This window comes from Clostridium sp. (assembly GCF_022482905.1).
Taxonomy (GTDB): Bacteria; Bacillota; Clostridia; order Clostridiales; family Clostridiaceae; genus Clostridium_B.
Map to the genome: position 1 here is coordinate 2133847 of NZ_JAKVOI010000001.1, position 57671 is coordinate 2191517.

A 57671-nucleotide genomic window follows, 5' to 3' on the forward strand; every position below is an offset into this window, starting at 1 on the left:
GCTATGGTCCTGGATCCAACAGGCTCTGCAGTTTGTATATAATCATTTATTATTGCCTGAAGTATTCTTATCTTTCTTTCATCCATTTCCACATAATCACCTCTTTATTAGCACTCGCTATCATTGAGTGCTAACTGTTATGATTAAAAAATATCACTGATATTTTTTTTTGTCAACTACACTCTATGTATATTATATATTCAAATTTTATAATACATCAATTTAAATGTATATTGTTGGAGAATACTCTGATTTTCTTTTAATATCTATATTACCTATTTATCATGTCAGAATAAATTCACACATCACGCTGTTTGATACCTGAATGCCCCTTCTGCTCAAATATAAGCTGTCTCCGTTTCTAATCAAGGTCCCGTATTTTATATGTTTATCAATAATATTTTTATATACGGAATTAATATCCATCTTGAATCTGGATTCAAATTCAGATATGGATATTCCCCTGATTTTTCTAAGTCCCATAAACATAAATTCTTCTATGCTGTCTTCTATGGAATTTTTATGAATGTCATATCTGACAAATTTGTTCTCCCCTGCCTCTTTTATATATTGTTCTATATCTCCGGATTTTCTATACCTGTATCCATTCAGATAGGAATGGGCACTTACGCCGCATCCAATATATTCCTGAAGATTCCAGTACGTTAAATTGTGGATGCAGTTAAAACCCTTTCTTGAAAAATTTGATATTTCATATTGTTCGTAACCCTTTGACTCTAAAAAGTCTATGGCAAAATCATACATTTCTCTTTCTTCGTCTTCACCCGGAAGCCCTATATATCCCCTTCTATACATATTGTAGAAAGGGGTGTTTTGTTCAATTATAAGGCTGTAACACGATATGTGCTCAGGCTGCAGTTCCACTACATTCTTCAGAGTCTCTCTCCACTCCTGAATATCCTGGTTTGGAAGTCCAAACATCAAGTCCACATTTATATTTGTAAATTCAAATCTTCTTGCTAAATTATATGCCTGGAGAAACTCTTCTACAGTGTGTATTCTACCAAGATTTTTAAGTATATAATTCTGCCACGCCTGAAGTCCAATACTCAATCTGTTGACACCCATTTTTTTTAAAATCTTGAATTTTTCTTTCGTAAAGCTTCCGGGATTTCCCTCAACGGTGAATTCCATATTTTCAACAGTATCGAGATCTACAATAGAATCATATATATTTTCCCATGCTTCCATGTTCATATAGGTAGGTGTACCACCGCCTATGAATATACTTTTTATCTTGATTTTTGATAAATTATCTATCTCTCTGGCAAGTGCCCTGGAATATTCGTTCATTAATTTTTCTCTATTGCTGAAAGATGGGAAATCACAATACAGACACTTTTTACGACAGAAGGGTATGTGTATATATAATGATATCCCCTCTGCTGAATTAGTCTCATGTTTACACAGTTCCATCAAATCATCACTAATCCTCCGTCTTTAAAATAGCCATAAAAGCTTCCTGTGGTATTTCAACAGAGCCTACCTGCCTCATTCGTTTTTTACCTTCTTTTTGTTTTTCCAAGAGTTTCTTCTTTCTTGATATATCTCCTCCATAACACTTTGCAAGGACATCTTTTCTCATGGCTTTGACTGTCTCTCTAGCTATAACCTTTCCGCCCACTGCAGCCTGAATAGGTATTTCAAACAGCTGTCTTGGAATTATTTCCTTCAATTTTCCAGCAGTATATCTTCCTCTTTCATAGGCTCTTTCTTCAGGAACAATCATAGACAGTGCATCTACTATATCTCCATTCAACAGTATATCCAATTTTACAAGCTTTGCTTCACTATATCCCTTTAATTCATAGTCAAAGGATGCATAGCCCCTTGTTCTCGACTTGAGGGCATCGAAAAAATCATATATTATTTCATTGAGAGGTATATCATAATTCAAACATACCCTTGTGGTCTCAATATATTGCATATCCCTGAAGGTGCCTCTTCTATCCTGAGCAAGTTTCATAACAGCTCCAACATAATCTGAAGGAGTTATTATAGAGGCCTTTACTATTGGTTCCTCCATATATTTTATGTCTGACAGTTCCGGCATATTTGTAGGGTTGGTAAGCTCAATTACATTCCCGTCGGTCCTGGTTATCTTGTATATAACAGAAGGTGCCGTCGTTATAATATCTAAGTTGAATTCCCTCTCTATTCTTTCCTGGATGACATCCATATGCAGAAGTCCCAGAAATCCGCATCTGAATCCAAATCCCAATGCTATGGAAGTTTCAGGTTCAAAGGAAAGTGCTGCATCGTTGACCTGAAGTTTTTCAAGTGCATCTTTCAATTCTCCATACTTTGCTCCGTCTACAGGATATATGCCGCTGAACACCATCGGTACGGCAGGCCTGTATCCTTCAAGCGGTTCTGCTGCAGATACTTCCGCACCAGTTACAGTATCTCCTACTCTGGCATCCCTCACATTTTTTATTGAAGCAGTAAAGTATCCTACATCTCCTGCCTTCAACCCGTTATTTGGCATAAATGCCGGTACAAATACACCTGTTTCAATTACTTCATATATTTTATCCGTAGCCATCAGTTTTATCCTCATTCCAGGCTCTATGCTTCCCTCTTTTACCCTTATGTGACAAACTACTCCCCTGTAGCTGTCATAGTTTGAGTCAAATATGAGTGCCCTGAGAGGTGCAGATTCGTCACCTTCAGGAGGTGGAACCCTTTTAACTATGGCATCAAGTACATCTTCTATGTTAAGCCCTGTTTTTGCTGAAACCAGAGGAGCATCCTGTGCCTCTATTCCAATGACTTCTTCTATTTCATTCTTTATTTCATCCGGTCTGGCACTTGGAAGATCTATTTTATTTATTACAGGAACTATTTCCAGGTCATGATCCAGTGCAAGATAACAATTGGCCAGTGTCTGAGCCTGTATACCCTGGGTGGCATCCACTACGAGCACAGCTCCTTCGCATGCCGCCAGGCTTCTGGATACCTCATAATTAAAATCCACATGTCCCGGCGTATCTATAAGATTCAATATATATTCCTCTTTTTCAGACTTCTTGTATATCAATCTCACCGCCTGTGATTTTATAGTTATTCCCCTTTCTCTTTCAAGCTCCATATTATCAAGTACCTGTGATTCCATCTCTCTTTTTGTAAGAGTACCTGTCTTTTCAATAAGCCTGTCTGCAAGTGTCGACTTACCGTGATCTATATGCGCAACTATGGAAAAATTTCTAATGTACTTCTGTCTTTCACTCTGCATATCAATAACCTCCATTACTGGCCACTACACGAATTAAAAGATTTGCATATTTTGCAAATCTTTATATATAGAATCTATTATTGCTATAGTAAATTATAGCATAAGACCTATTTACTGAAAAGACTATTATCCCACGAAATTTTCAACATTACGCCGTAATGATCAATGAACTATGTTGGATTTAATCCCATTTAAAATTTCCCCTGCACCTTCAGCTGCTTCATTTATTTTACTGCCTATACTTTCTCCAATATCCACTAGAATCCTTCCTGAACTGTGCTTAAAGTCATAAACTGATTTTCCATCCATATTAATAGAATAGTTTTGAGTTTGAATTTTCAAATCAATAGGGGAAAAGCTGCAGTTTATACTGAAGTTCGATCTATCTTTGATAAATTGCGGCATACTATTGCTCACTATGACTATACCTGTTAAAATCAATATAAAACAACCTGTTACAATTAATTTAAACAACCTTTTGCTCATAAAATCATCCTCATATAATAAAATTTCTATTATTAAGGATAAACAGTTTTATACATTTTATTCAATAAATGAGTTTATTTCCTCAAGCGTAAGTTCAGGCTGCAATGCCATATTTATTGCACTTGAAAGCATTTTTGATATGGCTTCTATAACCATATCCACATCTTTTGGAGTAACCATTATATTTTCAGAGTATGGATTCAATACTTCAAGTATTAATTTCCTCTTTTCTTCCCTGTCTATGGATTTAAGCATCTCGTAAAATTTTCCACCGATTTCCGATTTGGATATCATCTCATTTAGAACCAGATCAATGGTATCATTTGCCATGGTGGCGGCATCCACTACAGTGGGAACTCCTATAGCTATTACAGGAATACCAAGTGTCTTCTCGCTTAACTCCATTCTCCTGTTTGCAACTCCTGATCCGGGTGATATTCCTGTATTGCTTATTTGAATGGTAGCATTTACTCTTTCAACTTTTCTGGAAGCCAGTGCATCTATACATATTATAAGATTCGGCTTTATCTTATCCACAATCCCTCTTATAATTTCGCTGCTTTCCATTCCCGTAATTCCCAGTACTCCCGGAGACACCGCACACACGGGTCTTATCCTCTCATCTATTTTATCCGGAATCAACTGCCTCAAGTGTCTCGTAATCATCAACTTCGAAACAACTTTCGGTCCCAGCGAATCCGGGGTTATATTCCAGTTTCCAAGCCCTACTACCAAAACCGTCATGTTTTTATCTATCTCAGGTTCAATTGAATCTATTACACATTTTAATTCTTCTGACACAACCTTCCCCAGCTTATCTCTTGTTTCACCGTCATAGTGAGCATATTTCGGTATATCCACAGTAATATATGACCCTCTTGGTTTGCCGATTTTTTTCTCGCCAACATCTCCCGTTATCTTGACATCGGTTATTTTAATATCATCTCGCAGTCTTTCATTTATTCTAACTCCATCAATCTCCTCTCCGGCTTCATTTTCATATATTTCTTTAGCCTCTAGAGCCAGATCTGTCCTGATATTCATCATCATTCATCACTCCAAAATAATTTTTTAATTTTTCAGGCTTATTATTTGTGTTTTTACTTTATCTATTCATCTCCAAGCTCAGACGAAAATACAAAATTTGTGTGAATTTAATCTTGAAGAAACCTTATTTTAATGTTATAATAGCCTTTGTTGAATATTAGAGACTCATTGGCATTCCCCAAAGCTGCTGAGACTTTATAAAATTATAAGGGGGTGAAACACATGGCAAACATTAAATCAGCAAAGAAAAGGATAAAAGTTATCCAGACTAAAACTTTAAGGAACAAAATAATAAAGTCTTCATTAAAGACTACTATAAAAAAATTTTTAGCTGCTGTTGAAAGCAAAAATATCGATGATGCAAAAGTTACTTTTGCGGCTTCAACAAAAGCTTTAGATAAAGCTGCATCAAAAGGTATAATACATAAAAACAATGCAGCAAGAAAAAAGTCCAGACTGGCAGCAAAATTAAACAGTTTGTCTGCTTAATTTTTAATAAGGGTATAATTTAAAACGTACCTGGATTTTTCTAAATCAAGGTACGCTATTTTTGACCTCTAATTCAAGGGTATTTGAACATCCGCCTGCATTCCGGATTTAAGTATTCCACTCCTGTCCTTTATGGCAATTTTTATTTTTGTAGATATATGGTCTTTATCTGAGGCCGACTGCTTATCTTTAGGAGTATATTCTTTCTTTAAATCTATATAATTTATCCTGCCCTGCTGCTTTCCTCTTGATGTACTGACAACTATGGACTGATTATAGTATACTTTATCCAAATATTTATCCGGTAAATAACAGACAACATATAGGTCATTCTTTACAGCTATATCTGCAATATTGCTCCCGGCTGCCACAATATCTCCCAATTCAAAATTTTTACTTATTATAATTCCGTCACAAAGTGCGGTTATATTGAATTCATCAAGTTGATTCCTGGCCTGGTTCAACTGTGCTATAGATTGGTTCACATCTTCCCGTGCTGCTTCGATTTCATCTGCGGCAGGTCCATTTTCAAGAAGCTTCAGCTGTTCAGAAGCAGCTTCATAATTTGCAGCTGCAGTCTCAACGGCCTGTGAAGTAGATCCTTCCTCCATCAGGCTCAACTGTTGTTTTGCATTGTCAAGCTTTGATACTGCAGATGCAAGGGAATAATTTGAAGTATCCATTTTCAACTTTACATCTTCCAATTCTTTTTGTGACACAGCTTCTGATTTATTTAGAAGAAGATATTTCTCATAATCAGACTTTGAATCTTCATAGGTGGCCTTGGCCGCATCTAATTCATACTGTGCAATTGACACATTGTTTTTTGACTGATTTATTTGTTCCTGTTTGTTACCTGACTTCAACAGCTCTACCTGTGCCCCGGCAGCCTTGACCTGTGCCTTAGCTTGTCCAATTTGTTCAGGACGGGTACCTGCCTCCAGTAAAGCCAGTTTGGCTTTCTTCATATTAACCGCTGCCTGCAACTGGGCTACCTGATATTTTTGATTGGAATTATCTATAACAGCAATCAAATCGCCTTTTTTTACTTCTTCTCCCTGACTTTTCTTCATAACTGTAATTTTGCCGCCAACAGTACTGCTGGCAGAAACAACATCATTTTGAATATCTCCCTTTAAAGTTACGGAGGACTTTTTTCCACAGCCTGCAAGTAAAAGCATTGCAAGTAAAATCCATATAAATATCCGTTTCATAACCTCATCACCCTTCTACCCTCAAATAATTTTTCTAAATTCTTCGGTATTTTCTTAACGCCAATATATTCAATAAGATAAATCCAGCACATATTGCCAGCAGCACAAAGATATCTGTGTAAATTGAATGCAAACCTTTTCCCCGTATCATAATCTTCTTAAGCGCATCTGCGGAATAATATAAGGGCATGAATTTTCCTATCATCTGCAGCCAGGTTTCCATGGTACTCATGTCAAATATCCCAGAGAAAAACACCTGTGGAACTACAATAAGCGGTATGAACTGTATCATCTGAAGCTCATTATCTGCAAATGCAGATAATGCAGTTCCCATAGTCAGAGCAGTCATTGAAGTCAAAAATGTAATTATAAGTACTAGAAAAAAAGATCCAACCATCATCATATTAATAACATGAACTGAAAACCAGGCTATAAGTGCTGCCTGTATTATAGTAAATGCACCAAAACCCAAAATATACCCCATTACAATTTCCCATCTTTGTACCGGAGTTGCAAGCAGTCTTTCCAGTGTTCCCTGTGTACGCTCTCTTAAAAATGAAACTCCTGATATCAAAAATACAAAGAAAAACACGAAAAATCCAATAAGTATTGGTCCAAAGCTGTCAAAGGAGGACATATCCCTGTAACCATATAAATAGGTTATATCCGGTTCAATATTAAGGTTCAGTCCATTGAGGCTGTTTTGAACCAGTACAATAACAGCCCTGCTTTTTTCAGGATCACTTCCCTCAAGAGTAATATAGGGAAGGCCTCTTTTATAATTTATGACTGCATCCAATTTGGATTCATTCAAGAGAGTATCCGCCTCACTTTCACTATACCTCCTGACAACTGCATTTTTATCTTCCAGTTCATTTATAAAACCCTGTGGTGAATTTATAACTCCTATGCTGGGATTATACTGCCTTCCATTGAATATATAGGACATCAGTGTAAGTACAAAGACAGGGGCCAGTATCATAAGTGCCACCGTTCTTTTGTCATTTTTAAGCTGACGTAAGATACGCAGGGCAATTGCAGCAATTTTCATTCCACAGCACCTCCATAATACAAAAAAGCTTCCTCTATAGTAGCTGAATTTGTGCTTTTTTTAAGATTTTCGGGAGTATCCATGGCCGTTATCCTTCCACCTCGTATCATACAGAGATCATCACATTTATCCGCTTCATCCATTACATGTGTCGTAATTATAATAGTTGTCCCTTTTTTGCACAAGTTCTCAAGTTCATCCCATATTGATCTGCGGAGCAGCGGGTCAATTCCCACAGTAGGCTCATCCAGGATAAGTAACGGAGGTCGATTCAGCATTGCTATGGCCAATGACAATCTCCGTTTCATACCTCCAGAATAATGACTGGCCTTCTTCTTTAAATGTCCGGATAAATTCACAAGTTCCATGACCTCACCAATGCGTTTTATACAGTCTTTTCTGGATATATTGTACATGGAAGCAAAAAACTTCAAATTTTCTTCCGCAGTAATATCTCCATATAGAGCATCAGATTGTGCCATGTATCCAATTTTACCCATGATTGAAAGTTCAGGCATTCTTCTTCCAAGTACATAAACCTCTCCATGTGTTGGTGCATCAATACCCGAAATCATTTTCACAAGGGTTGTCTTGCCTGAACCTGACGGCCCCAGCAGTCCAAATATTTGAGGTGAAGATATTTCAAAATTTATATTGGAAAGTATTTTCTGCTTTCCAAAATATCTGTCTACATCTTTTACCTTTATAACACAAGAATTGTACTCCATAATACTCCTCCAATTCTGTCCTTCACTCAACTTATGCATAAATTATACTACACATATGGATTTATATGATGAACACTTTTTTGAATTGTGTAAATCAGATAAAAAAATTGAAATAATTTATCTATTCATATAGAATATTACATGAGTTGAATTTAATATGAGGTGATTACATATTGAAGAATAGAAATAACGCCGGAAAAGCTTCAGGAACAACAGACCAGCTGCTCAAGGATACATTTATTCAAATATACAAAAATAAACCGCTCAACAAAATAAGCGTGAAAGAAATATGCAGTACAGCCGGTTTGAATAGAGGAACCTTTTATATTCATTATGAAAATATTTATACCCTGCTTGAGGAAATTGAAGAAGATTTGCTTACAGATTTAAAAAGTCTTGTAAAAATAGATAAGCTTATTGTTTACACGGAAAAGGATATTCCCGTCTTCATAAAAACTATTGAAAATCTGATAGAATATATAAAACTTCACGATACTTATTTTAAAGTACTTCTAGGTAAAAACGGAGATGCTCTATTTATATATAAAATTAAACGTATCATAAAAAACAATCTTCTTATAAAATTCAGAGCCGAAAACAGGCATTTTGGAAATCTTGACGAATATCTTCTGGAATACATTGCTTCAGGAAATATGGGAATTATGATATACTGGCTGGAAACCGGCATGAAGATAAGTCCCGGAGAATTAATTGGTTTAGTAACTAAAATACTGTTCAGGGGTCCTTTCAATATAAGATAAAACCTGCTTATGCCGCAGTAGTATTTATTATCAAAAGTTCCATTTCAACTTTCTGGTTTACAGGCAGATTTTTCATCTTGTATTCCGTATTCATACAGAGCTCAACAGCACGCTTAAGCTGTTTAAAAGTAAACTTCTTGTTCTGATTTACCATTATGCCATAGGCATAATCGGACCTAATTCCAAGCATGTTCATTATATCCTTTTTCTGCATTTTGTTATTAAGTGCGATTTTCATCTTGAGAAGTATACCAAACTGTCTCTCTACCATGGTCAAAATATAACTTATCTTGATTCCCTTATATATAAGTTCATCCAGAACGGAAAGTGCCTCCCTAACTTTTTTGTCTGCCATGGGATTTACCAAATCAAATATGTCTTCATCACTACTCCTTACAAACAGTTCTCTTATGTCGTCTCTGGTTATATCCCTTCCACAGGTATAGCTGCAAAGTTTTTCCACCTCATTCTCTATTATGTTCAAATCTCTATCCTGCATGAGGCTGCAGAATATTCTGAGCTCAACTTTTTTTATATTTGCTTCCCTCTCCTTAAAAAGCTCTGCAACTTTGATTTCCATCTGTCTGCCTTTTAATTTATCCACTTTGACAGTACATATCTCTTTATCCTGTTTATCAATTCTATATATCTTCCTGCCGATTTTATCTCTTTTACTCTTAAAAACGTCATAGAGAATAAGTATACAGTGTTCTGGAATTTTTTTCAAATACCCGCATATATTTTTAAATTCCTTTTCTCCTGACAATTTACCCTTATTGTCGGAATTGTCATTTATAAAATATGCTCTATAGACAAGAACCACCTTCTTGCTGCTCATAAAAGGGAGCGTCTGGCAGGCATTGACTACAGGTGCAAAACTTTCAAGTGAATTCCCGTCAAATTTTATATAGTTCAACTCCAAAAAATTTGAGTCAATAACTCTGTGAACTATCTTTTTTACACATTCATCTATAATTTTCTCATCAAGCCCGCAGAATACATAACACCTTTTTAAGTTCCCCTTTTTTATATTTTCCTCAAAAGTAACTGTATCTATCATAATATCCTCTCCAATTAAAAATCATCTAATTCTAATTGCCCTGTTAAATATTATAACATAGGTTATACTTTTATCGAGGGGATTTTCATACCGATATGAGGATTTATTGCTTGTATACTTTGGTATATAAATTGATTTTCTGCTCTTGAAAGCTTCAATTTCATCCAATTTTCCGGTACCAAGAACGAAATTCAATTGTCTTCCATCATTATATAAATTTACATTCATGGAGTTGTTATTCTGAAGACTTATATTTGCAAAACTGCTTTTATCCATGAAATAATTATATTTTGCCCTGGGATTGGTTACAAGTCTGTTTATTTCCATGGAATCCCTTATGTCAGTTACCCAGCTGGAATAAGTCGTATCATAATTGCATACCATCAATTTATCGAATCCGCTGTTTAAAATCACCGCCTCTCCTCTAGTGGAATTCAGAAAGGTTATTTCCGTCAGAAAACTATAGCTCTCTAAAAATACACCCAAAAGCATCAACGCGGGAAGATATTTGATTTTCCTGCAGCCTGCCCTGTAAAGAATATATGCCATGTGGGAAAACAATATAACGATACCCTCCATGTAGCTTAAGCAAGCTACATCCGAACACAGCTTCAGCATCAAAGAAGCTGCACCTTCCGATGCTGTCAGCACCATATTGACACAAAAAGAAAGTAAATTGAAAAGTGGTTTTACAAATGAGACCAAAAGAGCTGCATTCCCCAATACAACAATTACCGAATAGAGGGGAAGAAGAATCAGATTCCCGATTATGGATATATAACTGAAGCTTTGAATTGTAAAAGCAATATATGGCATGGAATATATCTGTGCAGACAGGTCAAGTCCTATACAGGAACTTAATTTTTCAGGAAGCATATACAGCATTTTTGAAATACTTCTATAATATAAAATTATACCGAGAGTAGATAAAAATGATAATCCAAATCCTATATCAACTATATAATAGGGTTTTACCATCATCAATACTACAGCTGAAAGACTAAGTGATGAAATACTGTCATATTCTCTAAAAATCGCTCCAGACATCTTGAATACAAGTATCATTATAAATGATCTCATTGTCGCTGCAGACATCCCTGTAAAAAAGGCATATACTGCTGAAAAAAGTACTGCTCCCTTGAATCCAAGCATGACCTCAACGGCCTTGTATATTATGGCCATATGAAAACCTGAAACACTCACAGCATGAACTACACCTAATTTTTGAAATTCCATGTTTTTATCAGAATCAATATACTTGGTATCTCCGTAGCATACAGCCATGACTACAGAGGTTCTGTCCTTTCCAAGCATATCTTTGAACTTATTGTAGATGTATCTTTTATATTCATAGGAATAATATACAAAGTCTTTTTTCAACAATTTGTAGTTTTTTATATTGTACCTTCCACATATTCCCCTTGAAAAATCCCTGTCCGTTTCAAAGCTGCCGGAAGCATCTATTTTGCATCCTTCCTCCAAAGCCTGTATATTCCCGCTTAATATTACCTTTCTTCCTTTTACATTTCCTATCATATAATAATCTTTATTTTGAAGTATCCTTATCTCGATATTTTTCCCCGGATACAGGCTGAAATAGTTGAACAGGCTTATTGCTGCAAGGACAAAAAATAAAGCATTCAAAAGGAAAAACTTTATTTCCAGGGTAGTAACATATATTACAAAAAATAAAACAGCAATGGCTATGCCTATAATGAAATTATCGATAAATTCCAGAGCGGCCAGGCAGCCCATTGCTGTAGAAACTGCATAGAATACCAACGGTCTTTTCATAAACGGCACCTCTGCCTACAATTATGTCCAGAACAAATGCAGTATAATCAGTCATTATAATAATTTTCTTTATCAAATTTATAGAACAAACCGAATAAAAGCCATATCAAAGCAGCTGCAAAAACAATTGCCCAGTAAACAATGTCAAATAAATTATTGAATTTATCAAGTAATACGGCAGCCAACAGCTGAAGCATAAAACTAATTATTATTATAAAATTGGAAAGTTTATTTTTAAACAGCATACTATTTGAAAAACTATATGTAAAAATTACTGCACATATATTCAGGATTATAAACGGTATATTGCCTGAAAATTTACATCCCAGAAAATCGGCACATTGAAAGGCAATAAATGCCCATAGGCCCATTAAAAATCCACTAAATACAACAAAGTTTATTCTATCCTTGACAATATTTTTATTTATACTATAACTGTTGTATTCCGGAGATTCATCATCATATTGACATATAATCGCCATGGATGACAAGAACATAACAACAGTATTGAACCATATTGATCTAAAGAAAATTCCTTCCTCAATGCCAAATCCACTGCCATACAATGTTCCCATAAGTAAAAATACCAGAAATCCGAAGCTGCAGGTTGTTATATACACTATCATCTTTCTTATCGCTTTTACTATTTTTCTCGAAGCTTCTATCAAGTTAAGCAGATTCATAAAGTCTATATTCTTTATCAATATATCGCTTAGTTTTTTCACAATATTGCTTCCCGTATTGGCTATACCTATATTTGACATACTAAGTGCAGGCAAATCTGTCAATTTCCATCCAGTTATAGCTGTTATATATCCATATTCTTTTAAAGCCTTTATAATTTGAATCTTATGGTTTGAATTGATCCGTGAAAAAATGCTTATCCTTTCCCCGATACGCTTGAATTCTTCATCATCCATATTATCCATCTCAACACCGGATAATATCTCATTGAGTCTTTTCACAATTCCAAGCTTTCTTCCTACCGCCAGGGCAGTTAATTTACTGTCTTCAGTAATTAGGACGGGCTTTATAGAAAGAGCCCTGGATTTTTTTATAGATTCCTGTGCGGTTTCCTTTAACTTGTTGTTAAATCCTATCAATCCTGCAAATACAAGATTACTTTCTACATTCTCTTTCTGACTCGGTTCATAATTGAAGTTCCTGTAGGCAAATCCGATAACATTCAATGAATCATTTGACATATTTATATCAGCATCACGTATGGAATTTATATCATCCTCCGTTATTTGAACCTCAACTCCATTTTTCAAAATATGTGTGCATCTTTCAAGTATGGCATCCACCGCTCCTTTTGAATTGGCCCTGTATTTTTTATCTACTTCATTTACCGTAGTCATTATACGCCTGTCAGTATCAAAGGAAATCTGGAATAGTTTTTTGTGATTCTGTTGAACTTCCTTTCTGTAAAGCCCATACTGTTCTGCAAACCTTGAGACAGAAGTTTCAACTAGATCATCTTTTGAATTTTCATTCTCCAGTCCGTCAGATTTTATATCATTGCACAACAATCCTATATTCAACATTCTGTATAAGTGTTCGTCCATTCCCTCTCTCAGAGTTTCTTCATCGATATCAATAAATCCCTTGCTGCCATATGCCTTCACTATGTCCATTCTTTCTTTAGAAAATCCACCCACTTTATCAGTGCATACAGCAGAAACCCTGGAGAATTTCTCAACACTTAGAATATTTTTGAAAATTATATCTTTCTTTTTTAGCCTGCTCAATAATATATTGCTCATCAAATACGTTATAATGCAAAAACCTATTGGAAAAGAACTTATCATTATAAGCACAGAACGAATAGACATATATGAGCTATCTCTATATATTCCATACCTGAATAAGTTCACAAATAAAATACTGCATATAGAAAATTTAATAAACATGTCCAGTATACTGTTCAAATTTGACTTGAAAGAAGTATTTTTTTTATTTTCCTCGAGAAGCAGCTTCAATATACCTGCAATTTCAGTCTTCATTCCAACAGATACCACTATTCCTGTAGCATCTCCTTTGACAACCACCGAGGACTTGAAAAGCATATTTTTCATATCGGACAAATTAATTTCACTATCTTCAATTTTAGGCTCATATTTATCTGATAGAAATTTTTCTCCTGTAACAGAACATTCATCCACCTTCAGCTCGCTACTTTCAATAATCCTCATATCAGCAGGTATGGATTCACCTGAACCAACAATTACAATATCTCCTACCACCAGTTCTTCCGATTGTATCTTTAATGTCCTGCCATTTCTTATTACTCTTGCATAGCCTGAATTCAATCTCTGTAGTTCCTTTATATTCTTTTCCTTTTTATGCTGCCCAAGGGCTACACATATGACATTTATCAAAACTATGCTTAGAACTACAGCTGCTGATAAAAACAATTTTAGATATAGCAGTATCCCAAAACCTGCAGCAAAAAACAAAACCCAGATATCCCTGAATTGTATGAATATAAGCCAGATAAAGTTTTTGGTGGCAGGTATAGTTATTTTATTGCTTCCATATTTTTTTCTGCTCGGTTCTATCTGTTCATCATCAAGTCCATAGTAACTGCTGCTGTTTAATTCCTTTACAATCTCACTCCATGATCTTTTATACCATTTAGTCATATATTTTCCATTCACCTTCCTCTATAAAAAAGGACAATATACATCTTTAATTATATCGTATTTAAATATAACAAACTTTACAAAAATTAATTTATATAGCTATTTTATTAATAAATATCAAAAATGAATTCTTATACATTAATTAAATTTAATCGAAAATTGTCATAATTATATTGGAAACATTGGAAAACTTTCATTTTTCAGAGTCTTTTTTATTAAATTTAGATGATAAATATATTATTTGAAGCTTAAAATTAATGAAATTGAGCTGGAAATAGTACTAAAACAAATTAATATGCATTTTAACTTGTAATTTATGCATCTCCCCTTTTTTCAGTCTATTCCATAAAAAGTCCTGCAAATGGCTTAATGACCTAATTACTTTTTTTACGTTAAATCGGTAAAGCGTTTCATCCAGTAGCTTCAACACATTGACATAATATTAATTCTATGATACTATTACAAAAAATATAGAAACTTCAGTATGAATTTTATATGCATTTATCAAAATATATTTGAATTTAATATTTTATTTTTTATTTTATTCTCAATATTATGATAAATTATGATAAATTTTAAAATTGAGCAGATTATTTATATCATTTTCTATTAAAATTTGACGTAAAAGTTAACTTCTTGTGATATCAGGAATCACATTGGTTAATCTTTATTATGCTGTTCTTAATAATCTACTGCTTTAGCTTAAAACATAAAGAAGTAGACCTATAATAAAATACATAATTGGGGGTTAAAGAATGCCGAAGTATATTTTGAAAAGATTAGTTTACAGTGTCATTACAATCTGGATTGTAATATCCATAACCTTTTTGTTGATGCACTTAATCCCAGGCGGTCCCTTTGACGATGAAAAGAAGCTTCCACCTCAGATTAAAGCTAACTTGGAACAAAAATTTGGACTGGATAAACCGCTCAGCAAACAATATACAACATATCTGGGCAATGTGGTATTACATGGTGAACTCGGTCCATCCATGAGATATGAAGGTAAAACTGTAAACGAAGTTATATCTCAGTCATTTCCAGTGTCTGCCAAAGTAGGTATACTTGCTGTCTGTTTTGCTCTAATATTCGGCCTGTTTATGGGTATAATTGCAGCCCTGCATCAAGGCAAATGGCAGGACAGTCTTGCAATGCTCATATCAACACTTGGAGTAACTGTTCCTAACTTTGTAATGGCTACTTTCTTCATTTATTTTTTTGCCGTTAAACTTGGATGGTTTCCTGCAGTTGGACTGGATACTCCTTCAGGTTATGTACTTCCATCTGTTGCTCTTGGTGCATATTCTATGTCATTTATAGCCAGACTGTCAAGATCAAGTTTGCTTGAAGTAATACGACAGGACTACATAAAAGTGGCAAAAGCAAAAGGATTGCCCCAAAGCATAATAATATACAAGCATGCCCTGAAAAACTCGCTTATACCTATAGTTACATATATAGGACCATTATTTGCAGGAATACTTACAGGAAGCTTTGTAGTTGAAAATTTATTTGGAATACCAGGTCTTGGAAGAGAATTTGTCCAGAGCATATACAATAGGGATTATACTACCATATTGGGTGTCACTATATTTTATAGTGCATTTTTAATAATATGCAATCTAGTCGTAGACATATTATATGTAATAATTGATCCAAGAATAAAACTTGAATCCTAGGAGGTTAGAACATGGAATTACCAAAGGATGAATTCGAGAAAGTATCAAAAAAAGAAAAAGAATCTGAAGCCATAGTAAGACCAAATATATCCTACTGGCAGGATGTATGGAGAAGATTGAAACTCAACAAACTGGCCATGGCCGGTTTAATATTTGTAATATTTATAACTTTACTCGCTATATTTGGTCCAATTTTATCAAAATACAACTACTACAGCCAGGACCTGAATATGGCAAATTTGCCGCCAAGCGCTGCCCACTGGTTTGGTACAGACAAATTCGGAAGAGATATATTTGTAAGAATATTATATGGTGCGAGAATTTCTCTTACTGTAGGCTATGCAGCAAGCTTATTGAATATAATAATAGGAATAATATATGGAGGGGTAGCCGGTTATTTTGGCGGAAAAGTGGACAATATAATGATGAGAATAGTGGATATCCTATATTCAATACCAATGACAATCTACGTAATACTCTTCATGGTTGTATTTGGTGCAGGACTCAAAAGCATTATAATAGCCCTTGCAGTTGCATTCTGGCTTACAATGGCAAGAATTGTAAGAGGAGAAATAATGTCACTTAAACAGCAGGAATTTGTACTTGCCGCAAAAACTCTTGGTGCCTCATCCACAAGGATAATTTTTAAGCACCTGATCCCAAACTGTATGGGACCTATAATTGTAACTTTGACTCTTTCAGTTCCAGATGCCATATTTACAGAATCATTTTTAAGTTTCATAGGACTTGGTGTATCGGCTCCAATGGCCTCATGGGGAACTCTGGCATCTGATGCTCTAGATGGTTTTCAATTATATCCACTTCAATTGTTCTTTCCATCTATGGCAATATGTTTGACTATGCTTGCGTTTAATCTGTTAGGTGATGGATTGAGAGATTCTCTGGATCCTAAAATGAAGAAATGATAGGGGGATACATAAATGGATAGATTACTTGACGTAAATAACCTACATACATCTTTCCAGACTTATCTAGGTGAAGTAAAGGCAGTACGTGGAGTATCCTTTCATCTTGATAAAGGTGAGGCACTCGGAATAGTTGGAGAATCTGGAAGCGGGAAAAGTATAACCATGATGTCAATCATGAGACTTCTTCCTGAAAATGGCAAAATAAAAGCAGATAATATAAAATTTTTAGACAAAGATTTGACGGAACTAAGTGACAAACAAATGGAAGAAATACGGGGAAATGACATTGGAATGATATTTCAGGATCCTATGACTTCCTTGAATCCAGTTTTCAAAATAGGCTATCAACTGGCGGAACCACTTATAAAACACAGGCATATGAGCAGAGAAGCTGCAAATAAAAAAGTTGTTGAAATGCTGAAATTGGTTGGAATACCCAGTGCTGAAAAGAGAATAAATCAATATCCGCACGAATTTTCCGGTGGAATGAGGCAAAGGGCCATGATAGCCATGGCCCTCATCTGTGAGCCAAAGCTCTTAATTGCAGATGAACCTACCACAGCCCTAGACGTAACTATACAGGCACAGATACTTGAACTCATGAAGGATCTAAGAGCCAAGCTTGGCATGTCAATAATATTGATAACGCATGACCTGGGTGTTGTAGCAGATCTGTGCAGCAGAATAAATGTCATGTACGGTGGAATGATTATCGAGAGGGGAACAACAAGAGATATATTCTACAGTTCAAAACATCCGTATACCTGGGGACTTTTAAGGAGCATACCAAATCCAAAGGAAGATATAAAACAGAGACTGAAGCCCATAGACGGGACTCCGCCGGACCTGCTGAAGCCACCAGTTGGCTGTCCTTTTGCTCCAAGGTGTGAATATGCAATGAAAATATGTTTGAACAAGATGCCTGAAGCTTTTGAGATAGATACCCAGCATTTTGCTTCCTGCTGGCTCAACCATCCAGATGCGCCTAAAATAGACAGGCTAAGTGTAGGGGGTACGGAAGATGAACACTGATAAACCATTTATTGAAATAAGAAATCTCAAAAAATACTTTCCCGCAAAGAAATCTTTTTTTGGAAAAGTGACAAGCAATGTCAAGGCAGTAGATGATGTATCTTTTACCATAGAAAAAGGAGAAACCCTTGGATTGGTCGGAGAATCAGGATGTGGTAAAACCACTACAGGAAGAACCATAATTAAATTATATGAACCAACAGACGGGCAAATAATATACGACGGAGTGGATATATCCAAATTCTCTACAAATAAGATGATGCCCTACAGAAGGAAAATGCAGATGATATTCCAGGACCCATATGCTTCTCTGGACTCCAGAATGACTGTAGGCGACATAATAGGAGAATCCATAGACATTCACAATCTGATGAAAGGCAAGGAAAGACGGGATAGAATTCAATATCTTTTAAACAAGGTAGGCTTGAACAAGGACCATTCAAACAGATATCCCCATGAATTTTCAGGAGGCCAGAGACAGAGAATAGGAATAGCAAGAGCTCTTGCTGTGGAACCCGAATTCATAGTATGTGATGAACCTATATCCGCACTGGACGTGTCAATTCAGGCCCAGGTTGTAAACATGCTTGAAGATCTCCAGGATGATCTGGGACTTACATATCTTTTCATAGCCCATGATTTATCCATGGTAAAACATATATCAACCAAAATAGGAGTTATGTATCTTGGAAAAATGGTAGAAATGGCTGAGAGTAATGAATTATACAAAAATCCGCTTCATCCATATACCAAGGCACTACTGTCAGCAATACCAATACCTGACCCTGATATGGCTAAAAAGAACAATAGAATAATGCTGGAAGGTGAAACTCCTTCACCAATAGACCCGCCACCGGGCTGCAGATTCAAGGACAGGTGCAGATATTCAATGAAGAGATGTTCCGAGGAAGAACCTGTTTTAAAGGATATGGGCGGCGGGCACTGTACAGCCTGTCATCTATATGACAAGTAAAACATGCTATATAAGTGTTTACACCATGTAGGCACCTAATATAAAATTTTTAAGGAGGACTATTATGTTAAAGAACAAATTTAAGATCTTTGCAGTTGCAATGTCACTTACATTTGTAGGTTCACTGTTTGCCGGCTGCGGAGGTTCCAAAAACAGCACTGGTTCAGACGGCAAAACCACAATAAAGGTAAACATTGCCGCTGATCCTAGAACAATCGATCCCGGGCTGAACAACTCGGTTGAAGGTGGTCACGTAATTACAAACGCTTTCGAAGGCTTGACAAATCTGGACAAAGACGAAAAGGTAGTACCTGGTGTTGCAGAGAAATGGGACGTATCAAGCGATGGGCTGACTTATACTTTCCATTTGAGGAAAAATGCAAAATGGTCAGATGGAAAAGGTGTTACTGCAAAGGACTTTGAGTATTCCTGGAAGAGAGCCCTTGATCCAAAGACGGCCTCTCAATACGCATATCAGCTTTTCTACCTGAAAAACGGTGAAGCCTATAACCAGGGAAAAGCAACGGCAGATCAGGTAAGTGTTACTGCAAAGGATGACTATACATTAGTGGCTACACTTCAGAACCCTACTCCTTATTTTCTGTCACTTACATCTTTTCCTACTTATGATCCGGTAAGAAAAGACGTGGTTGAAAAAAATCCAACTTCATGGGCTACAAAGGCTGACACCTATATATCAAACGGTCCTTACAAAATGGTTGAATACAAGGCAAAGGACAGCTTGAACTTTGAGAAAAACCCCAACTACTGGGATAAAAGCAACATAAAGATAGACAGAATTGAATTCAAGACTCTGGAAAATGAAAGCAGCTACTATGCAGCATTCAAAACGGGAGATCTTGATTTGATCGATAAACCACCTGCTACAGAAGCTCCTAACCTTTTAAAAAGCGGAACAGCAAAGGCTTATCCATATCTTGGTACTTACTACTATGATATAAACGTATCTCCTCAAGCCAAGACAATCAATCCTGATGCAGCCAAGGCATTGAGTGATGTAATGGTGAGGAAGGCTTTGAATCTGGCAATAGACAGAACTTCCATAACTCAGAAAGTTACAAAATCCGGAGAAGTACCTGCCAGCTCTTTCGTACCCAAAGGTACCAGTGATTCAAATGGAAAAGAGTTTACAGACAAGGAATATCTTCCAAAAACTGCAGATGTTGCACAGGCTAAAAAACTTCTTGCTGAAGCCGGTTATCCTGGAGGAAAAGGATTCCCTCAGCTGGAAATATTATATAACACAATGCAGGGACATCAGAATATAGCCCAAGCAATTCAGGATATGTGGAAAAAGAATCTAGGAATAAATGTAACTCTCAAGAATGTTGAAAGAAAGGTTCATCTGACCCAGCTTCAGAACCATCAGTTCCTATTGGGAAGAGATGCCTGGATAGCTGACTACAATGATGCAATGACCTTCCTCGATATGTTCACAACTGGTAATGGCAACAATATGACAGGTTACTCAAATTCTAAATATGATCAGCTTATAAATCAAGCCAAAGCAGAACCTGACAAAGCCAAGAGAGCTGATTTAATGCATCAGGCAGAAGACCAATTGATGATTGATCTACCTATAATTCCAATTTATTACTACACTGAAGTTGTATGTATGAATCCAAAGCTTAAAGATGTCCATATATCAAACTTGGGCTTCTTTATCTTCAGAGAGGCACATCTTGACAAATAATTTGTAAAAAGCAAGGAGCTGTCTTGATTTTAAGGCAGCTCTTCTAACTGGATATTGCATATTGATTTATGCAATCCTACCTAACATCAATTTTATCCTTGAGCTTCTCAAAAGTCTTATCTCCTATTCTATCAACATTTTTTATATCCTCTTTGGATGAAAAATCACCGTTCTTTTCCCTGTAGTCTATTATATTCTGGGCAGTTACATCTCCTACACCAGGTATGCTCTTCAGTTCTTCTAGGGATGCGGTATTTATATTTATCACTCCATCTTCATCCAATCCTGATTTACCTTCCGCTGATATACTTTTACCCGACTCTTCTTCCCTCTGTATCTTTTCTATATATATGTAGTCTTCATCTTTCAACTTTTTAGCTAAGTTTATTTTATAGGCGTCTGCATCATCCTTGAATCCTCCTGAAATTTTAATCAGATCTTCCACTCTGCTGTCACCTTTCAAACTGTATACTCCGGGTTTCTTTACCTCACCATTTATGTAAACCGTTATATTCCCTGAACTGTTTTTCAATTCTTCACCATTGTTCTGAACTTCCTTATAATCTTCCTGTTTGAAAATATTTTCACTATCGGTTATCTTTACAGGTTTTGAATTCTTATAACCTATAAACAGGAAAAATGCAAATGCAATCAGAATAAATATAGATCCCACAATTTTTCTTTTATATTTATTGCCAACACACCTTTCCGTCCACTTTGCAATTTTATCCAATATAGCCATAGGCTTTATTCTCCCTCTACAAAATATTTGCAATCTATAGAATATTCGTTTAAAATATATATTTACACTAGTTATTTATAATTATTGACAATAAAAAGAAATTATGTCGCATCTATTATATTTTTTTGATATAATATAATAGATTATTGTTTAGGGAGGAAAAAATGAAAAAATTAATCATATTTGCACTATCGTGTCTATTGCTTATCAACTACATAAGCCCAATAACTGTCTATGCTAAAGAAAAACCTCCTTCAGTTTCAGCAGACAGTGCAGTACTTTTAGATGCAAATACCGGCAAAATATTATATTCGAAAAATCCTGACTCAGCCTATCCTCCAGCTTCCACAACCAAAATAATGACTGCACTTCTGGTACTGGAAAAAGGAAATCTAGACAGCTATGTAACCGTTGGCAAAAATCCCCCTCGAGTAGATGGAACAAGGCTCGGATTAATTGAAGGTGAAAAATTAAAGGTGAGGGATCTGCTATATGGTTTGTTACTCGCTTCAGATAATGACTGTGCAGAAGCACTTGCAGAATATACAGGTGGTTCTTTAAATAAATTTGTAGGACAAATGAATAAAAGGGCAAAAGAATTGGGTGCTTCCCATACCCACTTTGAAAATCCAAGTGGTTTGTTCAATAAAAATCACAAGGTTTCTTCACGGGATCTGGCAATTATTATGAATAAGTTAACGAATAACCCTGAATATTCTAAAATAGCCACTACACTTTCATATACAATCAAACCTACTAATAAATCAAGCAGTCCGAGAACTGTATGGAATGAGAACAAATTGGTTCAAAAACAATCCCGGTATTACTATGAAGGAGCCCTTGGAGGAAAGACAGGTTATACGATACAGTCACTTCACTCCTATGTAGCAGCAGCTACACATGGAGGTCATAAATTGATTGTAGCCCTGGTTCATGACAAGAACAAGACTTTCTTCCCCGATGCCATATCACTGTTCAACTATGGTTTTAACAATTTCAAGCTTGAAAAACTTTACTCAAAGGGTGATCTGGTAACTACTTATACAAAAGATGATTTGTCAATTCCATTAATGGCCGAATCAGATTTTTATTACACTAGAAGTATCGACGACAGATCCACACCGGTATTAAATTTAAAAGACAAGGCATTGAATTTGAAATCATTTAAAGCTGGAGATACTGTAGAAGAAGCCACTATCTCTTTCAATGGCACCACTATCGGTAGTCTAAAACTTGTAAGCAATGTAGACCATGCTGCTAAAACCATGTTCAATCAACATCCCATTCAGCTTTTACATATGGATAATACTCAATATGCCATTATAATTGCATCCTTATTGGCATTGATAGGTATAGCAATTATCGTAATAAAAAAATACATATCTATATAAAAACAAAAGATAAGTTGAGAAACTGTATTTTCAACTTATCTTTTTAATTAGATTTTTAATATCATTTGGGATATCCGTTTCCAGTTCAACTACCCTTCCAGTTCTAGGATGTGGAAATTTTACCTTATAGGCATGAAGCGCCTGCCTGTTTATATAATCACAATCATTGTATTCACTGTAAAGTGTATCTCCAAAAATAGGATAACCTATATTGCTCAAATGCACCCTGATTTGATGGGTTCTCCCAGTTTCCAAAATCAATCTTACTATATCTCCAAGTTTCAAACTTTTAACCACATTATATTTTGTTATACTTTTCTGTCCCTTTTCATCTATTATTCTCTTTATCCCACTTTCCTCAGGTTTGTATATGGGCATATCTATAATTCCCTCTTTGTTTGTCATATTGCCATGTACCACTGCAATATAACTCTTCTCAAAATTGCTGCATTTCATGTCTCTTGCCAGCGCCATATGTGCAAATTGATTCTTGGCAACTATTACAAGCCCTGAAGTATCCATATCAAGCCTGCTCACCAACCGCACTATGCATTTTTCATTATTTTCTCTAAAATGATAGAGAAGCCCATTTGCCAGAGTACAGCTCTGATAACTCTTTGTGGGGTGAACGACCATACCCGGTCTCTTGTTCACTACTATCACATCTTCATCTTCATATGCTATATCCAAATCCATTTTCTCTGGTTCTATATACTGACTTTCCTCCTTGAATGGATTCAACGACACCCTGTCCCTGAATTTCAGTACATAGTTCAGTTTTACCCTTCTATTGTTTACCTTAATTCTTCCATCCAGAGCTGCACCTTTTATCAGTCTTCCAGACAGCTTCTTGCGTTTTCTAAGATATTCCCTTAATTTTAGTCCCTCTTCACCTTGTTCTACATTGAAAAACAACTCGTTGAGTCCTGACATGATCTACCCCTCTTTTTATTTCACAACGGGGGCACAGACGCCCCCATTTAACCTAAAACTAACTTGCCAATGCTATTACTTCTATTTCCACAAGAGCATCCTTGGGAAGTTTTACTTCTACACATGATCTCGCTGGCATGTCAGTTTTAAAATATTTTGCATAAACCTCATTGACTGCAGCAAAATCATTTATATCTTTTATAAATACTGTAGTTTTTACAACATCCTTAAAAGATAACCCTGCTTTTTTTAAAATTGCCCCGATATTTTCAAGTGACCTTTCAGCTGCTGCTTTTACATCCCCTGTGACCAATTCTCCTGTTTCAGGATCCAATGGTATCTGTCCTGAAACAAACAGCAATTTTCCAGCTTTAACGGCCTGTGAATACGGTCCTACGGCTGCTGGTGCCTTTTTAGTACTTATTATTTCCTTTTTCATAAAAAGCCCTCCATTTCATTTATATTGATATTTGTATTGAGAAATCAAATAGTTTCTACCTTTTATAGTATTTAAATGCAGCAGCTGCTTTTTGTCAATAACGTGTTTTATAGTATTATTGAATGAATCAAGCAGTGCCCTATCCAGATTATCCACTGCATCTTCCCTTATTTTATCTACTCCCGGGAAATCCCTCATGGGTTCAATATAATCTGCTACATATATTATCTTTTCCATCAGGCTCATATCTTCTTTTCCCGTAGTATGATATGCCACGGCATTCAGTATCTCATCATCATGAATTCCCATTTTATCTCTGGCAATTATAGAACCTACAGGTCCATGAAGCAAATTAGGAGTTTCATCCAAAACCTCATCTATTATAATTCCATTCCTTTCGGCAATATCTATAAGCTCACTGTCGGACATACATTTGGCACAATCGTGAATGAGTCCTGCAACTCTGGCTTTTGAAACATTGGCTCCATAAATTTTTGCGAGTCTTACTGCCGTACTGCTGACACCCAAGCTGTGTTCATACCTCGTCACTTTCAGGTTTGTCTTTAAATACCTGTCTATCTCTCCCTCATCCCACATTTTCTTTAATCACTCCAAAACAATAAATTATTTAATTTTATCTGTAAAGTCTGTATTCTCTTATTATATCATAGACACTTTCCGGAATAAGGTAGCTTATATTTCTACCCATTTTTACACTTTCCCTTATTCGAGTAGAAGATATATCCAGAAGAGGGGCATCCAGAAACATAATATTAGTTGAATACTTTTTTTCAATACTTTCTTTTTGAATCCTCACACTATCCATATCAAATCCAGGTCTATTAAATACTATAAACTTACATAATTTGAATATACCACCTGGATCATTCCAGCTTTCTACATCCATAAGACAATCCACACCTGTAAGGAAATACCATTCTGTATCTTTTTCAACTTTATTAAAGTGAACCAATGTTCTATAAGTATAGCTTAAATTATTGCTGTTTATCTCATAGTCACTAACTACAAACTTGCGTTCCTTTTCTACAGCTTTTGTAACCATTTTATACCTTACAGCAGCATCAGTTATGTCATTTCCCAACTTATGCGGTGGATTCCCGGACGGCATAAATATTACTTCATCCAGGCTCAATTTATACAATGCCTCATAGGCTATATGTATATGACCATTGTGTATAGGATCGAATGTACCACCAAAAATAGCTTTTTTAATCATGTATTACCTCTTTCAATAAAATTATACCATATATTCAAATTCAAAATCATTTAACCTTATCGTATCTCCATCTTTAATTCCCTTTTGAATCAATTCTTCCATTACCCCTTTGTTCTTCAATACATTATAGAAATATCTAAGCTCATTATAATCATTTACATTTACACTGGCAAGCAATCTGTCTACAAAGCTTCCTTCAACAATAAAAGTATTTTCCTCTTTCCTTATGGTATAGGTAAATCGTTTTTGCTCTGGCATGAATTTTTCACTTTCATCTATTTTCATATCATTTACGGGTATTTCGGAAAGCATTCTGGCTGCCTCTTTCATAAGTTCTTCAACACCCTGTCTTGTAGCAGCAGATATTTTAAATACTTTGTCGTATCCCAATTGAGATACCTTGTTTTTAAAATTTTCAAATATATCATTATCATACATCATATCTGATTTGTTTGCAGCAATTATCTGAGGTCTATCCCATAGTTTTACATCATATTTTTTTAGTTCCTCATTTATTTTCATGAAATCATAAAAAGCATCTCTACCTTCTATCTGGGATATATCCACAACATGTATAAGAATCCTCGTTCTCTCAATATGTCTCAAAAATTCAAGTCCAAGCCCTGTACCTGAAGAGGCTCCTTCTATTATCCCTGGTATATCTGCCATTACAAAGCCATCAATACCCGGCATATCAACTACACCAAGATTTGGCTTTAGTGTTGTAAAATGATAATTTGCAATCTTGGGGTTTGCCCCGGTTACAACAGACAGCAAAGTTGACTTCCCAACATTCGGGAATCCCACCAGTCCCACATCCGCCAGAAGCTTGAGTTCAAGTGAAACATACCTCTCCTCTCCCGGCATACCCGGTTCTGCAAATTCAGGCGCCTGCCTCGTAGAAGTTGTAAACCTCACATTTCCTCTTCCTCCCCTTCCTCCTTTTGCGACCACATATCTATCGCCTTTATGAGAAAGATCCGCCATTATTTTATTGGTTTCCACATCTCTTATCACAGTACCTATGGGAACCTTTATATATAAATCAGCTCCCTTTTTTCCAAAACATTTTGAGCCGGAACCATTTTCGCCTTTTTCAGCTTTGTATTTTTTTCTATAGGTAAAATCCAGAAGAGTTGTGCTGTTTTCGTCAATTATTAAAATAACACTTCCACCGTCACCCCCATCTCCGCCATCAGGCCCACCAAGTGGAACATATTTTTCTTTTCTAAAGGATATGGCTCCATCGCCGCCATCTCCGGATTTTACAAATATTCTCGCCGTATCTACAAACATGTTGTATCACTCCCTTTTACTCTAGATTTAAAAAGACACCCTCTAAACGGGTGCCTCATAAATATTACTCAGCTACTAATTCTTCCTCTGGTAAAGGATATACGCTGGCCTTTTTTCTGCTTTTGCCTAATCTTTCAAATTTTACTATACCATCTACTTTGGCGAAGAGGGTATCATCAGAACCTTTTCCAACATTATTCCCTGGATGAATCTTTGTTCCTCTCTGTCTAACCAATATATTACCTGCCAGGACAAACTGTCCGTCTGCAGATTTGGCACCCAATCTCTTGGATTCACTATCCCTACCATTTTTTGAACTACCCATTCCCTTTTTATGGGCAAACAACTGAAGATCCATAATAATCATAAATCACACCTCCTCCACATATGTACTTATATATTTGCCATAACTTAATTCTATTCTCTTTAAACCAAGCAGCATCGTTCTCATGAGCACCTGACATTTTTCTATTTCATCCTCTGACATACTTTCCAGAGAAAAACTCAGGAATCCATTTTCTATGGAATAGTCAACTTCAAGCCCCAATACCTCTGTCAACCCAATCAGTATGCTCTGAGATAATACAGAAACCGCACAGCAAACCAAATCATAACCGCTGTTTATGGAATCTGCATGTCCTGACAGTTCAACTGAAACCAAATTATCAGATTTGAGCCTAAATTCTGCCCTAATCATGATTAAGCATCTATTTTTTCTATCTGTAACTTGGTATATGGCTGCCTGTGTCCCTGTTTTTTTCTATAATCCAATTTTCTCTTGTATTTAAATACAATTACCTTCTTGTTTTTGCCATGAGACAAAACCTTGGCACTTACTTTAGCACCATCTACCTTGGGTTTTCCTACAACTAAGTTTCCATCTTCCTTGCCTACTGCAAGTACATCATCAATTTCAACTGTCGAGTCAACCTCGGCATTTAGCTTTTCAACATATATAACGTCTCCCTCTGAAACCTTATACTGTTTTCCTCCTGTAACTACAACTGCGTACATTAAAACACCTCCTCAATCCAGTCTCGCCTAAAAGGTATGCAGAAAACAAATTTCTACATTTCAACCTATTTCGCGCGGTCTACAAAGGGTATTTTAGCACAGATAGCCTTCTTTGTAAAGTTCTGAGCTCAAATTTACACCTGAAGTTTAAATTTCTCAAGTTCATCTATCTGGCTTGAAAACACAAGCGGTTCTATTTTGAAGTATTCTCCATGTCCATATGTCAGATATATGTTTTTTTCCTCTCCTCCTATATCTTTTAGAAAGGAACTCACATTTTCTTCAATATCATTCTTATAATTATTCCCGATTTGAATATGTATATTCATTTCATTTATTTTATCTATCTCATTTTCAATAAGCATGCTCATATATGATAATTTTATCCTGTGCCCCATTCCTCTGCAATAAGCGCAATCCTCGTCTATATAATCGCTTATAGGTCTTCCAGATCTCTTTCTTGCTATTTGAACCAAATTCAATTCAGTAAAAGGATATACTATGGTTTTGTTGCTGTCATCATCGAACCCCGAATTCAATATATCTATAATCTTTCGCTTGTTTTCAATTTTATCCATGTCAATAAAATCTATCAATATAATTCCACTTAAATTCCTAAGCCTTATCTGTCTTACAATTTCTTCTGCAGCCTGAAAATTTGTAGTGAAAACTGTTTTCCCCATGGATCTGTTCTTCACATTTTTCCCTGAATTCACGTCTATGACATACATTGCTTCAGTTCTATCAATAACTATGTATCCGCCGCATTTCAAATAGACTCTTCTGTTTCTCAGGGCCAGTATTTTGCTGTCAATATCGTGGAAGCTGAACAGTTTACCACTCTCATTGTAAAATTCAACATTGTCAACATCATAATTATATTTTTTTAAGAATCGCCTTATATTTTCATAGTCAGATCCGTCACTGGCATATATTTTGAAATCATGTCCTTTTAGTTTGTCTCTCAGAATTTTTTCCACAAGTCCTCCGCCATTAAAAATCAGCCCCGGCTTCAATGCATACTCGCTTTTTCTAATTATGTTTTTATACGTTTCATATAATTCATTGAATTCATTTTGTATAACATCAACCGATATATTTTGAGCATCTGTTCTTACTTTAATTCCAATACGTTCAGGCAGTTTCAGATTGTTTATTATTCTATCCTTGAATTCATTATCCAGTATTTTTCTTGAAAATTCTATTTCCCCACTAAAATTGTTCAGTACACAATATTTACCCGGCATAGAAATAGAGCTAACTACTTTAGGGCCCTTTTTCCCGAGATCTTCTTTTACAACTTGAACCAGAAGTTCTTCTCCCTTTTTGAATCCAATATTTTTAAATCTGCTGTCAACATACATATATGCATTTTTATCTTTTCCTATATCTATAAAAGCACATTTTATAGCTGGTACTATATTCTTCACAATACCCTTATACATTTCTCCGGGATAGGCCTCATCATTTTTTTCAAAGAAAATTTCTTTCAAGTCACCATTTTCCATAATTGCAGTTCTCAAAAACTCCCTATTTCTGTCTATAAAAATATATTTCAAAATTCCACTTCCCTTATAAGAGGTATCAGTTCATCATTATACATTCCGTACATTTCTTTTCTCATTATATCAATAAAAGCATTTCTATCGAATTCCCTTGTATTTTTCAGTATATAATCAGCCAGGAGTCCTGCCGACAGATTATCTCTGCTGCCACAGCTTATTACCGTATCCAATATAAGAATACCATCCTCAAGTTTGTAACTCATTTCTTTTACAAACCTCTTTATATTGGTTTCAGCTGCTCCCCTTTTGGTCTTTTTCATGGCTTTCCATACATCTCTTTCCATAAGTTCGTTCATATCTGACACCAGGTTGGATGTATCCACATATTTAATTTTTATTATGTATCTTGCAGCATATACTTCAGCCATTGATTTGAATATCTTTCCGTCAGGATTATCTTTTATCGGCTTTACTTCAAGTATTCTCAATCCTAAAGGTGCATTTTCATTTAATCTTCCTATTATCTCATCTTCTTCCATTTCCCTTTCAAAAGAAATATCCATATATTCTCCACAGGAATAAACTCCTACAGAAAGCGGCTGTGCAATAGACATATTTATATGTGGATTGAATCCCCTGGAATACTGAACAGGCAATCCGGATCTTCTTATCATTCTCTGTATAGTTCTCATAACATCCAGATGTCCTATAAACTTTACACTGCTCTCTTTTGTAAATTTAATTAAATACCGAATCACTGAAACACTTCACCTCCAGATTTGCATTTATTCCACAATTTTTGCACCCTGATCTGCAGTCCGGAGTTACTTCAGCCATTTTTGCCTTTTCATTTTCTTTTATCAAAAATTCCTTATCTACTCCAACATCTATAAAGTCCCAGGGTAAAATTTCATCATAATTCCTTCTCCTGTAGGCATAGAAATCTCCGTCTATGTTACACTTTCTAAATGCATCCATCCATATGTCAAAATCGAAATATTCGGACCATCCGTCAAATTTTGCTCCCATTTTGAAAGCTTCTACCAGGACATCACAGACCCTTCTGTCCCCCCGTGCAAATACAGCTTCCAGATAACTTACGGGACTTTCATGCCAGCTGTAATTTATCTGCCTTTTATTTATTGATTTCCTGATCAATTGTATTTCATCTTTTACATCTTCCATTTTTATCTGGGGTGACCACTGAAAAGGTGTAAAAGGTTTTGGTACAAATATGGAAGTACTTACCGTTACCTTCAGTCCCTTTTTCCTCTTCTCTTTTGGTACGGAAAAATATTCATCCACAACCTTGCCGGCTAAATCTGAAATACCTACTATATCCTCTTTTGTTTCATATGGAAGCCCAATCATAAAATACAGCTTTATAGTTGACCATCCGGACTCAAATGCACTTCTTACGGAGCTCATCAGATCCTGTTCACTTACCCCTTTGTTTATAACATCCCTCATTCTCTGACTTCCTGCTTCAGGTGCAAAAGTAAGCCCTGTTTTTCTTACTTTCTGTATTTCATTTATAAGTCCTACAGAAAAAGAATCTATTCTGAGAGATGGGAGGGACAATCCTATCTTATAATCTTTATATTTTTCTATAAACCCATGCACCAGATTTTTGAGATCAGAATAATCACATATGCTGAGAGAGGTGAGTGAAACTTCGGAATAACCTGTACTTTTTATGAGTTTATCCGCCTGTTCCATAAGTTTATCCACTCTCTTTTCCCTTACAGGCCTGTATATTATACCTGCCTGACAAAATCTGCAGCCTCTGGTGCAGCCTCTGAAAGTCTCAAGCATTATCCTGTCATGCACTATATCGGTGTATGGAACTATGAGATTGTCAGGATAAGGTACAGCATTCAAATCCGGTATTATTCTCTTCTTAATTTTAGAAGGCACATCTTCATATATTGGCTTGAATTGTCTCAAAGTACCATCTTCATTATATTCCACTGTATAAAGTGAAGGTACATATACTCCTTCTATGTGAGATACCTCTCTTAGGAATTCGCCTTTTCTGCCTCCTCCTTTATATTTTTTATAAAGCTCAATTATCTCCTGAAGCTGTCCTTCGCCTTCCCCGATTGCAAATATATCCGCTATATCATGCAGAGGCTCAGGGTTATAGGCACAGGGCCCCCCGCATATTATCAGAGGATCATGCTCTCCCCTTTCAGATGCTCTTACAGGCAGTCCTGCCAGATCAATCATATTCAATATATTCGTATAACTCATTTCATACTGGAGAGTAAATCCTATAAAATCAAAATCCCTGATAGGATCCTTACTTTCCAGAGAATACAATGGGATATTGTTTTCCCTCATAAGTTTTTCAAGATCCGGCCAGGGTGCAAAAACCCTCTCGCAATAAGTGTCTTCTCTGCTATTCAAAATATAATACAATATCTTCATTCCAAGATGTGACATTCCAACCTCGTATACATCGGGAAAGCAAAACGCAAATCTAACATCTATATTTTTGCTGTCCTTTATACAGGAATTCATTTCTCCTCCAATATAGCGGGCAGGTTTTTCTACCTTGAATAATATATCATCAGAAATTCTGTTCATTAAAATCCTCCTCTTAAGTACATTTCTATATTCTAACATAACACTAATTCTTTTTAAATGATATGATTGTCACTTGCTTTTAAAAATTCCTCCAAAGTTATGTTTCCATATACCTTAAGTGCCTCTATTATCTCTTCTTCGTACACAATATCTACAATTTTCATGTAATCGTCCAGCACAGTAAAGATGTTGTACTTGTTCTTGTCAAAAAGAGACATTGCAGTAAGCAGGTCCTGTTTATGATGTATGGAAATATTCCTATTTTCCATGTACCCTCTTTTTAAAAATTTATAATTCTTCTTGATAATATCACCCATAATTATATATGATGTCCTTTCATTTTCTCTAAGTGAACACACAACTATAAATAATCCTATAATTCCAATATTAAAGATCCTGTATCCTTTTAGAAAGCTTATTACATAAATAAGCATTAATATAATTCCTATAATAATGCCTATAACAATAGTAATTTTATTTGCTCTTCTGTAATCAATTCTAAAATTCAACAGGCTTCTCAAAATCCTTCCACCATCCAGTGGAAATGCCGGTATTAAATTAAATAGACCTATAGCAAGATTTATAGAAAAAAGCATATAAAATATCTGAACTTCAAATTTTTCATGCAATATATAAAATACTATGGAAAACAACAGATTGCCTATAGGTGCTGAAGAAGAAATAATGATGTCCTCTTCTTTGGTAGCTTCATCCAGGTCCTTTAACTTTATCACGGTTCCCACAATTATAAACTCTATGTCAAATCCGGAAAACTTATAATGCCTGGCAGCCAAATAATGAATTAACTCGTGGCAGAAAACTATTATAAAGGTATAAACAATCTGACCTCTATAACCTATGATAATTAAAAATATTACATAAGGAATAAAGTATCTGCTTATTTTTATCACAAAATCAGTCCTCAACTATTTACTGCGGTATGTTGATTTGAAATCTGCCGATTATATTTTTTGCTTTATCCTCTACAGTTTTTAGATCAACCTGATTCAGATTTTGCCTTAGCTTAGTATAATCATAGGTTTGATTCACTATTTTTTTAGAATAATTATATACAGCTTTAGTTTGAGGCGTTGATATAATTCTGCAGCCTACTACAACTACGGATAATACTAAAACTCCAATCAAATCTCTTATAATACGCCTTGTAATATAGGCAACTCTGGTAGGTTTAATATTTTGTCTGACGATTTTATTATAATTTGGCGAATATTTTACATTTCCCTTCAATCGATTATAATAATCCTCATACTGTGAATTATAATATCCCAAAACTTATCACCCTTCTATATGATTGATACATAAACTATATATATTTCAAATTGTACTGAATTATGACCAAAACAATAACCAGTAATTTAGTATTTACAATGCACTAAACTACTGGTTACACGTTATTTGTTACTATTTTTGAGAATGCATGCCTATTACCTTTGCAAATATCTCTGCCGCAGCCAGATTAGTGGCAAGTGGTACACTGTGTACGTCACATATCCTCAATAATGCGGCTACATCAGGCTCATGAGGCTGTGCAGTAAGCGGATCCCTGAGGAAAAATACCATATCGATATCCCCCTGTGCAACTCTCCCGCCTATCTGCTGATCCCCGCCAAGTGGTCCTGAAAGAAATCTGTGAACTTTTAATCCTGTAATTTCGTTTATGAGCCTTCCAGTAGTACCCGTTGCAAACAGTTCATGTTCTTCAAAAATATCCTTGTATCTTCTTGCAAAATCAATTATGTCATCCTTTTTTTTATCATGGGCGATAAATGCAATTTTCATTATAACCTCTCCTCCAATAATATATAATTTAGAAGTTGATCTTCTTTCTTCTCATTCCTATGTTGAGAACCATTGCTATATTGATAAATGCCGTCAATATTGAACTTCCTCCATAACTCATAAATGGAAGGGTTATACCTGTTATTGGAAGCAATCCTATAGTCATTCCTATATTCTGCAGTATTGAAAAAAGCATAGTGGAAACTACTCCTATACATACCATTGATCCGAATATGTCTTTTGCCTCTCTTGCTATGCTTATTATTCTGTAAAGCACAATGCCATAAAATAATATGAGAAGTGAAGCACCTAAAAATCCCCATTCCTCACCAACTACTGAAAATATGAAATCCGTAGAGGCAAAGGGAACATATCCTCCGGAAATCTGTGTTCCGTTTAAAAATCCCTTTCCGAGTATACCGCCTGAACCAATTCCTATCTGGGATTGTCTCAATTGAAGTGAATATGACATTTCATATTTTACAGGGTCAAACAAGGATACGATTCTCTTTTTCTGGTACTCCTCTATCAGAGAAAATTTCCACGCCATAGTTACAGCTGCAGCAACAGCTACTATTCCACCAGCTATTGTCTTAGAGTTCAATCCAGCTCCAAAATATATTCCGAGCACCGTAAAAAAGCATACCATTGTCATCCCCATGTCAGGCTGCTGTATTATAAGCGCCATAGGTATGACTGCATATAGTGTGAGCTCACAAAAATTTCTCAGGTTGTTTATGTTTCCCTTCATGTCATCCAGCTTTTTTGCAAGCATGACAATTATCCCTGTTTTGGCAATCTCAGAAGGTTGAAAAGAAATAAATCCCAGACTTATCCATGATGCAGCCCCGTTAACTGTTGATTTCAATCCTGGAATACAGTTTAAAACAAGCAAAAATACCCCGAACCAATATATTATACTTGCATAATTTTTTATTTTTGTATAGTCTATTACCAGTACGATATAGGTAAGTATAATTCCGCCAATTATCCATATAATCTGACTTTTAAAAGTTGAAAAGCCATGTGTCATACGCGTTGCACTATATATGTTCAGGCTTCCAAATATTGAAATAACTATTATAGTTATTATTATTGTAAAATCAAGTTCCCTGAGGAACCTTCTGTCTATAGCAAACTTCTCCAGCATAATATTCAACCCTCCAATATAACTAAATAAATTATATCACATAGATTTAAAAAAGCTATGCACAAATTATACATAGCTTATTTTTTGTGTTTTACCTTTTTTATGGGTATACTTGCAACCAATGCCGGAGAATCCTTTCCCATATCTTCCGTACTTGTCATCTTCACATTTATATCTTCACAGTCGATTTCTATATACTTTGAAAGCACCTTTAAAATATCTTCCTTTATATTTTCCAATAAATCAGGAGACATATTGGATCTATCGTGTATGAGTATGAGTCTCAATCTCTCTTTGGCCACATCCTTCGAAGGCTGCCTGGAAAAGATCCTAAATAAGTCCATCATATTACCTCCTATTTAATCCCAAATAATTTTTTTAAGGATGAAAAAAATCCTTCTTGTCCCTGCGTTAGATCCATAAATGGCACTTCTTCTCCCTCTATCCTTCTAGCAATATTCTTAAATGCTTGTCCAGATATGGATTTCGCATTTAAAACTATAGGTTCCCCCCTGTTTGTGGATACAGTTATTTCCCTGTCATCAGGTACCACTCCTATAAGCTTTATGGCAAGACTATCCAGTATGTCATCTACATCAAGCATTTCACCTTTTTTTGTCATCTCATAGTTTATTCTGTTTACTATGAGCTGATGATTTTCGAGACCCTTAGAATCCAATTTCCCGATAACCCTGTCAGAATCCCTTACAGATGTAACTTCGGGATTAACTACAATCAAAGCCCTGTCTGCACCTACAATTGCATTTTCAAATCCCTGTTCAATTCCGGCAGGACAGTCAATCAAAACATAATCGAACTCCTTCTTTAGTTCTGATATCAGCTCAAGCATGTCCTTGCCATCTATATCTTCCTTGTCTCTGGTTTGAGCCGTAGGCAAAAGATACAAATTTGGAAATTTCTTGTCCTTTATAAGAGCCTGCTTTAATTTACATTTTTCTTCTATTACATCGATAAGCGTAAATACGATCCTATTTTCCAGCCCCATTAGTACATCCAAATTTCTCAGTCCTGTATCACCATCAACTACAACTACACTTTTCCCCAATGCAGCCAGTCCCGTCCCTATATTAGCCGTAGTAGTAGTCTTTCCAACTCCTCCTTTGCCTGATGTTACCACGATTGCTTCTCCCATAAAAAATAATCCTCCATTCATAAAAATTTATTAGGCAGGTAAGGTTCAACTATTATAGTATTACCTCTCACTCTTGCTACCTCAGGATATTGTGGTTTAATATTATCTTCCGGTGATCTTGTAATTACATTGGCAATCTGAAGCACTTCAGGCTCCAGATAAAATGAAGCAACTATTGCTTTTGAATTTCCGCCAACTCCAGCATTGGCATACCCTCTGAGTGCACCAAATACAATTATATTACCTCCTGCATATATTTCAGAACCAGAATTTACATCTCCAATCACAACTACATTTCCTGAATAATTTATAATTTGTCCACTTCTTACGGTACGTCGGAGAAATTTTGTCCTGCCTTCATAAATTCCAGAAAATATCTTGTTTGGCCTTTCTTTCCTGTCTTCAAATATACAATCCTTGACTAAAAATTTCTCAAATAATATGTCTTTAAGTTTTCTATACTGTCTTTCATTTATGTATTTCAAATCTGTGGTTATTTTCAAGGTACATCCCTTATAAAATATTTTTCCGGCTGAAAGCCTGTTATTTAAGGCTTCAACCATATCGTCAAAATCTCTGAATTTATTTATATTTATAATTATGTTTATTCCGTCCCTATTTCCCTTTACAACTATACCATCATCCATAATACCAGACCTCCACCACATGCCACCACATATATTACTTCAACAAATTTTCTCTAAATCCTTCTGAATATTTCAATTTTATTTTGAATTTTTATCAAGTCCAAAATAAGCTGAATATATATCTCTTGCAACCTGGGCGGAACCGGCTCCCATACCTCCGTCAAATACTACCACACATACAGCTATCTGAGGATTGTCAAGAGGTGCATATCCTACATACTCTGCATAATCAGTTCTTCCAATCATGGCCATGTGATCCTGGCTTCCAATGCTGGCTGTACCTGTCTTACCTGCGGTTTTTATAGGGAAACTTGCAAATGTCTGGGCTGCAGTACCTTTTTCATTAACTGCCTCCATTCCGGCTTTTACTGAAGCTATGTTTGAAGCATTCACTCCTGTTTTTTCTGCCACTTCTGGCTTTACATTCTTAACAACCTTGCCATTGGAATCAAGTATTTTCTCTACCAGATGAACTTTATATCGTGTGCCTCCATTTGCAATTGTAGCAATATAATTCGCCATCTGCAGCGGAGTAAATTGATTAAGTCCCTGCCCTATAGATGCATCTTCTATATTGGCCGGCACTGTCAGCTGTACATGGGCGTCCGATACAGTTATATAATATAATATGTCCAGTAAATTGCTCATCTGCTTGTCGGTAATTTCTTTTTTGTTTGCAGGATCTGTTGATGTAAGTTCTGAAAACAATTTTTTATATTGTGACCTGTCAAAAGACTTGTTCCCGTTTTTAATACAATCCTGAATCAAATTTTTGATACTCTTTTTTATATTTTTGACTTCATCGGAATCACTGGCATTATCATATAGGTTGACAGTAACAACTTTATTTCCCCTGTCATCCTGCCCTTCTTTAAGTATTTCCATTGTCTTCCACAAGTACGTATTGGCAAAAGCATTTTTATTTGAAGTTGTATTATATACCTGGCCGAATTTTTCAGGTATTTCTATTCCCGTAGTCGGTGTCGCCTTGCTCTTCGGGTCTGCTCCGAGTCCGAACTTCCATGCATACTTGGCCAGCGTGTCATCTCCAAAGTTATCCCTTATAAGTTTCCCTACAGTCATAAAGTAAGGGTTGCTGGATCTCTCTATGGCCCTTGCAAGATTTACAGGTCCATTTGATCCATCAAGATCAAAGTGTACTATATTCCCCCCGCCTTTATCAAAGGTACCTGTATCATTTACAACAAAGTCTGGAGTTATAGCTCCGCTTTCAAGGCCTGCTATAGCAGTCATTGGTTTGAAGGTAGATCCTGGAGGTATAAGAGACTGCGTAGCATAATTGTAAAATGGTTTCGCATATATATCATATACATCCTGTCTTATAGTTGTATTGCCTTTTATACTCTTGTCCAGCGGAAACAATATATTGAGGACATCCTCCTCACTGGCTCCCGGATAAAGACTGGTAATTCCCCTTTTGCTTATATATTCCCTGCCAAATTTATCTAAATCCGGATTAAAGTACTTGCTGTACTGGTCGGAAGTCAGCTTCCCGGGCGATGAAAAGAGATTAGGATCATAACCAGGTCTGCTTGCAAGTGCAATTACCCCGCCTGTCTTTACATCTATAACCACGGCTGCAGCCCTTGTTGCATTTGTAGTATCGGATCTTTCCTGCCCATAAGGATCGGACTGCAATTGTTCCATTCTGCTATCAAGTGCTTTTTCTGCCGCTTCCTGAACATTTTTCTGTATCGTAAGCTGTACTGTATTTCCCGGAGAAGCTTTCTCTGTTCCCATTTCCTCAATTATCTTTCCATTGCTGTTGAGCTTTACCCGTCTGCCTCCCTTTTTACCTTTGAGCTCATCCTCAAGTGCAGCTTCAATACCCGCCTGTCCTACATAATCAGTATTTGGATCATAGCCCTTTGCCTTGTACTTATTGTAATCCGTACTGCTTATTTTGGATATATAACCCAGAACCGCAGAGGCCAGATCCTTGTTGGGATACGATCTCATAGGCTGGGTATTCACATCCACTCCTGGAAGATCATTGAGCATCTGGGAAAATTTCAATGCAGTAGCCTTGCTGATATTGGCTATTACAACCGGATCATATCCTGAAAAGCTGTGCATCTTTATAGTGTCCTTGATGATCATGAATCTTCTCTGTTCTTCAAGTGGATATTTATTGCTTATTTGATACTGCTTCAATAAAAGCTTATATGTTTCTTCAGGTGAAATCTTAAGCAGTCTGTCATTTACCTGTTTTATAAGCTCATCCTCGGATATATTCTCGTCCTTTTTCTTTATTTCTGATTCTATATCCTCATTCAATCCTCTGTCTCTCTTGAACTTTATCTCCAGATTTCTTCTCGTCTTTGGATCATCACTTCTGAATTCAAATTTAAAAGGATTTATTTTTAATTCAAAATCATCCTGCTGGTTTTCTCCATTTTTATCCAAAATTTCAAAAACCTTGTGCATCGTCTGAAAAAAGTGCTTGTCACTTTCATCCGTTTCATTATAAACCAGAGTATAGCTTTGGACACTTGTGGCAAGTACTTCTCCATTTCTATCCAGTATATCTCCCCGTGGAGCCTGATCAGATATCTCCCTTATAGACCTGTTGGTGGCGGTCTCTTTATATTGAGAACCCTTTACAACTTGAAGTGAAAAAAGCTTACCTATCATAATACTGAAAATACTTACCATTATTATAACAAGTACAGTATATCTGGATAACTTCTCCTTTTCTTTCAGCTTCATAAGATCACCATTCCTTTAAAATTTCCATTCACTTATCATGTAACTCTTTCTGCAGAGTTTGTATACCATATTATACATAAATATACAAACGACCATATTATAAATACTTGTAAAAAATATATTTACCATATTCACTTCGGCACCACTTAACCACAGTATGACAAAAAGCATCATTCCCTTTAATACTGATAAGAAAAAACAGGAAATTACAGGAATAAATTTCTTTTCTCTGAATATGTTGGATCCTATAAATCCTCCAATAACACATATTATCATGTTTACAAAAGAATTTATCCAGAATCCATCAATAAAATAAATGTCCTGAAGTATTCCAGTAAATACTCCCAGCCAAAGTCCTTCATAACTTCCGCTTATAATTGAATAAGATATGGCAAATACAAAGATCAGGCTGGGATATATTGTTTTTATGGAGAAAAAAGGTACAACTGCATTGTCAAGTATAAAGAGTATTATAGATAGGGAAAATAATATTAATATCTTTTTCATATCACATCACCTTAGTACTTCACATCTATTTGATTTTTTGGAACTACTATAAGTACCTCCTGAATTTTGTCAAAATCCACATAAGGTTTTATTACAGCATTTTTCATTACCTTGCCTTTATCCAATTCCACACTTATGACACTTCCAATTCTTATCCCCTTTGGATAAGAATTATCAATTCCAGAGGTCAATATACTATCTCCCTTCTTAATTTTGGAATCAACCGGAAGATAATATATTTTTGCAAGCAAATTATTGGATTTATCTCTATATCCTTTAACAATCCCCTGTCCATAAATTTCATCCGAATTTTCCTTTTTCTCAGGTTCACCACCTACAGCAAGGTTTTCATTTGCAAGGGACTGGACTATGGACCAGTTTTTTTCCACATGTGTTACCTGTCCTACAAGCCCATCAGATGTAAGAGCAACCATCCGCCTTTTTATGCCGTCATTGCTTCCCCTGTTTATGGTAAATTGATCAAGAACATTGTTTCCGCCCTTGCCTATTATGTCACATCCTATATATTTATATTCAGCTCTTTCCTTTTTAAAGTCCAGTTCTTTCCTTAAACTGACATTTTCATTTTTTAGAGAATTATATTCTACAAGCTTATTTTCCAATTCACTATTTTTCTTAATAAGTTCTTCATTCTGGCTTTTCACAACAGAAAAGTTTATTATAAAACTCAGAAACTGTTTTATACCATTATTTAATTTGTAAACTCCGCCCTGTATAGAATTAAATGTAACTCCTGCAGTATTTCTCATAAAAAATACATTATTATTTTTTACACTAAAAGAAATTAAAATTAAAAATGTAACTGACAGTACGACTATAGTAACCGCCAGTTTATTTCTAAAGAATTTCATAATACCGCTATTTTCTGCTGGATACTATTTTATCTATAGTATCCAGTGCCTTTCCTGCACCTAATGCTACACAATCCAAGGGAGTTTCCGCTACGTGAACTGGAATATGTGTTTCTATATTTATAAGTTGGTCTAATCCTCTTAACATTGCTCCACCACCTGCAAGCATTATTCCTTTGTCCATTATATCTGATGCCAACTCTGGCGGAGTCTTCTCCAATGTAGTTTTTATGGCTTCTATTATGGAAACTATCGGCTCCTTCAAAGCCCCTCTTATTTCATCTTCATTTATAGCTGCCACTTTAGGAAGTCCTGTAACAAGGTCTCTTCCTCTTATTTCCATTGATTTATTTTCTCCCGTATCATAGGCAGACCCCAATTCTATTTTTACATTTTCTGCTGTTCGCTCACCTATCATAAGGTTGTATTCCTTTTTTATATAACTTATTATGGCTTGATCAAGTTCATCACCCGCAATTCGCAGTGATTTGCTCGTAACTATACCACCAAGGGATATTATGGCAACTTCCGTAGTTCCTCCGCCTATATCCACAATCATACTTCCCGTTGGCTCGTTGACTGGAAGCCCTGCACCAATTGCTGCTGCCATTGGTTCTTCCATCAACAGTACATCTCTTGCACCTGCATGCTTTGTTGCCTCTTCTATGGCTCTCTTCTCCACTTCCGTAACACCTGATGGAAAGCATACAAAAATTCTAGGACTTGTAAATGCCGATTTTGGGCTTACCTTCTCAATAAATTTTCTGAGCATTGTATGTGTAACATCAAAATCAGCAATAACACCATCTTTTAGTGGTCTTATTGCAACAATATTTCCCGGGGTTCTCCCTATCATGTCCTTTGCTTCATTTCCTACAGCCATAACCCTTTTCACATCACTGTTTATGGCAACCACCGACGGCTCTCTGAGTACTATGCCCTTGCCTTTCACATATATTAAAGTATTAGCTGTTCCTAAATCTATTCCCATATCCCTCGAAATACTAAAAAGTCCCATTTATATTTCTCCTTTCAATTTCACAATATTCCCTTTTCTTTCAAGCTTATATATTTTCCATTGCCTATTATCAAATGGTCAATGAGTTGTATTCCCAAAATTTCTCCACATTCATTCAATCTATATGTAACCTTGATATCTTCGTTGCTTGGAGATGGATCCCCTGATGGATGATTGTGGCATACTATTATTGAGGCACTGCTCTTTTTAATGGCATCGTTGAAAACCTCCCTTGGATGTACTATGGAAGAATTCAAGCTGCCTATAAATACTCTCTTAACACCTATAACTATATTTTTCGTGTTTAGCATTATAACCACAAGATTCTCCTGTTTCAAGGATCTCATCTCTTTCATCACAAGCATGGCAGCATCTTTGGAATTACATATCTTATAACTATCACCATCTCTAAAAGATACAAATCTTTTTGAAAGTTCTACTACGGCCAAAAGTTTGGCGGCCTTTGCCTTTCCAATTCCATTTATGCTGACAAGCTCCTCCATTGTAGATTCCATGATTCCATTTAATCCACCCTTATTATGTATAATCCTGCTGCTTAAAGACATTATATTTTCTCTCTTGCTTCCCGAGCCAAGGAGTACAGCCAAAAGTTCCACATTGGACAGTATTTCCGGGCCATATATGAAAAGTCTTTCCCTCGGTCTTTCATTTTCAGGTAAATCCTTGATTTTTAACATTCTATCCATACAAGATCCCCTTAACTATAGATTTACCCCCATTCCCGTTAGCATTTCACGGAGCTTGTTAAGCGGAAGTCCTACTACATTATAATAGCATCCGTGAATTTTAGGTACAAATACTCCTCCATATCCCTGAATTCCATATGCACCAGCCTTATCCTTATATTCTGATGTATTCAAGTATTTCTCTATCTGTTCATCCGATATATCAGAGAATCTAACAGTTGTTTTAACAAAATCCCTTTTTATAAGCCCTGAAGCTTTGTTTATAATTGCTACCCCGGAGTATACATCATGCTCATTTGCACTTAAAGATTTCAACATATTAAAGGCATCATCTCTGTCCCTTGGTTTACCAAGTATGTTTCCCCTGAAATATACAACAGTATCACACCCTATTATAATGGTATTCATTTCTCTCATCTTGCTGCATACATCCTGGGCCTTCCCCAAAGCCAAATTCATAACGTATTCGCCGCAATTTCCCCGGAAATCAATACTTTCTTCGCAGAAACTGCTTGCATATATATCAAAATTATCTATTAGTTTCCCTAAAAGCTGTCTTCTCCTTATGGATGAGGAAGCCAACACAATTTTCATATTCTTCACTTCCCTAGTACCTTCTATATAATATTATAGCCACAATTACGCCTATTATAGTCATTATATTGGCATTAAAATTTATTCCCAAAGTTATTGTCATAATTTTAAAACTCAATGAAAGAGGCTCCTTCATCCCTATTTCATATGAATTCTTTAAAAATTTCAAAACACTAAAGCTATTTCCCAATGCATCTCCTATAAGGCTTCCAGCTATTGCACCCAACAGTATAATAAACCATAAAAAAGCTGCATTTTTACCCGTCCCCTTCACGTAAATCCCCCTAATTAACAATATATCTAATATAGTTTATCATTTAATATAATTATAAACAAGTGTATATATTATTGTTTAAAAAAATTTTTTATTTAATCATAAAAGTGGCAGATATGATGTTAAATTACCCATACCAGCCACTTTTAATCATACATACTTAAAAATAATCTATTTTATTTTTTTGAGTATATTATATATATATATATAATTTTCTTCACAGTTATTCGGAGTAATGTTTCCCTGCATGCCTCCTATATGTTTTTTCAAATCATCCAGCAGGGCAAAATTTTTAGTGCTTCTATCTACATCCTTCAATGATGAACACCATTTTTTTAGATCATCGGTCTTTACATATTCAACATCATTATCAGCAAACTTATTTAATATCTGCAGATAGGCACTTATTATTTCTACTATTTCAGTATTACACAAGCTATCCTTTTTTACAGTAAAGTTCATATTTGAGTTGTCAATTTTTTGTGCTGCAAGCGATTTTATTATATTCTTTGCATTGTCAGATGTATATATTCCAAGAAAAGTTCTTATCTTGCCATTTTCTTCAACAAAAAATGGTGTTCCATATTTCAACAGCAGCTGTTTTTCTTTTGCTGCATTATTCTTGTCCTGATATATTCCTCCCTGCACTGCTGTAAATTTTACTTCTGTTCCATCTACCGCAGCCTTTTCATCACTTTTTCCTGTATCAGTGTTACTATGACTTATAGTTCTATCAGTATTATCCATGCTTTGGGAGGCCTCTTTGGAATCATAGCTGTTCATAAGCAGTTTAGACGCAGCAGTTCCTATAATAAACGCTGCAACAAGTATAATTGCTATCATAAATATAAAAGTTTTTGTACCTTTCTCCCTCTTGAGATCATATCGTGTGTAATTCATTTTTTCACCTCATTTTTTCTAAATGTTTATACTATATTTATATATAAGTATCAGGTGAAAAAAATATTACCTTTTTAAGGCAATTTCATATAAAAAATCACTATCGATCTGTAAAATACTACAATAGTGATTTAATTTCCTATATAAATTTATTTCAAAAGCTTTACTCCATTCAAATCCGGTTCAAGCAAAATTACATTCCATTCATCTTCAAGTCCACTTAAAAACTTCTTAATTGAATTCATAAATTCACCTTTGTTCTCGTCAGCGATTACTGCCATTAACGTCGGCCCCGAACCACTTATAAATTCACCAACGGAACCCAGCTCTTTACATTCTTCAAAAATGAGTTCACAATTTTTTATAAGATTTTTCCTATAAGGCTGATGAATTCTGTCCTGAAAACAGACCCTGAGTGTGTCAAGCTCACTGTTGTTCAAGGCATTTACAAGCATTGCAGCCCTAGATACATTAAATATACAGTCTTCCTTTGAATAGGATTTAGGAAGAACCTTCCTTGAAAGTGCAGTATTTACTTCAAAAGAAGGAATCATCGCCACAAATTTCAACTGAAGTGGCAGGTTAACCCGTGAATAAGTTATTTTGTTATCTTCCTTTAGAGAGATTACCATGCCTCCCAATGCCGCAGGTGCTACATTATCTGGATGGCCCTCTATTTCAGTAGCCAGCGAAATCAAGTCATCTATAGACATATTGCTGCCAATAATTGAATTTGCAGCTGCTATACCTCCAACTATACAGGAAGAACTGCTGCCAAGCCCCCTTGACATTGGTATGTCACACTTTGTAACGTCTATTTTCACACCATCACAAAAATAATCCTGTCTTTCCATAGTAGTCTTTATACTCTTATATATTAAGTTATCTCTAAAATCTCCAGGAGCTCTAATTCCTTTATTGTATATCTCTGTTTCACCATTTATTTCCTCAACTTCAATTTCATTGTACAGATTTAGAGCCATTCCTAAAGTATCAAATCCCGATCCCATATTGGCAGTAGTGGCCGGTATTCTGACTTTAATTTTAGACATGTTATATCCTCCCCTTTAACATTCAAGTTCATAAAATTCCAGCACGAAAAGAAACTACTTGTCTAAAATCAACAATTTCTTTATGGATTCAACAAATTCACTTTGTTTTACAGCCTCCATGTATTTGTCAATTTCACATTCACTTTCCGCTTTTACAAAGGCAGCAACTTCATTTTCATCCTTTGAAACTGCATTGGAGAAAATGTAACTGTTCCCAAAATTATCAGTAATGCTTTCAATAACCTTTATTCTGTCATTTGTCTTTACTCTGAGAAGCCATTTGCCTTCCGAGTCCCAGTTTTTATTTACTTCTGCTTTTTCATCATTTAAGGAAATAACCTCATCTTTATGCATGATTATATCTGCAATATCAGCAAATACCGAACTTGCCGTAGGGAACATTCCCGCTCCTTTTCCAGAAAACATCACATCACCTACTGCATCGCCTTTCACTAAAATTGCATTGTACTCATCCTCAATTCTTCCAAGTACGGAATTTTCCTTTATCATAACAGGTCTCACAGATGCATATACACGGTCATTGTATTTTTTGCTGATTCCAAGAAGTTTTATGCTGCATCCTTCCATTTTTGCATATCTGAAATCTTCCTGATCGATACAGGTAATTCCTTCTATTTTCATATCTTTCCAATACACTCTTTTATTATACGCTATAGTAGAAAGTATGGATAATTTTCTTGCCGCATCATAGCCCTTCACATCCGAATCAGGATTTGCCTCTGCAAATCCGAGTTTCTGAGCAAGCTTCAGCGCATCTTGATAATCCATATTTTCATGATTCATTTTCGAAAGTATAAAATTAGTGGTACCATTTAATATGCACTCTATACTCTCTATTTCATTTCCAACAAGACAGTCATTCATTGATTTCAGTATAGGTATTCCTCCTCCAACACTTGCTTCAAAATGAATTGTAACCCCATTCTGATTTGCCAGATTCAAAAGTTCATGCCCATATTCTGCTATCAAATCCTTATTGGCTGTAACAACATGTTTTTTCATTTTTAAAGCTCTCTTTACATATTCATAGGAGGGATTGAGCCCTCCCATAGCTTCTACAACTATATCAACTCTTTTTCTGAAAATATCCTCTATATTGTCGGTCAACAGGTTTTTATTCTTGCTGCCAACATGCTTTTCAATATTTCTAACTAAAATATTGGATATTTCAAGTTCCTCATTCAATCTGTTTTTAAATTTATCCTTATTTTTTGATATGAGTTCAGCTACCCCACTGCCTACAACCCCATATCCAAGCATAGCTATAACCGCCATGTTTATATGCCTCCCTTTTATTTATATATAAAAATCCAGCCTTATTAAGGCAGATTTTATATTACTCAACTGCTACAAGTCTCACACTTACTACACTGTCTATAGATTCCAGTTCCTCAACCAGCTGGTTGGTGTCAACAGAAAGCTTTGACGCATCAAAAGTTATAGAAACACTGGCTGCATTGTTTATAGGTATATCCTGATTTATAGTGAGTATGTTTCCATGATTTTGTGCTATCTTGTCAATTATCTTTGACAGCGTACCTGCTTTGTGCAAGATCATAAACCCAAGTGTAATCTTGTGCCCCACTGTACCTTCCGACATTGCAAACACTGAATCCTTGTATTTATAATAAGTGCTTCTGCTTATTCCAACCTCTTTCGTTCCCTGTGATATGTCCTTCACCTTTCCGGTCCTGAGAAGTTCCTTAACTTTCACAACTTTTAGAAATACGTCTGGAAGGATCTCCGAATCGATTATCAAAAATTTATTGTTCATAGCTTCCTTTCTGTACGTCTTTCGCGTACAAATGTACGCTCTTGAAATTTATATTTTTTATATTAGCATATATTAGCTAAAAATTCAACATATTTTTCATCATGCCTGTCCCTTTGATATCACCATTTCTCCATGTATTAAAACGTTGACATTTATTATTATAATAAATGTCAACGTTTTATATAATTAATATCTTATAAAACTGGCGCTATAATCACATTAATACAAAAGATTGGACTTCAAAAATATTTTTGAAGTCCAATCTTTTATACAGAATCTTATTTCTCTACTATTATATATGGCACTGTAACTATAGCTATATTTCTCCTCTTGAGTAACATTGTCCTAATTATAAGAGATGTCTGGTTATGAAGTATATTTCCCCACCATTTTGTTACAACGAATTGCGGCAGAACTACAGTCACTGTATCTTTAGGCCCTGCAGAATACTCCTCTGATTCTATAAACTTGATGAGAGGTCCTACTATGCTCCTATAAGGGGATTTCTTTATTATTATAGGTATCCCAATGTCATATTCATTCCATCTTTTTAAAAGTCTATCTGTAGCTGCATCATTTACTGAAACATGAAATACTATTATATTGTCGGATATTGTTCTTGCATAGTTCAATGCCTTTAGAAAAGATTTGTTCAATGTATCTATAGGTACTATCACATATCGCTTCTGTTCTTCAAAGTTTATCTCTTTGGGCCTCTGATCTATAGACAATTTTAACTGCCTTGCAACCTCAGAATAATGTTTTTTTATAATGAGCATGAAGTACACAAGTAGAGGTATCAATATGAACACAACCCACGCTCCATTTAAAAATTTTGTTATACCAAGTATGACCGCCGTTGCAAAAGTTACAAAAGCACCTATTCCATTTATCATTGATTTGTATTTCCAGCCGTTCTCCTTTTTTCTATTCCATCTTATAAACATTCCCAGCTGTGAAAGTGTAAATGATATAAATACTCCTACTGCATAAAGCGGCATTAAATAGTGAGTATCACTATCGAATATAATAACCAGTATAATTGATATAAATCCAAGTGCTACAATCCCATTTGAATATCCAAGCCTCTTCCCCCTCTTTGCAAACTGCCTTGGAGCAAACCCATCTTTGGCTATATACGCAAGGAGCATAGGAAGTCCTGCAAATGCGGTATTGCTTGCAAGTATGAGTATTATGGCAGTAGCAATCTGGACTATATAGAAAAATATGTTTGTACCAAATACCTGCGATGCAATCTGGGCTACTACAGTTACCTGCGGATTTGGAACTGCATGATAAAGTGTCGCCAAATATGACAGTCCCCCGAATATCATAAATACAACCAGTGAAAGCATCCCAAGTACCTTCTTGGCATTTTTCTGCGAAGGTTCCTTAAAATTAGGTATTGCATTACTCACCGCTTCAATACCTGTCAGTGCCGTACATCCGGAAGAAAAAGCCCTCAAAAACAAGAATAGCGTTATATCTCCAGTAATTTCAGGAACCTTGTAAATTGGTGAGGGCACATACCCTAAAATTTTCACTTTAAAGATTCCCCAAATTATCATTATAAGTGTTACTATCATAAATATATAAGTTGGTACTCCGAAGGTTTTTGATGATTCTCTAAGTCCCCTCAGATTTCCTATAGTCATAATAACTATCAGCATTACGGTTATTGTAACTTTATAGGGCAAAATTTCCGGAATAGCCGATGTTATAGCCGCCGTTCCTGCGGACGCACTAACGGCAACAGTGAGTATATATCCTACAGTAAGAGATGCACCTGCTACTAGCCCTGGAATTGTTCCAAGATTATCCTTGGCTACAATGTAGGATCCTCCGCCTCCGGGATATGCATCTATAGTTTGCCTGTACGAGAGAGTAACCAGAAACATTAAAAAGACAATACACAGTGCTGCAAGAAACATGTATTTATATGATAATATTCCCAGTACAGGTATAAGCACCCATAGTATTTCCTCTCCTGCATAGGCTACTGATGAAATTGCATCGCTTGATAGTATGGGCAGGCCCCAAAAAACATTGAGCTTCTCATCTTTTAATTCTTCCGTCTTAAGGCTTCGGCCAACTAGAGCATCTAAAAATTTTCCCAACCTGAATATCATTTTTCAGCACCTCTAAATGTAAATTTTCAATTAATTTGATACTAAATGATTATATATTATTATTTTGTTTTGTCATAACCTTATCCTAATTGTTTAAAGGGCATTTAAAAGCAAATTTCTGAATTTTTCTCCATATATAAATATTTTGGGCTGTTTTTTAATATAATTCTCAAACTTTTATTGTCAATAGGGAAATGCTATACTTAGTATGAACATTTGTAACAACAACATACATTTAAATCTATAGCGAGGATGATATCTTTGAATAATTATAAAAATATTGATGCCGATGCAAATACATTGTATGAATGTGGTTGTAATATGCTGGAAAACAGCTTATTATCTCCTGTACTTCAAGCAATTCTCAATTCCGTATATGACGGCATCATAATAGTTGATAAAAATCTGCTTATTAAAAAAGTAAATTCTACTATTTTAAAGATGTTCGAAATAGACGAGAAAACCATATATAAAATCCATATAAATGAAATTTGCATGGAAAACTCACTGTACTCAATATTGTCCAAGGAACATCAAATTTTAGATGCAGATTACACCTTTTCAACAAATAATAAAAAAATAAGATGTGTAGTCAATATAGTTCCTATAAAAGAAATCGGCAGTACATATGGATTCATATTTTCAATAAAGAATACAGAAAAGCTTCATAAGATAGTAAATAATGTAGTTGGCTACAAGGCTTCCTTTACATTTGACGATATTATCACAAGATCTGAAAACATGAAGGGTATTATAAATCTTGCCAAAAAGGCTGCAAAAACAGACTGCAGCATATTAATTGAAGGTAACAGCGGAACAGGGAAAGAAGTATTTGCCCAGTCCATACACAATTACAGCAGAAGACATCCCGGTCCATTTGTAGCTATCAACTGTGCTGCAATCCCCAGAGAATTAGTTGAAAGTGAACTTTTTGGATATGAGAAAGGTGCTTTTACAGGGGCTTCAAAAGGTGGTTATCCAGGAAAATTTGAGCTTGCAGATGGAGGAACAGTATTTCTGGATGAAATAGGAGAACTTCCACTTGACGTTCAATCTAAATTATTGAGATTTCTGGATAATCTGAAGCTAGTACGTGTTGGAGGCACTCATGAAAAATCTATAGATGTGAGAATTATAGCCGCCACAAACAAATTACTTGAAAAAGAAGTGGAAAACAAAAACTTCAGAGGCGATCTATATTATAGATTAAATGTCATGAAATTGAATTTGCCCCCACTTGAAAGGAGAATTGAAGATATAGAGCTTCTTGTAAGGTACTTTATAGACAAATTAAATATTAAAAATTCCTGCCATCCTAAATATGTAGATTATGAATATATTGAAAAACTGAAATTGCATAAATTCAATGGCAATATAAGAGAGTTGAGAAATATAGTTGAAAGGTCCTATTATCTGTGTGAAAATACAATTATAACAAGCAAGTATCTTGTTTATCGTGGTATAAACTCAGATAACGAAATTCATTCCGGGAAAAACAAACCCATACTCCCACTGGATGAAATAGAAAAGCTCTATATACAGGATGCTCTGGAGCACTTTCACGGTAATGCACCAAAAGCTGCCGAGGCCTTAAAAATAGGAAAAGCAACAATATATCGCAAAATAAAAAAATTTAACATAGATTTAAATACGTTTAGTAAAGAAAATAATATGAATTAAACAGTTGACAACCTGAATAAATGTAGTTATAATACTAACTGTATTGATTGAGTCTGTGCGAGAGTGGCGGAATAGGCAGACGCGCACGTTTGAGGGGCGTGTGAGTAAAATCGTACGGGTTCAAGTCCCGTCTTTCGCACCATTGTTTGAGTAGTTCCGGCTTTTGAAAATGTTTGCAAAAGCTTGTTGACTTTATTCAACGTAAGTTTTATAATATGTCTTGTAGAAACTTTGGTTTCTGAAATATTCGTTAGGCTTTAATTTGAACCTACATTACTAAAAAGGGAGTTCAATATTTAGATACCTATATGTATCCTTTGAGACGTAGGAATTGATAGAAGTATCTGTGAGGGCACCCACCTGTCGAGAGATAGGTGTCAAATAGAGTTCAACGGTATTTTGGATATTGTTTTAAAAGATAAAGAGAGATGTAACAATCTCTCTTTTTTTAATCTATATAACATAAATTGAAGTATATATACTTCAATTTATGTTATATAGATATTTATACACTTTATAGCTTACTTTTACCTTCTTCACATATTTATCCGTTTCCTTAAACGGTATATAGTGCAGATTCTTTCCGTCATAAGAATGTCCTGAGTCCTTGAGCCACTTCTGGACATTTCCCCTTCCACCATTGTAGGCCGCAAGCACGAGATCCATATTTCCGTTGAATTCATTCTTCAGGTTGTTCATGTACCAGCACCCCATTTGTATATTAAACCTTGGATCATTGAGCATACTATCTTTAAAATCAGGTATATTCATTTTTTCTGCAGCCCAGCTGGCGGTGTCAGGAGTTATCTGCATAAGTCCTATTGCATTTTTGTTCGACCTAACATTTTCCTTGAATCCGCTTTCCGTTCTTATAACCGACATAACCAGATAAGGATCCAAATCATATTTTTGTGAGTATTCCTTTATGTAGTTAACATATTTTAAGGGATAAAAGTACCTTACTATATTTTTTGCGTTGACTACAATTAAAATCAAAATCAATATAGTAATTATTCTCTTTATAAATTTCAATATTGAGTATGTCCTAAATATCAAATTTAGGACACTTCACCCCCTTGTATTTCATAGTTATTCTAATAAATATATCCTTTAAATTTTGCCTGGTGCTGCAGATATCTCCGGAATTGTCCAATATAAAGGTGGCATATTTTTTCTTTTCATTCAATGTCATCTGTGAATTAATTCTAAGCAATACTTGATTAGTAGTAAGCCTATCCCTCGTTTTCACCCTGTTTATCTGGGTATCAACGTCCACCCAAACAAGTATGATTTCATCCATATATATATGAAATTTATTTTCTATAAGAGTCGCCCCATCCAGCACACAAACATCACTGCCATAATTTTTCAGTCTGTCTATCTCTGAAAATATATCTTTTTTTATGAAGGGCATAATTATATTTTCATATTTAGATTTTAAAATTTTCTCTGAAAATATATAGTCTCCAAATTTCTTTCTGTCAAGGTTACCCCTGCAATCAAAGAAATTGCTTCCAAATACTATTCTTATACCATTTATTATTTCAGGATATCTACCCAATACATTTCTACTTATCACATCCGCATCTATCACGGAAATCCTGTTATTCCTCAATATAGTAGATACAGTACTCTTTCCACTACCAATTCCTCCTGTAAGTCCTATCAATACCATACTATACCACCTTTTGATAAATATTATTTTATTTCATACCAATTATTTCCCATATTCATGTCTACTTCAAGTGGAACTTTTAGAGAAACTGCATTTTCCATCTGGAATTTCAAAATATCCTTGACCTCGTCAATTTCATCCTTGTATACATTCAAAATAAGTTCATCGTGCACTTGAAGTATCAATCTGCTCTTCAATTTTCTGGTGTTAAGCTCATTGTACACATTTATCATAGCCATTTTAATAATATCCGCAGCACTTCCCTGTATAGGCGTGTTCATTGCAAGTCTCTCCCCCAGGGACCTGACTACCTTGTTTGAGGAGTGCATTTCCTTTATGAATCTCCTCCTGTTCATTATAGTAGTTACGTATCCAGTCTCTTTTGCGCTTTTCACAATATCGTCCATATACCTTTTTACATTGGGATATCTTTTAAAATAGGTATCTATATAGTTTTTAGCCTCGCTTCTGGTTATATTGAGATCCTTTGACAGGCTAAAATCGCCAATACCATATATTATGCCAAAATTAACGGCTTTTGCATTGCTTCTCTGCCGTTTTGTAACTTCATCTATAGGTACATTGAACACCTCGGATGCCGTCTTTGTATGAATGTCGCTATGATGTTTAAATGCATCTATTAAATTTTTATCGTCTGCAATATGTGCAAGTACCCTGAGTTCTATCTGTGAATAATCTGCAGACATTATAACACAATCACAATTTTCAGGCACAAATACCTTCCTTATTTCCTTTCCCATCTCATATTTCACAGGTATATTTTGAAGATTTGGCTCCGTACTTGAAAGTCTGCCAGTGGCAGTTACAGTCTGGTTGAAATTGGAATGAATTTTTCCATCCCTGTCTATAACAGCACTTAAACCTTCCACATAGGTAGAATATATTTTTGATAGCTGCCTGTAATAAACTATCTTTTCAATTACCGGATGTTTATCCATAAGCTTTTCCAGTACCTGAACATTTGTAGAATATCCCGTCTTGGTCTTTTTTATGACTGGAAGATCCAATTTTTCAAAGAGTATTTTTCCAAGCTGTTTTGGAGAATTTATATTGAATTCTTCTTCTGCAAGTTCATATATCTCTTTTTGCACCCTGTCTATTTCCGCTTTGAATTTTACACCAAGTGACTGCAGTTTATCCTTATCTACTTTAAAGCCTTCACATTCCATTGAAGACAGTACATGAACGAGTGGAAGCTCCATCTCATACATGAGCTTCTCCATATCCGCCTCTTCTATTTTAGCCTTCAAACACTTATAGATATTCTCAAGCAGAGAAGTAGCCTTCTCCATAAATTTATCGTCTTCCTCCGGGATATCAAAACCTGCATACTTTTTTATTATACTTTTCAAGTCTAAATTATCTGACGGATTCAATATGTATGCGGCTATTTTGATATCAAAAATTACACTTTGAAGATCAATGCCCATTTTATATAATATACTGTAGGCGGTCTTAACATTATACCCGACCTTTTCTATATTGATTTTGCTAAATAGTTTATGCAGCAGTTTCCCTGCAGATTTGTTATCCTCATCCAGTATGGATTTTATTGAAACTACATAATTGTGCCCAGAAAATCTTATAAATATTCTGTCGATATAACTCTCCGAATAAATTTGTTCCTTCGATGTGGTGAAATTTATATATAGTATTTCATTTCCGCCGGCCTCCTCCACCAATCCTACAAGATTCCTGAATTTATCAATATCATCTACATTTTCAACATTCACTTCTATTTTGCTACTTTTATCTTCCAGTTCCTTAAATCCAGGTATTTTGTTCATCAATGACTTGAACTGCAGTTTTTCAAACAAATCCCTGAGTCCCGGAACATTATAACTATCCTTTGATTTTATTGAATCCAGGTTTATTTCAATGGGAACATCCTTGACAATTGTAGCAAGTTTTTTGCTGAATACCGCCTGCTCACTATATTCCTTCAAATTTTCCTTCAATTTTTTCCCCTTTATATTGTCTATATTTTGAAGTACATTTTCAAGGTTTTTATACTCCTTTATAAGCTTGAAGGCAGTTTTCTCACCTATTCCGGGAACACCAGGTATATTATCGGAACTATCTCCCATAAGACCTTTCACATCTATAAACTGATCTGGAGTTATTCCATAATCCTCAAGCATTCTATTCCTGTCATATATTTCTTTTTCCGTTATACCTTTTTTTGTTATTACTATATTTATTTTGTCGGAAGCAAGCTGAAGCAGATCCCTGTCACCAGTCACTATGTAAACTTCTATTCCTCTTCCTTCTGCAAACGAAGAGAGAGTTCCCATTATATCATCAGCTTCAAAACCATCTATTTCAAATGTATCTATGGACAAAAGTTTCAAAATCTCTTTTAAAACCGGGAATTGCTCTGACAGCTCAAGAGGCATTTTCTTTCTCCCTGCTTTATATTCTCCATATTTTTCATGTCTGAAGGTAGGTACACTCCTGTCAAAAGTACAAACTATATAATCAGGAGACATTTCCTCCTTCATTTTCAAAAGCATATTCACGAAACCATAAACTGCATTTGTATGAAGTCCCTCATCATTCGTAAGCTCTGGGAGCGCATAAAACGCCCTGTTCATCAAACTATGTCCATCCAATATCAATAATCTTTCGTCAGCCATTTAACTACTCCTTTTATCTTAATGCTTTACTAATATTCTATCACATTATTTTTTATTATAATATCAATATCCACTATATATTGAATTTATGCTTTCTTGTACTATTTTACACAATATATACCTATAAACAAATAAAATCATAACTCTAATTATGTTTTTCATACCCCGTGTACATTTTAAAAATTTCTGGTAAAAGACTAAAATTACATTATAAGAGGGTTGATTTCCATGATTTTAAATTATAATTTTTATAATAATATTCCAATATTCAAGTGTACTTTATGCGGCCAATGTTCTGGAACGCTTGAATCTACTTCATATACCAATATCAAAAATAGAGGCTGCTGCTGGTATTTTCCTGAATACAGATTGATAGATATAAAGAACATCATAAACAGCGGTAATATGCACTTTATATTGAATCTGGCCTCCCTGTCAAATTCAATAATAAAGAAATACTCCATACTAGTAAAAGGTATATTCTTCAAAAATGAATATATGAATTTCATTAAAAGCCGAGTAAAAAATGTAGATTTCAACAGATCTCTTTTTTTTAAATTGTGTCCATTTCTAGGGGACAACGGATGCAAATTAGACTTTCCATTAAGGCCTCACCCATGTAATCTATATCTGTGCAAAAATGTAATAAAATTATGCAGACAACATTACTCACCTTACAGCAGGGAACGGAAAGACTATTACGCCTACTGCAATTATTGTAATGAGTGCATGAAGGAGGATCTGGAAAAAAATGGAGTAAATTTACTTGAAAATATAGAAAGATCTCTTCAAGTAATAAAGAAATCCAGTATACCAAATTTCTGTCCTCAAAATCCTAATCCAATACATTTTAGTCCTGCTCAAAACTTTTAATAATTATCTATTGAGATAAAATTATATGTTTGATAGAATTATATTGATCGTAGTTATTTATGCTTTCATTGGGATTATTTTAGTCCCAGTGGGATAGTTATAAAACCGCACAAAATATTTATAAGTGAAGAAAGGAGATAAATTTATGATTTATTCAACAGAAGTGGACAGAATGTGCTGCGTAGCTAAGGGCCCAAATCATGGACCAGCCCCAATTCCAGAAGAGGGAAAATGGGTTCAGGCTAGAGAAATCAAAGATATATCGGGATTGACTCATGGTGTGGGCTGGTGTGCTCCACAGCAGGGTGCATGCAAGCTGACTTTGAATGTTAAAGATGGTATTATACAGGAGGCCCTGATTGAAACCATAGGCTGTTCAGGTATGACTCATTCAGCTGCTATGGCATCTGAAATACTGCCTGGAAAAACTATACTTGAGGCGCTGAATACCGACCTTGTATGTGATGCCATAAATGTGGCAATGAGAGAATTATTCCTCCAGATAGTCTATGGAAGATCTCAGACTGCCTTTTCAGAAGGTGGCCTTCCAATAGGGGCAGGCCTTGAAGATTTAGGTAAAGGACTGAGAAGCCAGGTAGGCACAATGTATGGAACAAATGCAAAGGGTACAAGATACCTTGAAATGGCAGAAGGTTATGTAAATCACATAGCCCTCGATAAAAACAACCAGGTGATTGGTTATGAGTTCATAAGCCTCGGTAAAATGATGGACATGATTAAAAAAGGTACCGATCCTGCTGAAGCTGTCAAAAAAGCTACAGGTACATACGGAAGGTATGCTGAAGCTGCAAAAATTATAGATCCGAGAGAAGAATAGAAGATAGGAGGAATAAATTATTATGGCATTATTTGAAAGTTATGAAAGAAGAATAGATCAGATCATACCCGTGTTAAAAAAATATGGTATCAATTCAATAGAAGAAGCCAAAGCTGTCTGTGATGAAAAAGGTATAGATGCTTACAATATAGTTAAGGGTGTTCAGCAGATTTGCTTTGAAAATGCCTGTTGGGCATATACAGTAGGTGCCGCAATAGCTATAAAGAAAGGCTGTACTAAAGCTGCCGAGGCCGCTGAAGCCATAGGAGAGGGACTTCAGGCATTTTGTATACCAGGATCTGTTGCAGATGACAGAAAAGTAGGATTAGGTCACGGAAATTTGGCTGCAATGCTTTTAAGAGAAAATACCAAGTGTTTTGCATTTCTTGCCGGACATGAATCCTTTGCTGCTGCCGAAGGTGCCATAGGTCTTGCAAATTCAGCCAACAAAGTAAGAAAAGAGCCTCTCAGGGTTATATTAAATGGACTTGGAAAGGATGCCGCTTTTATAATATCAAGAATTAACGGCTTTACCTACGTTCAGACTAAATTTGACTATTACACCGGCAAACTCCAAATAGTCAAAGAAACAGCCTATTCAGACGGAGAAAGATCA

Annotated in this window: 57 protein-coding genes, 1 tRNA gene and 1 other RNA gene (2 of these 59 only partly in view); 14 read left to right on the top strand and 45 right to left on the bottom strand. The window is 35.4% G+C overall.

Annotated elements, in window-relative coordinates:
• The 5 genes from hrcA to gpr all read right to left on the bottom strand — a co-directional run.
• Window positions 1-92, bottom strand: the start of a protein-coding gene (hrcA, locus tag LKE46_RS10540) for a heat-inducible transcriptional repressor HrcA (protein WP_291721701.1). Its footprint begins 949 nt before the window's first position; the window shows 92 of its 1041 coding nt (coding positions 1-92); the start codon lies at window positions 90-92; the stop codon falls past the left edge of the window.
• Between the two features lie 190 nt (window positions 93-282).
• Window positions 283-1437, bottom strand: a complete 1155-nt coding sequence (hemW, locus tag LKE46_RS10545; RefSeq protein ID WP_291725651.1) for a radical SAM family heme chaperone HemW — start codon at window positions 1435-1437, stop codon at window positions 283-285.
• Window positions 1438-1447: 10 nt separating this feature from the next.
• The gene (lepA, locus tag LKE46_RS10550) at window positions 1448-3256 is read right to left on the bottom strand and encodes a translation elongation factor 4 (protein ID WP_291721704.1); all 1809 of its coding nucleotides are present in this window, start codon (window positions 3254-3256) and stop codon (window positions 1448-1450) included.
• Between the two features lie 162 nt (window positions 3257-3418).
• Window positions 3419-3742: a hypothetical protein gene (locus tag LKE46_RS10555; protein WP_291721707.1), complete on the bottom strand. Its 324-nt coding sequence runs from the start codon at window positions 3740-3742 to the stop codon at window positions 3419-3421.
• Between the two features lie 57 nt (window positions 3743-3799).
• Window positions 3800-4789 carry a GPR endopeptidase gene (gene gpr / locus LKE46_RS10560; RefSeq protein WP_291725653.1) on the bottom strand — a complete coding sequence of 330 codons (990 nt, stop codon included), beginning with the start codon at window positions 4787-4789 and terminating at the stop codon, window positions 3800-3802.
• 222 nt (window positions 4790-5011) lie between these two features.
• Between gpr and rpsT the strand changes: the two genes are divergently transcribed.
• A complete protein-coding gene (rpsT, locus tag LKE46_RS10565; RefSeq protein ID WP_291721710.1) occupies window positions 5012-5278 on the top strand; it encodes a 30S ribosomal protein S20 in 267 nt (88 codons plus the stop codon).
• 68 nt (window positions 5279-5346) lie between these two features.
• On the opposite strand, the gene LKE46_RS10570 is transcribed toward rpsT, so the two are convergent.
• The 3 genes from LKE46_RS10570 to LKE46_RS10580 are packed head-to-tail and all read right to left on the bottom strand — an operon-like array spanning window position 5347 to window position 8271.
• Window positions 5347-6492: an HlyD family secretion protein gene (locus tag LKE46_RS10570; RefSeq protein WP_291721713.1), complete on the bottom strand. Its 1146-nt coding sequence runs from the start codon at window positions 6490-6492 to the stop codon at window positions 5347-5349.
• Window positions 6493-6526: 34 nt separating this feature from the next.
• Window positions 6527-7543 carry an ABC transporter permease gene (locus LKE46_RS10575; RefSeq protein WP_291721716.1) on the bottom strand — a complete coding sequence of 339 codons (1017 nt, stop codon included), beginning with the start codon at window positions 7541-7543 and terminating at the stop codon, window positions 6527-6529.
• Window positions 7540-8271, bottom strand: coding sequence for an ABC transporter ATP-binding protein (locus LKE46_RS10580; RefSeq protein WP_291721720.1), 732 nt, complete (start codon window positions 8269-8271; stop codon window positions 7540-7542). The genes LKE46_RS10575 and LKE46_RS10580 overlap by 4 nt, the downstream gene beginning before the upstream one ends.
• Before the next feature lie 173 nt (window positions 8272-8444).
• Here LKE46_RS10580 and LKE46_RS10585 point away from each other — a divergent pair, with 173 nt between their 5' ends.
• A complete protein-coding gene (locus LKE46_RS10585) occupies window positions 8445-9032 on the top strand; it encodes a TetR/AcrR family transcriptional regulator (protein ID WP_291721724.1) in 588 nt (195 codons plus the stop codon).
• Window positions 9033-9039: 7 nt separating this feature from the next.
• On the opposite strand, the gene holA is transcribed toward LKE46_RS10585, so the two are convergent.
• The 3 genes from holA to LKE46_RS10600 are packed head-to-tail and all read right to left on the bottom strand — an operon-like array spanning window position 9040 to window position 14531.
• Window positions 9040-10092 carry a DNA polymerase III subunit delta gene (gene holA / locus LKE46_RS10590; RefSeq protein WP_291721727.1) on the bottom strand — a complete coding sequence of 351 codons (1053 nt, stop codon included), beginning with the start codon at window positions 10090-10092 and terminating at the stop codon, window positions 9040-9042.
• Between the two features lie 21 nt (window positions 10093-10113).
• Window positions 10114-11886, bottom strand: a complete 1773-nt coding sequence (locus LKE46_RS10595) for a ComEC/Rec2 family competence protein (RefSeq protein ID WP_291721729.1) — start codon at window positions 11884-11886, stop codon at window positions 10114-10116.
• Between the two features lie 47 nt (window positions 11887-11933).
• On the bottom strand, window positions 11934-14531 hold the full coding sequence (locus tag LKE46_RS10600) for a cation-translocating P-type ATPase (RefSeq protein ID WP_291721732.1): 2598 nt from the start codon (window positions 14529-14531) through the stop codon (window positions 11934-11936).
• Window positions 14532-15286: 755 nt separating this feature from the next.
• On the opposite strand from LKE46_RS10600, the gene LKE46_RS10605 reads away from it, so the two are divergent.
• From LKE46_RS10605 to LKE46_RS10625, 5 genes are all read left to right on the top strand, one after another.
• Window positions 15287-16210 (top strand): ABC transporter permease, encoded by a 924-nt coding sequence (locus LKE46_RS10605; RefSeq protein ID WP_291721735.1) that lies wholly within the window; start codon window positions 15287-15289, stop codon window positions 16208-16210.
• An 11-nt stretch (window positions 16211-16221) separates the two neighbouring features.
• Window positions 16222-17136 carry an ABC transporter permease gene (locus LKE46_RS10610; RefSeq protein ID WP_291721738.1) on the top strand — a complete coding sequence of 305 codons (915 nt, stop codon included), beginning with the start codon at window positions 16222-16224 and terminating at the stop codon, window positions 17134-17136.
• A 15-nt stretch (window positions 17137-17151) separates the two neighbouring features.
• A complete protein-coding gene (locus LKE46_RS10615; protein WP_291721741.1) occupies window positions 17152-18171 on the top strand; it encodes an ABC transporter ATP-binding protein in 1020 nt (339 codons plus the stop codon).
• The gene (locus tag LKE46_RS10620) at window positions 18161-19144 is read left to right on the top strand and encodes an ABC transporter ATP-binding protein (RefSeq protein ID WP_291721744.1); all 984 of its coding nucleotides are present in this window, start codon (window positions 18161-18163) and stop codon (window positions 19142-19144) included. Before LKE46_RS10615 ends, LKE46_RS10620 begins: the two co-directional genes overlap by 11 nt.
• 64 nt (window positions 19145-19208) lie before the next feature.
• Window positions 19209-20858 (top strand): peptide ABC transporter substrate-binding protein, encoded by a 1650-nt coding sequence (locus LKE46_RS10625; RefSeq protein WP_291721747.1) that lies wholly within the window; start codon window positions 19209-19211, stop codon window positions 20856-20858.
• A gap of 76 nt (window positions 20859-20934) precedes the next feature.
• Here LKE46_RS10625 and LKE46_RS10630 read toward each other — a convergent pair whose 3' ends face one another.
• Window positions 20935-21600: a helix-hairpin-helix domain-containing protein gene (locus tag LKE46_RS10630; RefSeq protein ID WP_291721751.1), complete on the bottom strand. Its 666-nt coding sequence runs from the start codon at window positions 21598-21600 to the stop codon at window positions 20935-20937.
• 164 nt (window positions 21601-21764) lie between these two features.
• Between LKE46_RS10630 and LKE46_RS10635 the strand changes: the two genes are divergently transcribed.
• Entirely contained in the window at window positions 21765-22991 is a 1227-nt protein-coding gene (locus LKE46_RS10635) for a D-alanyl-D-alanine carboxypeptidase family protein (RefSeq protein WP_291721754.1), read from the top strand.
• Window positions 22992-23021: 30 nt separating this feature from the next.
• Here LKE46_RS10635 and LKE46_RS10640 read toward each other — a convergent pair whose 3' ends face one another.
• From LKE46_RS10640 to LKE46_RS10785, 30 genes are all read right to left on the bottom strand, one after another.
• Window positions 23022-23924 carry an RluA family pseudouridine synthase gene (locus tag LKE46_RS10640; RefSeq protein WP_291721757.1) on the bottom strand — a complete coding sequence of 301 codons (903 nt, stop codon included), beginning with the start codon at window positions 23922-23924 and terminating at the stop codon, window positions 23022-23024.
• Window positions 23925-23982: 58 nt separating this feature from the next.
• A complete protein-coding gene (locus LKE46_RS10645) occupies window positions 23983-24363 on the bottom strand; it encodes a RidA family protein (protein WP_291721760.1) in 381 nt (126 codons plus the stop codon).
• Window positions 24364-24378: 15 nt separating this feature from the next.
• Window positions 24379-24960, bottom strand: coding sequence for a bis(5'-nucleosyl)-tetraphosphatase (symmetrical) YqeK (yqeK, locus tag LKE46_RS10650; protein WP_291721765.1), 582 nt, complete (start codon window positions 24958-24960; stop codon window positions 24379-24381).
• Between the two features lie 37 nt (window positions 24961-24997).
• Window positions 24998-25600 (bottom strand): nicotinate-nucleotide adenylyltransferase, encoded by a 603-nt coding sequence (gene nadD, locus LKE46_RS10655; RefSeq protein WP_291721768.1) that lies wholly within the window; start codon window positions 25598-25600, stop codon window positions 24998-25000.
• Window positions 25601-25621: 21 nt separating this feature from the next.
• The gene (gene obgE, locus LKE46_RS10660) at window positions 25622-26896 is read right to left on the bottom strand and encodes a GTPase ObgE (RefSeq protein WP_291721770.1); all 1275 of its coding nucleotides are present in this window, start codon (window positions 26894-26896) and stop codon (window positions 25622-25624) included.
• A gap of 64 nt (window positions 26897-26960) precedes the next feature.
• Window positions 26961-27263 carry a 50S ribosomal protein L27 gene (gene rpmA, locus LKE46_RS10665; protein ID WP_291721772.1) on the bottom strand — a complete coding sequence of 101 codons (303 nt, stop codon included), beginning with the start codon at window positions 27261-27263 and terminating at the stop codon, window positions 26961-26963.
• 3 nt (window positions 27264-27266) lie between these two features.
• Window positions 27267-27593: a ribosomal-processing cysteine protease Prp gene (locus LKE46_RS10670; protein ID WP_291721774.1), complete on the bottom strand. Its 327-nt coding sequence runs from the start codon at window positions 27591-27593 to the stop codon at window positions 27267-27269.
• A gap of 2 nt (window positions 27594-27595) precedes the next feature.
• A complete protein-coding gene (gene rplU / locus LKE46_RS10675) occupies window positions 27596-27910 on the bottom strand; it encodes a 50S ribosomal protein L21 (protein ID WP_291721776.1) in 315 nt (104 codons plus the stop codon).
• A gap of 134 nt (window positions 27911-28044) precedes the next feature.
• Window positions 28045-29469 (bottom strand): ribonuclease E/G, encoded by a 1425-nt coding sequence (locus LKE46_RS10680; RefSeq protein ID WP_291721778.1) that lies wholly within the window; start codon window positions 29467-29469, stop codon window positions 28045-28047.
• On the bottom strand, window positions 29466-30173 hold the full coding sequence (locus tag LKE46_RS10685) for a TIGR03936 family radical SAM-associated protein (protein WP_291721780.1): 708 nt from the start codon (window positions 30171-30173) through the stop codon (window positions 29466-29468). The genes LKE46_RS10680 and LKE46_RS10685 overlap by 4 nt, the downstream gene beginning before the upstream one ends.
• Window positions 30154-32004 carry a TIGR03960 family B12-binding radical SAM protein gene (locus LKE46_RS10690; protein ID WP_291721783.1) on the bottom strand — a complete coding sequence of 617 codons (1851 nt, stop codon included), beginning with the start codon at window positions 32002-32004 and terminating at the stop codon, window positions 30154-30156. Before LKE46_RS10690 ends, LKE46_RS10685 begins: the two co-directional genes overlap by 20 nt.
• A gap of 53 nt (window positions 32005-32057) precedes the next feature.
• Window positions 32058-32915, bottom strand: a complete 858-nt coding sequence (locus LKE46_RS10695; protein WP_291721786.1) for a M50 family metallopeptidase — start codon at window positions 32913-32915, stop codon at window positions 32058-32060.
• Window positions 32916-32934: 19 nt separating this feature from the next.
• Entirely contained in the window at window positions 32935-33294 is a 360-nt protein-coding gene (locus LKE46_RS10700) for an endopeptidase (RefSeq protein ID WP_291721789.1), read from the bottom strand.
• A 132-nt stretch (window positions 33295-33426) separates the two neighbouring features.
• Window positions 33427-33804, bottom strand: a complete 378-nt coding sequence (gene mgsA, locus LKE46_RS10705; protein ID WP_291721793.1) for a methylglyoxal synthase — start codon at window positions 33802-33804, stop codon at window positions 33427-33429.
• Between the two features lie 28 nt (window positions 33805-33832).
• Entirely contained in the window at window positions 33833-34954 is a 1122-nt protein-coding gene (rodA, locus tag LKE46_RS10710) for a rod shape-determining protein RodA (RefSeq protein ID WP_291721796.1), read from the bottom strand.
• A gap of 77 nt (window positions 34955-35031) precedes the next feature.
• Window positions 35032-35298, bottom strand: coding sequence for a cell division topological specificity factor MinE (minE, locus tag LKE46_RS10715; protein WP_291725655.1), 267 nt, complete (start codon window positions 35296-35298; stop codon window positions 35032-35034).
• Between the two features lie 11 nt (window positions 35299-35309).
• The gene (gene minD, locus LKE46_RS10720) at window positions 35310-36107 is read right to left on the bottom strand and encodes a septum site-determining protein MinD (RefSeq protein WP_291721799.1); all 798 of its coding nucleotides are present in this window, start codon (window positions 36105-36107) and stop codon (window positions 35310-35312) included.
• 17 nt (window positions 36108-36124) lie between these two features.
• Complete coding sequence (gene minC, locus LKE46_RS10725; protein ID WP_434735191.1) at window positions 36125-36754, bottom strand: septum site-determining protein MinC; 630 nt, start codon at window positions 36752-36754, stop codon at window positions 36125-36127.
• Between the two features lie 78 nt (window positions 36755-36832).
• Window positions 36833-39484 (bottom strand): penicillin-binding transpeptidase domain-containing protein, encoded by a 2652-nt coding sequence (locus LKE46_RS10730; protein WP_291721802.1) that lies wholly within the window; start codon window positions 39482-39484, stop codon window positions 36833-36835.
• 15 nt (window positions 39485-39499) lie between these two features.
• Window positions 39500-39991: a rod shape-determining protein MreD gene (gene mreD, locus LKE46_RS10735; protein WP_291721805.1), complete on the bottom strand. Its 492-nt coding sequence runs from the start codon at window positions 39989-39991 to the stop codon at window positions 39500-39502.
• A gap of 11 nt (window positions 39992-40002) precedes the next feature.
• Window positions 40003-40863 (bottom strand): rod shape-determining protein MreC, encoded by an 861-nt coding sequence (gene mreC, locus LKE46_RS10740; protein WP_291721808.1) that lies wholly within the window; start codon window positions 40861-40863, stop codon window positions 40003-40005.
• Window positions 40864-40870: 7 nt separating this feature from the next.
• Entirely contained in the window at window positions 40871-41881 is a 1011-nt protein-coding gene (locus tag LKE46_RS10745) for a rod shape-determining protein (protein ID WP_291721811.1), read from the bottom strand.
• 20 nt (window positions 41882-41901) lie between these two features.
• Window positions 41902-42588: a RadC family protein gene (gene radC / locus LKE46_RS10750; RefSeq protein ID WP_291721814.1), complete on the bottom strand. Its 687-nt coding sequence runs from the start codon at window positions 42586-42588 to the stop codon at window positions 41902-41904.
• Between the two features lie 15 nt (window positions 42589-42603).
• Window positions 42604-43182 (bottom strand): Maf-like protein, encoded by a 579-nt coding sequence (locus LKE46_RS10755; protein ID WP_291721817.1) that lies wholly within the window; start codon window positions 43180-43182, stop codon window positions 42604-42606.
• A gap of 13 nt (window positions 43183-43195) precedes the next feature.
• Window positions 43196-43456, bottom strand: a complete 261-nt coding sequence (locus LKE46_RS10760) for a DUF4321 domain-containing protein (protein ID WP_291721820.1) — start codon at window positions 43454-43456, stop codon at window positions 43196-43198.
• 171 nt (window positions 43457-43627) lie between these two features.
• Entirely contained in the window at window positions 43628-44356 is a 729-nt protein-coding gene (locus LKE46_RS10765; RefSeq protein ID WP_291721823.1) for a hypothetical protein, read from the bottom strand.
• 149 nt (window positions 44357-44505) lie between these two features.
• Complete coding sequence (thrB, locus tag LKE46_RS10770; protein WP_291721826.1) at window positions 44506-45408, bottom strand: homoserine kinase; 903 nt, start codon at window positions 45406-45408, stop codon at window positions 44506-44508.
• 54 nt (window positions 45409-45462) lie between these two features.
• Entirely contained in the window at window positions 45463-46704 is a 1242-nt protein-coding gene (locus tag LKE46_RS10775) for a homoserine dehydrogenase (RefSeq protein ID WP_291721830.1), read from the bottom strand.
• A 61-nt stretch (window positions 46705-46765) separates the two neighbouring features.
• A complete protein-coding gene (locus tag LKE46_RS10780) occupies window positions 46766-47203 on the bottom strand; it encodes an ACT domain-containing protein (protein ID WP_291721833.1) in 438 nt (145 codons plus the stop codon).
• 278 nt (window positions 47204-47481) lie between these two features.
• Window positions 47482-49332: an APC family permease gene (locus LKE46_RS10785; protein WP_291721836.1), complete on the bottom strand. Its 1851-nt coding sequence runs from the start codon at window positions 49330-49332 to the stop codon at window positions 47482-47484.
• 321 nt (window positions 49333-49653) lie between these two features.
• Here LKE46_RS10785 and LKE46_RS10790 point away from each other — a divergent pair, with 321 nt between their 5' ends.
• From LKE46_RS10790 to ssrS, 3 genes are all read left to right on the top strand, one after another.
• Window positions 49654-51012, top strand: coding sequence for a sigma-54 interaction domain-containing protein (locus LKE46_RS10790; protein WP_291725659.1), 1359 nt, complete (start codon window positions 49654-49656; stop codon window positions 51010-51012).
• 57 nt (window positions 51013-51069) lie between these two features.
• Window positions 51070-51154: transfer RNA gene (locus LKE46_RS10795), tRNA-Leu, on the top strand.
• A 90-nt stretch (window positions 51155-51244) separates the two neighbouring features.
• Window positions 51245-51422: non-coding RNA, 6S RNA (ssrS, locus tag LKE46_RS10800), on the top strand.
• Between the two features lie 73 nt (window positions 51423-51495).
• Here ssrS and LKE46_RS10805 read toward each other — a convergent pair.
• The 3 genes from LKE46_RS10805 to polA are packed head-to-tail and all read right to left on the bottom strand — an operon-like array spanning window position 51496 to window position 55344.
• Complete coding sequence (locus LKE46_RS10805) at window positions 51496-52044, bottom strand: lytic transglycosylase domain-containing protein (RefSeq protein ID WP_291721839.1); 549 nt, start codon at window positions 52042-52044, stop codon at window positions 51496-51498.
• A gap of 13 nt (window positions 52045-52057) precedes the next feature.
• The gene (gene coaE / locus LKE46_RS10810) at window positions 52058-52687 is read right to left on the bottom strand and encodes a dephospho-CoA kinase (protein ID WP_291721842.1); all 630 of its coding nucleotides are present in this window, start codon (window positions 52685-52687) and stop codon (window positions 52058-52060) included.
• 23 nt (window positions 52688-52710) lie between these two features.
• Window positions 52711-55344, bottom strand: a complete 2634-nt coding sequence (gene polA, locus LKE46_RS10815; protein WP_291721845.1) for a DNA polymerase I — start codon at window positions 55342-55344, stop codon at window positions 52711-52713.
• A gap of 228 nt (window positions 55345-55572) precedes the next feature.
• Between polA and LKE46_RS10820 the strand changes: the two genes are divergently transcribed.
• From LKE46_RS10820 to LKE46_RS10830, 3 genes are all read left to right on the top strand, one after another.
• On the top strand, window positions 55573-56217 hold the full coding sequence (locus LKE46_RS10820) for a hypothetical protein (protein WP_291721847.1): 645 nt from the start codon (window positions 55573-55575) through the stop codon (window positions 56215-56217).
• A gap of 145 nt (window positions 56218-56362) precedes the next feature.
• The gene (locus tag LKE46_RS10825) at window positions 56363-57055 is read left to right on the top strand and encodes an iron-sulfur cluster assembly scaffold protein (protein WP_291721850.1); all 693 of its coding nucleotides are present in this window, start codon (window positions 56363-56365) and stop codon (window positions 57053-57055) included.
• A gap of 22 nt (window positions 57056-57077) precedes the next feature.
• Window positions 57078-57671: the 5' portion of a GGGtGRT protein gene (locus LKE46_RS10830; RefSeq protein ID WP_291721853.1), read on the top strand. Its footprint extends 408 nt past the window's final position; the window shows 594 of its 1002 coding nt (coding positions 1-594); it begins with the start codon at window positions 57078-57080; its stop codon lies off the right edge, out of view.

Coding starts and splice junctions, on each gene's coding strand:
- hemW (WP_291725651.1), bottom strand. CDS start 1,437: ATGGAACTGTGTAAACATGAGACTAATTCAGCAGAGGGGATATCATTA.
- lepA (WP_291721704.1), bottom strand. CDS start 3,256: ATGCAGAGTGAAAGACAGAAGTACATTAGAAATTTTTCCATAGTTGCG.
- LKE46_RS10555 (WP_291721707.1), bottom strand. CDS start 3,742: ATGAGCAAAAGGTTGTTTAAATTAATTGTAACAGGTTGTTTTATATTG.
- gpr (WP_291725653.1), bottom strand. CDS start 4,789: ATGATGAATATCAGGACAGATCTGGCTCTAGAGGCTAAAGAAATATAT.
- rpsT (WP_291721710.1), top strand. CDS start 5,012: ATGGCAAACATTAAATCAGCAAAGAAAAGGATAAAAGTTATCCAGACT.
- LKE46_RS10570 (WP_291721713.1), bottom strand. CDS start 6,492: ATGAAACGGATATTTATATGGATTTTACTTGCAATGCTTTTACTTGCA.
- LKE46_RS10575 (WP_291721716.1), bottom strand. CDS start 7,543: ATGAAAATTGCTGCAATTGCCCTGCGTATCTTACGTCAGCTTAAAAAT.
- LKE46_RS10580 (WP_291721720.1), bottom strand. CDS start 8,271: ATGGAGTACAATTCTTGTGTTATAAAGGTAAAAGATGTAGACAGATAT.
- holA (WP_291721727.1), bottom strand. CDS start 10,092: ATGATAGATACAGTTACTTTTGAGGAAAATATAAAAAAGGGGAACTTA.
- LKE46_RS10595 (WP_291721729.1), bottom strand. CDS start 11,886: ATGAAAAGACCGTTGGTATTCTATGCAGTTTCTACAGCAATGGGCTGC.
- LKE46_RS10600 (WP_291721732.1), bottom strand. CDS start 14,531: ATGACTAAATGGTATAAAAGATCATGGAGTGAGATTGTAAAGGAATTA.
- LKE46_RS10605 (WP_291721735.1), top strand. CDS start 15,287: ATGCCGAAGTATATTTTGAAAAGATTAGTTTACAGTGTCATTACAATC.
- LKE46_RS10610 (WP_291721738.1), top strand. CDS start 16,222: ATGGAATTACCAAAGGATGAATTCGAGAAAGTATCAAAAAAAGAAAAA.
- LKE46_RS10615 (WP_291721741.1), top strand. CDS start 17,152: ATGGATAGATTACTTGACGTAAATAACCTACATACATCTTTCCAGACT.
- LKE46_RS10620 (WP_291721744.1), top strand. CDS start 18,161: ATGAACACTGATAAACCATTTATTGAAATAAGAAATCTCAAAAAATAC.
- LKE46_RS10625 (WP_291721747.1), top strand. CDS start 19,209: ATGTTAAAGAACAAATTTAAGATCTTTGCAGTTGCAATGTCACTTACA.
- LKE46_RS10630 (WP_291721751.1), bottom strand. CDS start 21,600: ATGGCTATATTGGATAAAATTGCAAAGTGGACGGAAAGGTGTGTTGGC.
- LKE46_RS10635 (WP_291721754.1), top strand. CDS start 21,765: ATGAAAAAATTAATCATATTTGCACTATCGTGTCTATTGCTTATCAAC.
- LKE46_RS10640 (WP_291721757.1), bottom strand. CDS start 23,924: ATGTCAGGACTCAACGAGTTGTTTTTCAATGTAGAACAAGGTGAAGAG.
- LKE46_RS10645 (WP_291721760.1), bottom strand. CDS start 24,363: ATGAAAAAGGAAATAATAAGTACTAAAAAGGCACCAGCAGCCGTAGGA.
- yqeK (WP_291721765.1), bottom strand. CDS start 24,960: ATGTGGGATGAGGGAGAGATAGACAGGTATTTAAAGACAAACCTGAAA.
- nadD (WP_291721768.1), bottom strand. CDS start 25,600: ATGATTAAAAAAGCTATTTTTGGTGGTACATTCGATCCTATACACAAT.
- obgE (WP_291721770.1), bottom strand. CDS start 26,896: ATGTTTGTAGATACGGCGAGAATATTTGTAAAATCCGGAGATGGCGGC.
- rpmA (WP_291721772.1), bottom strand. CDS start 27,263: ATGATTATTATGGATCTTCAGTTGTTTGCCCATAAAAAGGGAATGGGT.
- LKE46_RS10670 (WP_291721774.1), bottom strand. CDS start 27,593: ATGATTAGGGCAGAATTTAGGCTCAAATCTGATAATTTGGTTTCAGTT.
- rplU (WP_291721776.1), bottom strand. CDS start 27,910: ATGTACGCAGTTGTAGTTACAGGAGGAAAACAGTATAAGGTTTCAGAG.
- LKE46_RS10690 (WP_291721783.1), bottom strand. CDS start 32,004: ATGAACAGAATTTCTGATGATATATTATTCAAGGTAGAAAAACCTGCC.
- mgsA (WP_291721793.1), bottom strand. CDS start 33,804: ATGAAAATTGCATTTATCGCCCATGATAAAAAAAAGGATGACATAATT.
- rodA (WP_291721796.1), bottom strand. CDS start 34,954: ATGCTGGAGAAGTTTGCTATAGACAGAAGGTTCCTCAGGGAACTTGAT.
- minE (WP_291725655.1), bottom strand. CDS start 35,298: ATGGACTTATTTAGGATCTTTTCCAGGCAGCCTTCGAAGGATGTGGCC.
- minD (WP_291721799.1), bottom strand. CDS start 36,107: ATGGGAGAAGCAATCGTGGTAACATCAGGCAAAGGAGGAGTTGGAAAG.
- minC (WP_434735191.1), bottom strand. CDS start 36,754: ATGGATGATGGTATAGTTGTAAAGGGAAATAGGGACGGAATAAACATA.
- LKE46_RS10730 (WP_291721802.1), bottom strand. CDS start 39,484: ATGAAGCTGAAAGAAAAGGAGAAGTTATCCAGATATACTGTACTTGTT.
- mreD (WP_291721805.1), bottom strand. CDS start 39,991: ATGAAAAAGATATTAATATTATTTTCCCTATCTATAATACTCTTTATA.
- mreC (WP_291721808.1), bottom strand. CDS start 40,863: ATGAAATTCTTTAGAAATAAACTGGCGGTTACTATAGTCGTACTGTCA.
- LKE46_RS10745 (WP_291721811.1), bottom strand. CDS start 41,881: ATGGGACTTTTTAGTATTTCGAGGGATATGGGAATAGATTTAGGAACA.
- radC (WP_291721814.1), bottom strand. CDS start 42,588: ATGGATAGAATGTTAAAAATCAAGGATTTACCTGAAAATGAAAGACCG.
- LKE46_RS10755 (WP_291721817.1), bottom strand. CDS start 43,182: ATGAAAATTGTGTTGGCTTCCTCATCCATAAGGAGAAGACAGCTTTTA.
- LKE46_RS10765 (WP_291721823.1), bottom strand. CDS start 44,356: ATGAATTACACACGATATGATCTCAAGAGGGAGAAAGGTACAAAAACT.
- thrB (WP_291721826.1), bottom strand. CDS start 45,408: ATGTCTAAAATTAAAGTCAGAATACCGGCCACTACTGCCAATATGGGA.
- LKE46_RS10775 (WP_291721830.1), bottom strand. CDS start 46,704: ATGGCGGTTATAGCTATGCTTGGATATGGGGTTGTAGGCAGTGGGGTA.
- LKE46_RS10780 (WP_291721833.1), bottom strand. CDS start 47,203: ATGAACAATAAATTTTTGATAATCGATTCGGAGATCCTTCCAGACGTA.
- LKE46_RS10785 (WP_291721836.1), bottom strand. CDS start 49,332: ATGATATTCAGGTTGGGAAAATTTTTAGATGCTCTAGTTGGCCGAAGC.
- LKE46_RS10790 (WP_291725659.1), top strand. CDS start 49,654: ATGCTGGAAAACAGCTTATTATCTCCTGTACTTCAAGCAATTCTCAAT.
- coaE (WP_291721842.1), bottom strand. CDS start 52,687: ATGGTATTGATAGGACTTACAGGAGGAATTGGTAGTGGAAAGAGTACT.
- polA (WP_291721845.1), bottom strand. CDS start 55,344: ATGGCTGACGAAAGATTATTGATATTGGATGGACATAGTTTGATGAAC.
- LKE46_RS10820 (WP_291721847.1), top strand. CDS start 55,573: ATGATTTTAAATTATAATTTTTATAATAATATTCCAATATTCAAGTGT.
- LKE46_RS10825 (WP_291721850.1), top strand. CDS start 56,363: ATGATTTATTCAACAGAAGTGGACAGAATGTGCTGCGTAGCTAAGGGC.